Origin of the sequence: Siminovitchia fordii DSM 16014 = CIP 108821 (genome assembly GCF_000374565.1) — a bacterium.
Classification (GTDB): domain Bacteria; phylum Bacillota; class Bacilli; order Bacillales; family Bacillaceae_C; genus Siminovitchia; species Siminovitchia fordii.
In genome coordinates, this window is sequence record NZ_KB894688.1 from 230,686 (window position 1) to 273,530 (window position 42,845).

Here is a 42,845-nt window from a genome sequence, read left to right on the forward strand (position 1 = left end):
ATAGGTTACCGTAACAAAGAAGGCCCCTGCACTCAAGGCAATGATAAAGATCGCCCTGGGGATGTTCTTCTTTGGTTCAATAGTCTCTTCAGCCAACGTTGTTACAGCATCAAAGCCGAGGAAGGAAAGTGCCAAAATGGATGCTCCTGCAAAAACTGCTGAAAAGGACAGATCCTCGGAATAAAACGGATTCAGTGAAAATGTACTTCCGGTGTCACCGTACATGATCATTCTAATAGTCAAAATGACAAAAATGGTTGTGACCATTACTTGAAGAATAACCAAAAGGTAGTTAAAGATGACCGCCAGTTTGACTCCCATAAGATTAAGTGCCGTCGTAATAGCAATAGTCAAGACAATCCATATCCACGAAGGAACACTTGGAAAAGCCGATGACATATAAATACTTGCCAGCAACGCGTTGATCATCGGAAGAAAAAGATAATCCAGCATGGCGGACCATCCGACAAGGAAACCCAAATGTGCATTCATCGTTTTCCTTGTATACGTATAAACCGAGCCGGCAGACGGATATTTTTTTACCATTCTCCCGTAACTGTACGCCGTAAATAAAATGGCCACGATAATTAATAAATAGGCCGCTGGCACATGCCCTTTTGTAATATCGGAAATAATACCAAATGTATCGAAGACTGCCAATGGTGACATATACGCCAAACCAATAAAAACGACATGCCTCAGTTTTAGTGATCTCTTCAATTGTCCTCCGTCAGAGATTGTTCCCTTTTCCAAAGAACCATTTAAATCTTTTGCCTCATTCAAGTTCATATACTCCCTCCCATTCCAAAATAATCTTATAAAACTTTTATGGTTTTAAGAGTTTTCAAAGGGATAAAAAATGGACCCCTTTTTCATCTAAGTGGTTGTCACCTCCTAAAGAGTACTTCTTTACAGCGGATTTTATTCATTTTTCAACTATGCTGCTGCCCTGACAGATGATGACGCTTCCAAGCCAAGCCCAAATGCCAGGATTGATCATTTGAGCAAAATCCGCCCTGCTTTTTGTGAGATTCATCAGCTAAAAATTAATCTATATTCAGCCCCCTTCTCAAATAGCCAAGGATATTTTACTTCAGTTCACATGTTCCTTGGTTTATTCAATATTTTTTTATATGCAATATATATGCCACTTTTAAAACTTCCGTAAATTAGCACAACTTTAGACCCTTTTATAAAATGTGAGCCCTCGCCGGGATATAAAACGAACCGATTTCATTTAAAATTGATGCGCTACCGAATCATTTTGTTATTTTATGTACTCATAAATAAACGTAAAACAAATGCAATGTTTGTCCATCTCGAAACATATAGTTAATGAGGGGGGATGGCAATGATCACTTTGGTAAGATGGGCGGTTGCCTACGTATTCGTCGTTTCTGGAACAATGAAATGGATGAATCAGGAGCTGGCAGACACATTTATTCAATTAAGGCTGCCGTATCCCGAACAGCTGATGATGGCAGTAGCAGTGACTGAAATCGTGTGCGGATTTCTGATTTTAATCAATAGGGGAGCAAGGCTTGCCGCAATCCCGTTGATGGGAATTATGGCAGCTGCGCTGGCGTTAACGAAAATCCCTTTAATTTCATCTGGATTTATGAACTTTGCTTTCGGAGCAAGATTGGACATCGTGATGCTTTTGCTGCTTTTTGTTTTGTTTAATTATAATGGAAAAATGAAATAAGGATAGAGTGAATTTTTCTGGTAACGTGACATCCTACCTTAAGAACGAAACTTCTTTTCAGGTACTAGCTTCGATGACCTCAGCCTACTTTCAGGAGACCATCCATTTAATCAACACCATTTAAAAGCCAGCTCCAACCGGAACTGGCTCCTTCATTTATTCTACAATGACGTTGACCCCTGTTTCACCGTATTTCTGATAGGCGGCATGGTATGTTGGACCAACACCCCGCTTGAAAGTAATGGAGTGACGGATGGCGGCAGTAATGAATCTTTTCGCTTCTTCCACAGCTTCTTGCACCGATTTACCTTTCGCAAGCTGGGCTGTGATTGCCGCTGAGTAGCTGCATCCCGCTCCATTTGTATGAATCGTATCGATGCGCGGGGCTTCAAGCAAATGGAATTTATCGCCATCAAATAATACATCGACAGCCGGGCCTTCAAGGCGGCCGCCTTTTACAAGGACATATTTCGGGCCGAGCTTCTGCAATTCCACTGCCGCTTCCTTCAAGTCCTCAACCGTTGTAAGTGGCTGACCTGTTTCCAACAGCCGTACAGCCTCAGGCATATTGGGCGTAATGATTGTGGCTAATGGGATTAATTTTGTCTTTACAGCCTCAATTGCGTCATCTTTTAACAACGCCGAGCCCATTTTACCGATCATGACTGGATCCACGACAATATTGGGCGTATCTGATTCCTCAATCCACTTGGCCACATGGTTGATAATTTCCTCTGTAAAAAGCATGCCCGTTTTTATCGCATCCGCTCCAATATCACGCAACACCGTATACACCTGCGCTTCAATGGAGTTCAATTCTATGGGAAAAACACCCTGATCTGTATGAGGGTGATTAGCGACGATCGCTGTTATGGCGCTAAGCCCAAAAACATCCATTTCTTGGAACGTCTTTAGATCCGCTTGGATTCCGGCTCCACCTCTAGCTGCAGAACCTGCAATAGATAATGCTCTAGGTATACTCATGTGATCAATCCTCTCTGGCCTGATGTATCAAGCTAAAGTCCGTTTTTTTCTATTAAAATCTTATGAACATTATCCTTTAACCAAGCGGATTTTTGCAAGGAGTTCATACTGGCAGCGTTCATTTAAAAAAATCCAGTTCAAAATGAATACAACATTTTGAACCGGATTTCTTATAGCGGCCTGATATTATTTCTTCACAGGCAATTCGAACGTAACAGATTTCTCTTTAAATAATGCCTTGGCGCTATCATCTTTAAGCGGCCCGACTTGAAGCTCGAACTTTTTAAAGATGTCGAACTCGTCTTTTCTGAATAGGAAAACTGTAAGGAACTCGTCTTTGTCTCCAGGGTTGGATGTACCGGAATAGTTCGGCTCAAGCATTCCCTGATTAAACATTGTTCCTCGGTCATCATCGATTGTCAGCTTTCTTTCGACCAAGAATTTATCAAAAGGAGTGTCGCTTCCGTTTTCAATCGTTGTTTTTACAGTTAGTGCCACCAAGCCGCCATCTCCAAAGTTCCTGAACCTTTCAGCATGGGCAGCTGTCGGAGTGACATTGGCATACTGAACACCATTTAGGGTGATTTTCACACCATCGATTTCTTTCGTTTCATTGATATCGGTTTTTTCGAAAAAGATTTCCTTGTCCGCGATATTGTCTGTCACCATTTTATCTTGATAAAGTTCTGATGAAGTTTCAGCTTTTTCAGCACCTTTTTCATTAAATGGCAGCTTGAACACTGCTTCTTCACCCAGTTTTTTACTTACATCATCATCCAGGAATAATCCGTCAATCTTCAAAGTCGGAGAAGTTAAGCTCTCATATTGTGCTTTGGTCATCGAGTGAGCATTCATCCCTGTAAAACTTTTCCCCTTGGAATACTGGGATGCATTTTCTGTGCTTTCATCCTTCAGCCATTCTTCCCGATCAACGAAGTGCTGTCTCGGAATGATGTAATCTCCACCATCATCCGACAATAATGAAACGCCCCCTGAATAATACACGTCTTCATCAGATTTATTATCCAATGTCATTTTATATGTAAGGACGTATCCTTCATCCTCGTCTTCGAAATCGACCTTGCTCGACTCATTCATGTTTGTTACATGGACAATTTGGTATTCATCAATTTCAATCGTAACATCATCACTGTATGAATGCTTTAGTCCAGGGTTTTTATTTGTATAAATAACTTCAACATCCCCGCCTGTTTTCTCCTCAATATATGTGTTTAAAACAGAACCGTCGTCTGCTTTGTCTGCGGAATCCTTTTCTTCGTCTTTCTCTTCTTCTTTATCTTCATCTTTTTCTTCGGCATCCGCTTCAACTGTTTCGGTCTCATCTGCTTTTTCTTTTGTTGCAGCAGGTTTCGCCTCTTCTTTTTTATCATCGGCTTTGCTTCCGCACGCTCCAAGCAAAAGGACAGCCAATATAACCATGGCCAGCTTTTTAAATTTCATTTTAATTTCCCCTTTTACAATTTGTTTTCAAACGTATCATAGCATTTACAAACTGCTCTTGGTGCATTTTAAGGGAAAACGAAACAAATGGCCTAACACTTCAAATGAAGATGAATAGTCCATTCGGCTTAATGACTCCCTTTTTTTTACAAATATATCAACCTATTTATTTGATGCGTTCTTTTTATGCATATGCTTGCATGACAATTGACGAATGACACATTGTCACTTACACTTATATTATAGATATGACAATGTGTCACAAAAGGAGTCTGAATATGGCATCGATAGCTTCAAAAGAACTTGACAACGTGAAAAATCTGAAGGACTCATTGGTCCGTTTCATGATGACTTACAAATTTGCCTTGGATGAAGTGAATACGAAAATTAATATTTTAAAACAGGAATTCCAATACGCCGACGATTATAATCCGATTGAACACGTCACATCTCGGCTAAAGTCACCCGAAAGTATTATCAGTAAAGCTTATAGAAAAGGATTTGGTCTTACACTTTCGGCAATCAAGGAAAACATCCGGGACATTGCCGGAATCCGGATCACCTGCTCGTTCATTTCCGACATATATAAAATTAGCCGCATGTTGCAAAGCCAAAAAGATATTACCTTGATTGAAACCAAAGATTATGTTAAGAATCCGAAACCTAATGGTTATCGCAGTGTACATTTGATTATCCAGATTCCCGTTTTCATGTCCGACAGGGTAGATCATGTATTTGTAGAGGTACAAATCCGGACAATTGCAATGGATTTTTGGGCAAGCCTGGAACATAAAATCTACTATAAATATGATGGCGAAATACCAAGTGAACTGAAGGAAGAATTAACTGAAGCTGCCTTTACGGCCTTGAAGCTTGATGAAAAAATGGAAAAGATCCATGATCAGGTGAACAAAATCAAAGAGCATAACCAATTTGAAAGCAGCCTGCCATTTGACGGGCGGTTCCAAATCACCGAAGAGATTTTAAAAGAAATAAAGAATGAGGAGTGAAAAAGCTATGCTTCCAATGGCAAATCTCCCTCCTTTCATACAGAGGGAACTTGAAAAGTTGAATGAACTCATATCCCCTTTATTGAAAAAGGCATCAAAATATGGATTTTGGTCCCTTCCTTTGATCCTTATCTCTGTTTTTAATTTAGTGACCATCTTATTTTTCATTCCGGACAGGCAAAACATGGTGCTGACAATCATCCTTTACGCAGTATTAGGAGCATTTGGTATGGCGATGTCCAAGGAAGCTAAACACCATAGGAAAGAGATTCAAAAGATCAGTGTCGATTACGTCATCAGCCGAATTGAAAAAAGTGACATCGCTTCGGCTTCCCTGAAAAGGAAATACACAACAATGGTAAAAGAGTCGCCGGTACTGGCCATCAACCACTTTGTACAGTTCTTGGAAGCGGAAAATAAAGAGAATTCATAAAGGATGAAAGACATTATGCCAAAGTTGACGTTTTATAATTTACCTGATGAAAAAAAACGAGTATTGATTCGTGCGATCAAAAGTGAATTTTCAAGAGTCCCTTTATTTGAAGCTTCCATTTCCAACATTGTAAAAGCAGCCGGAATTCCGCGAGGAAGCTTCTATCAGTATTTCGATGATAAGGACGATGCCTTTTTTTTCTTGCTCGATGAATTGGCAGAAAAAGAAAAATACAATTTCCTTTCCATATTAAATGAATGTGAGGGGGACCTGTTTGAGACAGCTATTGCCTTTTATGAACGGATGCTTGAAGAGGAGGAGCATTTTCACTTTTTGAAGAATGCATTCCTAAATATGACGCAGAAAATAGAAAGCTCTTTTACCCGAACGATCAACGACAACAATAAAAACAGCGAGAACTTCAAAGCGACAGCGGCATTGATCGACAAGAGTAACCTGAACATCTCCAGCGAAAAGGAGCTGTTTCATGTTCTGCAAATCATTACAACTATTACGTTCCGAAATTTGGTTGAAACGTTCGCCCATAATTTGTCTCACCAGGAATCACTGGATAATCTTAAAATGGAAATGACTCTAATCAAAAAAGGGGTGGTCCGAGAATCTGCATTCAATTAAAGAACAGTCATGCAACGGGTCTGCCAGGAGTCAGATATAGTCTATATCATCAAAGATAGGCAGGGAGCCAACCTCCTTGCCTGTCACATGTTTTCCAAACTGCGGTACGCTGGCATCATATGAATCTGTATTGCCTTTCTACTCACTTGCCGAATGAAACCGCCCCCGAAAAATGATGGAATTTCTTAAGGAACCTCAGAATTATTTCTCGGGAAATATGTCGAATGCACCCCCTACTTTTTTATCCCTGTACAATTTCGATTGAATCCCATAAAATATGGATAAAAAATACGGGAGGGAATTCCCATTAGTGTTATTGGCGTGTCAATCGTCATTTTACTTTTTGTGTTTATCAAAAATCATACATCTTTATTTGAGAACAAGAAAAATGTATCTATTCCCGTTTCCATATTTGAAGCTTCAGCTATTATCATTTTAATTTTATTGCTGGAACACTTTATCCCCTTTTTAAGATAGGACAACTTTGATTGGAGGCAGGGTTTCATGAGCAAATTGCACTTTCATTCCGTATGGGAAGACAGACTGCCGCAAAAGCAAAAGGATGATCTGAACAAATTTCTTGGAGGGCTTGCACCGATACATAAGGAATTCGGTGTTGCACTTGTCAGAGGAAAATATAAGAAAAATGGCGGTGCAGTTGCAACTGTGTTGTTGAGGAATGGTTTTGAAAAACCAATGGATATCGAGCGTGTGAAAGCCAAAATCTTAGACAAAGATAACCTTTTGATCGCTGAAGAAGAATTTGAACTCGATCTTCGATTGCAAGCGGAATCTGCACTGCCTTGGTCATTTGTTTTTTCCAAGGATTCCGTTATAAGGCCGAATATTGATCCCGATAACTGGATGATACAGGTTCATTTACCAATAAAAAAAGAGTGACATAAACGCCGCTCTTTCTTGCTCTTGATTTATTTGGATTTCAGCATGGCTGTTTTACTTTAAAAAACAAAGAATTGAGATCCTTGATAATAAAATCCGGATAAATCTTTGTTTTATCGACGTCCTCTTTCCTTGCTACCCCTGTCAGAACAAGACACGTACGAATTTTGCTGAATTTGCCCAATAGAATATCGGTTTCCAGCCGATCACCCACAATCAAGCACTGGTCGCTTTCCACATTTAATTCCTTCAGGATCCGCTCGCCGTAAAAAGCCGAAGGCTTCCCGGTTACCTGGAAGATGGACTTTCCTGATGCGACTTCAATGGCACGGGCGATGGCATAGGTATCGGAAACGAATCCTCCCGGAACCGGGCATGTCGGATCCGGATTGGTCACTATGAGTTTCGCTCCGTTTCTAACAGCATTCATGGCCATGTTCAATTTTTCATACGTGAAGGATCGATCCAATCCCACCAATACATGTGTCGCTTCCGAAGGGTCCTCCGTCACCTTTAATGAAAAATGATTGAACTCTGTCCTGATTGCTTCTTCTCCTACAACATAAATGAGAGCATCTGGAAAATTCTCCGAGAAATACAAAGCCGATATGAAAGGTCCTGTCAATATTTCATTGCTGCATACGTCTATACCGAGGGATTCCAGCCTTCTCCGGCACTCTTCCCTTGTCTGTGTAGGTGAGTTTGTAATGAATAATACTTTTTTATGATTCATTCTCAACGTTTCGAGCGTTTCTTTTGCTCCGGGCAAAATTTGATTCCCCAAATAAATCGTCCCATCTAAGTCAAAACAATATGCTTCAAAATCATCAATATTCATCGATTCATTCCCCCGTTGTCAAGAAGAAGTAAGCAAAGCCTCAAATTGAATCTCTTTATTCATTAAACGCTTCTCTGATTTTTTATCGAAGATATGAACTGCCTCTTCATTAAAGTAGAGATTGACCTTGTAACCGATCTTCAAGGCATCGTCCGTTTTACATTTAATTACAATTTGTTGATTGGCCAGCCGTGTATGAACAAGCATTTCTGCACCATTTATTTCTATTAATTCCACTACTCCTTTTAAAGTGGTTTCTTCACTTGCTATGGAAATGTCCTCCGGCCTGATTCCCATAATAATATCTTCATTCGTATTTTCCTTTATAAGGATTTTCTGACTTTGTGAAAACTGATAAAATGCTTCGCCTAAACCGAATACAAATCGATCTCCCTGTACTCTCCCTTGCAGGAAGTTCATGCCCGGCAATCCGATAAACCCAGCCACGAACATATTCTCAGGTGTTCTGTAAACTTCGGAAGGTGTACCGATCTGCTGAATTTCCCCATCTTTCATAATGACAATTCTTGTGGCCATCGTCATGGCTTCTGTTTGATCATGAGTGACATAAATCGTCGTTGTTCCCAACTGCCGATGCAGCCTGATAATCTCAGCTCTCATGTGTACACGCAATTTTGCATCCAGATTGGATAGCGGTTCATCCATCAAAAAAATGCTTGAATTCCGGACGATCGCTCTCCCCAAGGCCACTCTTTGTCTCTGACCGCCTGAAAGTTCTTTCGGCTTCCTTTTTAGCAGGCTTGTCAAACCCAGGATTTTGGCAGCTTCCTCCACTTTTGCCTTCACCTGATTCCTAGGCATCTTTTGACGCCTCAATCCAAAAGCCATGTTTTCGAAAACGGTCATATGAGGATATAACGCATAGTTCTGGAAAACCATGGAGATCCCCCGGTTTTTTGGTTCTATCTCATTGACCCTGCGGCCATCAATCAATAAATCTCCATCAGATATATCTTCCAATCCGGCAATCATTCTTAGAGTAGTTGACTTACCACATCCCGAAGGACCGACAAGCACAATAAACTCCTTTTCTTCAATATTCAAATTGAAATTTTTAACAGAATGATTTGAGCTGCCAGGATATTTTTTGTGTACTTTATTTAATTGAATTTTCAACATCTTCTATCCTCCAGCTTTTCATTTTTACAAAATTCTTCGAGTTCTCGGCACGCTCTAGAGTATTTGTTTCAAATACGTACTTCAACTCCCTGTCTTCCAAAGCAAATAATAAAGGCTGAAAAGGGATGGTCCCTTCACCGATCTGCAAATGTTCATCACTTAAGCCATGATTGTCATTGATATGAAGTCCGAATAAATAAGGAAAGACTTTTTGACATTCTTCTAAAAACTGATGTTTCTTATTCATATAGCAGTGCCCTGTATCTAACATGATGCTTGCACGCGGATCATCAATCATTTGTATAACTTTTATAAGCTCATCCATAGAGGTACCTACAGCCATTTCCGCATGGGGAACATTCTCTATCACAAGCTTCGATTTTTCCGGTAAATCCCGAAGCATTTTCTTCGAAAACCGGGCCGCTGATTCAACCCCGTTATCAACTGATGGATTGGTTCCAAGATGAAATAAAACATAGTCCACTTCCAATATTTCAGCGATGAACAAACATTTTTTCCAAAGCTGCTCTGTCTCTTCATTTGGCAATGCTGGGTTGAATCCATCAATCGGAAGATGAAAACCGAACGAGATTCTATTTCTTTTACCTAGGCTTGCAATCTTCTCTAAATGCTCCCTATCCATGTCCAGCAGCGACCTGCCATGATGGATTCCTTCCCCCATTAATTCAATCGAATTCCAGCCTTTTGCAATGAGAGTACGAATGGCCGCTTCGATTGGCAGTCCAAACAATGTATATGTCGAAACCGAGTATTTCACATCTCTCCCGCCTTTCTGTTCATTTGATTCCCGAATGCATGAAGCTTGAAATGAATTGCTTCTGAAAAATGAAGAAGGCCATTAATAGCGGCAAGGCGACGAACAAAGTTGCTGCACCAACAACTCCCCATTGCGCGCCGGAATCGGACGCTTTGGCAAACATGGAAAGTCCAACAGTCAGTGGACGATTCTCATCGGAGTCAGTGATGATCAGAGGCCATAAAAAATTGCTCCATTGATGGCATACAGATATAAGTCCAAAGGCAATGTATGTTGGTTTCGCCAATGGAACATATACATGCCAGATCGTCTGAAGTCGATTACAGCCCTCCATTTTTGCAGCTTCTTCCAGTTCATACGGGATTCCTTTAAATGTCTGTCTTAGGAGAAAGATCCCGAAAGCGGAAATGAAATACGGTGCCATGATGGCAAGTTTCGTATCATATATTTCCAATTGGGCAATCGTGTTTGAGTTCGGAAAAATTAACAACTCAATAGGAATCATGATTTGTACAAGATAAAGAAGAAACACAATTCCCTGGCCGATAAAATTCATCCGGGCAAACGCATAGGCCGCCAGTGTCATCGTGACAAGCTGCACAGCAAGAATCACAATCACAATCAAAAGTGTATTGATATAATATTGACCGAAAGGAGCTGTATTCCAAGCCTCGTTAAAATTGTCGAACGTAAGTGAATACCCTGGTGCTTTTGTATCTTTAAAAGCCATGTATATGATTCCAAAAAGCGGAAGTGCCCAAAGCAGAGCTAAAACATAAGTAGAAATACTAATGAGGCGATTCAACTTAACACCACCTTAACTATAATGAATTTTCCGATCTGCCCCAAAGAACTGAATGGAGGCAATCACAAGCATCAGAATCAGTACAACCACTGTCGCTGCCGATGCTTTTCCGTAATCCAAGAAACGAAATGTACTTTCATAAATGTAATAAAGAAGAAGATTACTAGCGTTGTTAGGCCCACCTTGTGTCATAACGACAAGCTGATCCACGGTTTTAAACGCATTTGTAGTTGCAATGACAAATGAGAACAAGGTTGTCGGCATGAGCAGTGGAAAGATGATTTTTCTGAATTGAATCCACTTGGAAGCCCCATCCATATAGGAAGCTTCGAGTAATTCCTTCGGAATATTTTGAAGGGCGGCCAGATAAAAAATCATAAAGAATCCTGCTTCCTTCCAAATCACCATCACCATAATGGCAATAAGAGCCGTATTTGAATTTCCCAGAAGGTTCATTTCCCCTGCACCAAAAAACTTGAACAGGCTGTTGATCATTCCGTACTCGGGTGTATAAAAGAACAGCCAGATAAATGCAGCGGTTACCATCGGAATGACTACCGGATAAAAGAAGAACGTCCGTGCCAGACCACTACCTGCCATCGTCCGGTTAACTAGCACAGCAAGCCCCATCCCGATCAAGACGCTCGTCGGGACTGTCCCCAACGCGAATAGTAAATTGTTTATAAAAGCCTTCCGAAATACCTCATCTTCCCACATCATTTTAAAATTGCCCGAACCGATGTATACCGGATCTGCCGTTGATAAGTCCGATTGAAACAAGCTCATGATCAATGTCTTGATTATCGGATACAGCGTAAACATGACGAGGAAAATGAGGGACGGAAAGAGGAAAAGCCAGGCTGCTGCATTTTCTTTCATTTGATTGATTTTTCCCAATTCCTTCACCTCATCTAACAATTACTTATATGGCTTTAACAGCGCATCAGCCTCTTTTTGGGCTTTTTCAAGCGTTTTGTCTACGTCCGCACCGTCAATTGCCGCCTGGATGGCATCAGATAAAATCTTGATGATTTTGCCTTGCTCGTAAACGGAAATTTCTTTATGGGAATTTTCCAATTGCTGCATCGCAGTCAATGCCTGTGGAAATGAATCCGTGTACTCTTTTAACTCAGGAGTTTCATAGCTTGATTGACGGGTCGCAATATACCCTGTATCAATGCTCCATTGAGCCGCACGCTCAGTATCCGTAATCCATTTGATAAATTCCATTGAAGCGAGCTGTCTCTCTTCGGAAATATCCTTGAAAATGTAGAAGTTTCCTCCACCTGTCGGAGTGGCTGCACGCTCATTTTCCGGCAAATAGGCCACGCCGAATTCAAAGTCAGCGTTATTTTTAACATTCGTCAGGTTCCCTGTAGTTGATAACATCATAGCCGTCTTTCCTTCGATGAAATCAGCAGGAACTGTATTCCAGTCCAGAACTCCCTCCGGCATCACTTTGTGTTTTTGGGACAAGTCAACCCAGTATTGAAGTGCTTGTTTGGCTGCATCTGAATCAAAATAAACTTCTTTTCCGTCATCACTCATCAAGTTCCCTTCACCGGCTTGCAGGGCCAATGCCTGGTAGATCCAGTAACCACTGATTGTAGCAGGCAGCTCAATACCCCATTTTCCGTCTTTAGCCAGCTTCTTACCGTAGCCGACAACTTCATCCCAATTCTCAGGGGCTTTTTCAGGGTCCAGACCTGCTTCCTTGAATAGATCCTTGTTGTAATAAAGCAAAACGGTGCTCCGTTGGAACGGGACAGACCATGTTTTCCCTTCTGCCTGTGAGTTCAGCATGAAACCAGGAAAGAAATCATCCATCATTTGTTTGACTTCCGGATCCTTTTCAATCATGTCATCCAGAGGAAGAATGGCCTCTTTCAACTGAAATAGATCCACAGAAAGAAGTACGGCCATATCCGGAGATTTTCCGTTTTTCACTGCCGTCTGAACCTTAGTCATAGACTCATCATAGTTACCGCTATATACAGGAGTGACAGTGACTTTTTTTCCATCTACTTCAATTCCTTCTTTGTTGAATTCTTCAGCATATCCATCGATCACTTTAGTAATTTCGCCGCCGACATTCACCGGATAATACCAGGTTAGGTCAATGGTCTCCTCATTGGATTTTCCGGATTTGCCATCACTTGAATTGTTGTCTGCGCCCGAATTGGAAGAATTGCTGCCACACGCGCTTAATAGGGTAAAAACAAATAATAGGAGTGCCAGGAATATAGGTGTTTTCCTCATTCATTTCAACCTCTTTCTTATTGAGATATTGTTTCTGTTTCATCTTTACAGCATTTCTTAATCCCGATTTCACCTCCTTTTCCACCATAAAAAGACCACAAATATACTGTTTTTCATCAACAGATATTTGCGGCCTCTCTCATCGCGCCTGTTTGCTATGTACTTTTCAATTATTAATATACCGATCTATTATTTAGTTCCTATTAATTGAATGTAAAGATTCCTTAAAGATGATTGAAATCCAATTTCCAGAGCTTTGTATTCGAGGTAGTCACAGCTGCAGCTCCACGTTCCAACGCTTCTTTTGCATGCTCGGCGGTTGCCAGCAAGCCACCGGTTATAACAGGGACATGGGAAACCTCAGACAGTTTTTCCAAGAAATCGGGAGCCCTGCTTGGCATAATTTCAACAATGTCAGCCTGCAGGTGGTCCAAGCTCTCAAGCAGATGGTCATATACCTCTGTATCGATCAGAAACACCCTTTGAATAACAAACATCCCCTTGGATTTTGCCCGTTTAATGATGCTGGATTTCGTAGTGACAATCGCAAACGGTTTGATATAGTCAGCAATAAAATCAATCCCATACTGGTCCACCTGCAGACCGCCTATCTTCTCCACATGCATAATGACCGGAAGCCCCTCGCTTTGGAGCACATCCACATACTGTTTCACATTTAAAATATTCCCAGTCATCAAGATCACAGCTGATATATGATCTTTATACTTGATTGCCCTTTCAATCGATTTAGGCTCTTTAATGGCAGCAATCAACTTGTGCTTCTTCAATCTTGCTTCAAAAACTTTCATCATATTTGTGCTGCACCTCTTGTCTACTTGATCAATTCGCTTCTTTAATCTAGTGTAACCCAATAGGCTTCTTCATTCACTTGGCATTCAAAAAAGAAGACGTCAAAAATCGCCTTCTTCAGGACTCAATTGTTATGTCCAATCCCTCTATCTGCATTATTTTGCCAATCCAATAATTACTTTCTGTCATAATATAACTTTCTTCCTCATGGGCGATATTTACAAGCCATGGCTCTCCCTTTTTAAGAAAAGACAAATCCTCCGGCAGGTCGGGCTGCAGCCACGAATAGAGGGAACTGGCCGCCCTTTTTACAATCTTCTTTGCGTGACTATCCGCATGATAATAATAAACCTTCGCTTTTTGCCCTCCTCCCAACATTGTGCCTGTCCATTCATTCGTTTTCTTCACCACTTTTAGGGAGTTTTCCAGCTCCTTTAACAAAGGGGCGAACTTTCTTGTGGAACCCAAGTCTTTCCTGACAACCAAGTGGAATTCATCGCATATTTCAAATGCCAGATCTATCAGCTGCTCGTATACAGTGCCCCGTGGGTCTTGTTCGATGATAATCATGAGCCTCCCCCTTACTCCCCCCTTAATAAGAGGTATTCAGAATCATTTTATCATCCTACTTTCATAAGATTCATCCTTTAGCTAGTTTCACTAAACAGCTATACCTATTTTGCAAAGAATGGGTCTTTTTCCCTTTCCAAACATCCTGGGGGGCATACCTTAACATAGGTAAATTACTATCAATCATCGGAGGGATTTAGTTGTGAAAAAAATGGGCACGGATCCATCCAGACTTTGCAAAGAATTTGCAAAAATACTTGGCTCCACTCCCAGTATTGTAAATGGCGTATGTACAGCAACTCGGTCGAGAACCAATCTTCATCCTGTCGTACTTGGCAGACCGGCGGAATCCTTTATGTTTGTTCCCCAGGCTTTTTCATTTGAGAATGTCGGCAGAGGTGGAAAAGCCTTGTGCCTTGGTGAAACGGTAATTCTTCAAGAGGAAATCAATCCGTTTATGAGCAAGCTTCGAGAACATGGCATTATTGTCACAGCAGTTCACAATCATTGGCTTTTCGATAAACCCCGCCTGATGTATATGCATTTCGAATCCATCGAAGAGCCACTTATCTTCGCACGAAAGGTTAGGGATGCCATGCGGGTGTTGACCACACGACAAATCCATGTGGAATCAAGTTCACATCATCAGGAAAGCGAAGACCAAAGTGTTAAGATCAATAAGGAAAGACAGTCTAACAGCAGCCTATGTGATCAGTTCAGCCGTATTCTTAATGGAGAAATGCATACTTTTGAAGATGGGCAATGCATCGTAATGAGGTCACGCCATAATATCAGGCCGGTTGTTCTTGGAAAACAGGGACGTTCATTCCTGCTGATCCCGCAGATGTTTACTTTTGAATCAATGTCGGCAGACGGGCGGGCACTCTGCAGCGGGGAAACTGTCATTTTACAGGAAGAGATCAATCCGTTCATCAGCAAACTTCGCGAGCATGGAATTATTGTAACAGCTATTCACAACCATTGGTTATTTGATCATCCACGCCTCATGTATATGCACTGGGTTTCAATCGACCGGCCGCTGAATTTTGCAAGAAAGACCCGTGATGCATTAAGTGTACTGACGAACCGGCCTGTAAGGGTCAGAAGCAGATCATCTTTTCATAAATATAAAAGTTGACCAATTTTTTAGATCTTTATGATTGAGAAAAGAGGATTTTGTTTTTAGACTCATTTTGTTGCCGGGAGAGGAAATCGGGGAATTTAATACGAATTAGCCCACATGGGAAAATTCTATTATTGGCAGAAATGATCATTGAATACAAAATGAAAAAAAGGGGAAAGGGTCAATCTCCAAGCTTTGTATTCATGACTGGTTATTTTAAAACCTAACCGGTACGAATACAATTAATTTCAAAAATAAATAGGGACGCCAGCGGCAATTGGCATCCCGGCAATATGTGCTGGACTCCATGAAGTGCAGCAAACCAAAATAGAAGCATGACTCTCCTCATTGGTTATAGAATAGGAGAGTTTTTTTATAACCACTTCATACAACCTTGGCGATTAGTGAAAGCACCCATTTAACCCCGACAAGCCCGAGGAGGCAAGGCTTTTACCGCACGGAAATACTTTTGACGTAAGGAAGCCGGACAGTCATTGTTAGAGCAATAAGCGCCACCTACTTCTTATGAGTAAGCGACCGCTGCCACCCTTTTATGAAGTCATATCCTTGTTCTTTTTTATACATTATGATCATTTAAGACATCATTCCCTTGACCTTGGTGGCCTTTTCCTTCTTTTAATAAAGTAATAAATCCCCGCTCCAAGCAACACGAAAAGAAGAATGATTGGCAAATTACCTATAACCAGCACAACCAACCCTGATGCTGCGGAAAGCAGAAAGTTCAGACTGACAGCCAACTGTTTCTTTGTTTTTTCCCATGTATCTAAATTGTTGTCGCCCACTCCCGGAACAACGACTTTACTTTCCCGCATATATATTTCCACTGTCGAATAAGCCGTCTGATTTTCAAGGTACTTCATCTTGCCGACAAGGACCTCGATTTCCTCCTGCACTTTCGACAAATCCTTCGATATTTTCAGCAAATCCTCTGTCTTTTGGGCCTCCTTCATAAAACCAAGGAGCCTTTCCTCCACCGCTCGCTTCGATTTCAAACGGGACTCCAAATCAACATATTCTTCTGTCACGTCCTGTCCCGAAACATTTCTGCCCAAAACTTCTGTTGCAGTGTTTTCCGCATCCTCAAGAAAAGCCAGGAAGTGTTTTTCTGGAATCCGGACAATTGAATGTCCGCTCATCAGATGATTTTCATCCCGATATTCATTGGACTCAACAACATAGCCGCCATATTTTTTAACTTTCTTCTCGATATTTTGCTGGGCTTTTTCAAGGCTCTTCACCTGGACTTCCATGTTTGCTCGGTGAATGATCATGCGGTCACTCTCTTTAATCTGTTCATCCACCGTCGCTTCATCAGCAGGCTGCTCTTCCTTATCAATAACTGCAATCTCATTCGACCCGGAAGACTTATCCATTTGGGCCATTTCGGTGGTTGACTTGGATTCCTCAGTGTCGTTAGAGCTGCACGACACTAAAAATATGATCAGAAGAGAAGTGAGCAGTCTGTACAAGTATCCCTTTTTCATTCCATTAATCCTCCTTTCTAAATTAGACGGTTCAACATAAAAAAAATTACAGATTTATTCGTCCAAAGCCATATCCGTCTCCATATCATATTTACTTACAGAACAGAATTTCTTGGCTTGCCGGACAGATTTGATTTCAGCCTCTGTCTTTGGTGGGCAAGTGATGAAGGTTTCGATATTTTTTTCCTTATCGGCAAAATTGAACGAAACATCAATAGCAGATGAAAAACCTTGTACTTTTTCAATCAGAGAGACTAGCTGCTTCCATTCCTCTTTAGAATCCAAAAAAGCCTCCTCCATTTCCAAATGGACTCCAAGCATGACGTTAACTTCATGGAAAGGAGGAATTTTAGGTCCTTTTACAATATCCAGGCTTTCATACGTAGTATAATTCGTATCAATCGATGCTGCAGGATATATTTCCTTTGCAATCGGCTGTACCGCCTCCTTCAATTGGCGGGCCCACAAAACTTCAGGATATGTATCAACATATGTATACTCTGCAAAGCCTTCCTCTGCGTAAAATTCTAATTCCGGATCCGAGACAGGATAAAATTGCCCACCATAACTTCCAGCCTTAAAATTGTAAAAAGACTCTTTCAGGGTAAAATCCTGTTCATATTTTTCCTCCAGATATTTTTCCAGTTTCGCATCTACTGCCTTTTCCTTCCAGGGGAGGCCGTAAAAAGCGATGACAACCCAAGCAGCGATAGACACAACTATGACCGCAAACGAAACAATTAGTATCCATTTTCCAACCTTCATATCATTCCCCTTTTAACTATTATTCTTTTTCTAAAGTATATAGGAAAATACCAAAAAACAGTATTTCTTCCCAACATACAACAGCAAGTTTTTACCACGTTGTCCGTCAATAATATAAGACAGTTCGTTTAAAAATTGGGAATTTTATATAAAAAAGGACAGGCACTCGGGAAAGTCCCTATCCAACAAATTGAAGAATTTTACAATGATCATTCATATATGACTTCAGGAGATTCACCAAATACTTCTTCTGCATTTGTTTCAGTTGCTATTTCATCCATACCCGGATGGTAAAAGTAAAAGGCTCCCATTCCTTCCCCGACAGCTGCTAAATAAATCAATTTTGTCCCATCTCCTAATTGAGCGTCACTCAGAGCAAGCCCCCTGGACTTAACATCCAACACCTCCGGGTTCAATAAAAATAATTTTGTTACTGCAGCAAATTGCTCTTCTTTTGTTACAGCCAACTGATTTGGTTTTTCATGAATGCCATTCATCACTTCAATGTACTTTGCATTATTTGCCAACTCCGGATGAATATAGGCTTCATCATCTTGATTTTCACTGTTCTCATCTGATTTATTTGTTTCTTTCTTACTATCTTCTGAAATCATCCCATCTTCCTTCTCCTGTTCGGTTTCCTCTTCTTTCTTAGAACTTGATCCTTTTTCAACCTCAGTAGTCTCTTTTACTGAAGCAGGGGGATCTGTTTTTGAGCTGCACGCTGCTGTTAGCATGACAAGTACGCCAAGAAGTATGAATGCAAAATATTTCATGTTATTCTTCCACCTTCTATTTTTGATGTAAGCCGCTTCCGGAAGAGTGTATCTTCAGGGATGCCCAAAAAGCCTGTCGAGAAAATACCACTTTCTCTCTACAAGCTAAGCTTGTTTAGGTATTTTTTTACTTTGCTCTTCCTATTTGTTTAAAACCAAGAAATTAAAGTATTTGAAGTAGTCTTTTTACCTTTTCCTTCCGGATTATTAAAGACGAACTTTCCAAATTAGAGCATAACCCATCAACTCCATCTTGTAAAAAATTCAGTAAAAAGTGTGTAAAGTCCCCCCCCACTCTAAACCATTTCAAACTTTCTTGTTTTCCTCCATTCTATGTTAAGATGGCAATGGTATTTTGAAAAGAAAGGACTGAATGAAAAATTCCGAAGCAAACACCCCATACCAAACTGTTTATAGAATATCTCTACATTATTTTAGGAGCCGCGTTGGTCGGTTTGTCATACAATATTTTTCTTTTGCCGGCTAGGCTGGCAGCAGGCGGAGTTTCCGGCATCAGTACAATTCTTTATGAATTGTATCAATATAACCCTGCCTATGTTCAATGGCTCATTAATATTCCGGTCTTTATTGTTGGTTTTTTGGTTCTAGGCAAGGATTTCAGCTTTAAGACACTGGTCGGAACCTTCTTTGTCCCGTTCACCATTTGGCTAAGTGCAGACATTCCTTTTTCAATTGATAACCCTTTGCTGGCAGCCATTTATGGGGGGATTCTCCTAGGAATTGGTCTAGGAATTGTTTACAGGGGAAAAGGATCTACTGGAGGGCTGGCGACTGTTGCACAAATTGTTAAAAAGTATACAGGCCTGTCCAGCGGCTACTCACAGCTAATTGTTGATGGATTGGTTGTCGTAAGTTCCGCGTTCATCTTTAACTTTGAACTTGCTCTATATGCGATGATGGCCATTTATGTGACGAGCAAAGTGATTGACTTTGTCCAGCTGCAAACCTCACCATCAAAGCTTGTACTCATTATCACTGAGCAGGAAGAACGAATCCAAACCATTATCAAGGAAGAAATTGATCGGGGACTGACAAAAATCCGTTCCATCGGCGGTTTCTCCAACCAAGAAAAAACAATGATATTATGCGTTGTCGAACAGCAGGAAGCCGTTTATTTGAAAAAAGTACTGCAGGAACTGGAACCCTCTTCCTTTGTCGTCTTCCTCAACGCATCCGAAATCCTTGGAAGAGGATTTTCCACATCCAAATTCCATGAAACTGCAAAGTGAAAAAAGATCAGTCTTGTTTCAGATGAATTGTCTTTCGGATCAGAAGCTCTCAAGACTAAATAGGAGCTTCTGATGCTCTTTTGAAAATAAAGTATTTACATGTATCTCATGAACTCATCTGCGTTTCCATCCTCGGACACCGTTTGACTCGATACCGCGTCAACTGAATATATGATCTTAACACTTGGCTGATTATCTTGTTCCCCGTCCATTCTTTCCCTTCCCTTTCATAGACGTATCATATAGAACTTGGTACCATGAAATTACTCAAAAAAATCCCTGCCGAAAACTCCTGACGAAAGCGAGGTTTTTGAATTGTCATTATTAGCATTTATAACAATTCTTATTTCAGCTTTCATGCATGCCACATGGAATTATTTAGCTAAACAATCGGAGGGTGGATTTATCTTCGTTTGGCTTTATATGGCTGTGAGTACCATTATTTATCTCCCTTTTGTTATCGGTTTCTTTTTTATAGGCGAAGTTCAATTTGGCTGGATGGAATTTGCTTTTATATTGGGGAGTGCCATTATACACATGGTTTACGCTTTGACGCTGCAAAAGGGATATAAAGTAGGAGATCTTTCCATCGTTTACCCATTAGCTCGTGGATCTGCTCCCATCCTTATAGCAGGAGCGGCTTTTTTTCTCTATGAAGAAAAGCTGTCAATTATCGGGATCATCGGCATCAGCTTTATCGTTTTCAGCATTTTCATTTTGACGGGCGACCTTCGTCGCTTTAAGCAGCCGAATAACGGAAAGGCGGTTTTCTACGGATTGTTGACAGGTTTGCTGATTTCCTTCTACACTCTTTTGGATAAAGGTGCGGTCAGTGTTTTGCTCATGTCTCCATTACTGTTAAACTATGGTTCCATCTTGGGCCAGTTTCTGCTCATGAGTCCTTTGGCTTTGAAGAATAGGGAAAAGGTGAAGAATGAGTGGGAAATGAACAAAAAGAAAGCCATTGGGGTAGGAATTCTAAGTCCGCTGGCTTATATTCTCGTATTGATGACAATGCAATTTACACCCGTGAGCCACGTGGCTCCTGTTCGTGAAATCAGTATTTTAATCGGCACGGTAATGGGGGCCAGAATGCTTACTGAAGGAATCGGTTTACGAAGACCGGCCGCTGCTGCGATCATGGTCATCGGTATCATATCTGTTGCTCTTAGTAAATGAGTAAGGGATCTGACCCCAAGGGAGTAAATTAAATATACAGAGGATAGTTGGGTTAATATGATAACTAACTATCCTCTGTTGTATATATACTACTTTCATTTGTTTATTTAATCTTATTTTTAGATGGAGGCTATAACTTGACAATAATAATAAAAGGTAGTTGCTTCTCGTTGAAGGAGAGATACCTGTAGTTTCAGCAATAAGGTATTTACATTCCGGTCGAATGATTGATCGGTACAATCGCTCCTGATAAAAACATTTATGGAAACATGAGTAATAACGTACCCGAATCCACGACTTTACTGTCCGTTACAAAACCAAAAAAAACGAATTTTTATAAAAACTTCTCAAACATGATCATCTTATTCCCCGCTCCAGCGGAAAAACCGTGAGGACAAAATGATCGACACGATGGCGACACCAATGAGGACCACGACATCCACGCCATTCTCCCAAATCGGTGTAAAATTCCAAGTCTGCCTTATTAAATGAATAACGTAATATAGCGGAAGGATGTGGGCGATAACACGTAATACTTGTGGCATCCATTCAATCGGAAAGGTGGCTCCCGATAGAAAAATCATCAAATTCAAGGCAAGTGAACTGATGGCTGAGGCAGTCCGAACGTTTTTGGCAATTGAATTGATCAACAGTCCGAACGGGAAGAAGGCGACCAGGCTTAATAGGATAGCCAACAAGGTACTTCCCAAATATTTCGGTACTTGTAAGTCGAACACAAGGAATCCAAAAATGAGAATAATTACGGCGCTGATGGTAAAAATGACGGTTCCCTGCACGGTTTGCGCCATTAACACCATCCAGGACCGCATGGGTGTGACCTGATAGCGTCGCAAAATGCCTTTTTCACGATAATTGGCCATCACCGTTCCGATTCCGAAAAATGCAGTACTCAAGATATTCACGGCAATCCAGGAGGGGATGTAAGCATTGCTGTAAGTCATCCCACCGATTTTTACGCTTCCGAACATTGCCCCGAATAACCAGATCATCAGAACCGGAAACAAAAAGGTCCAGAAAACGGCCATTTTTTCTCGAAAAAACAACTTTGTTTCCATTACCGACAGTTTCACAATTTTATTCATGTTGATCGCTCCTTTAACAGGTGGACAAACAAATCATCCAGAGTGCCTCGCTCGAAACGGAATGCGGTCACTTTCCAATCGCGTTCTTCACATTCTTTTAAAACCAGGTAGGCGGAACGCTGGAGGTCCTCTGTTTGAATTCTCACCCGATCCCCGGATTTCTCCACATGAATCACACTGGGGAGGGCGGTCAAAACATCTGGATTAATATCAGCACTCTCAAATGCCAGGTAGTTTGTCGCGAGATCCTCGAGCAACACATTCGGTTTTCCAAGTGCCCGAATTCTACCTTCGTACACCATCGCCACTCGATCACACAGCTTTTCGGCTTCTTCCATATAATGCGTCGTGACAAGGATGGTGCTTCCTTGTTCCTTCAGGGTATGGATGACTTCCCACAACTCGCGGCGTGCCTGCGGATCGAGCCCCATGCTCGGTTCATCCAAAAATACGATTTCGGGTTGATGCAAAACGGATAAAGCGAGAGTTACACGTTGTTTCCAGCCACCTGAAAGATCCTTGAAATAAGAATTGAGTTTGTCTTTCAAATGCAACTGTTCAATGATGTCCACCAGGACATGATGTGTGTCATAAAAAGAGGCAAACAGATTTAGCGCTTCCTTGACTTTCATTAACTCCTGTATGGATGTAGACTGGAACTGCACCCCGATTTTTTTATTTAATTGATAGCGGTCAGATTCCTTGCCGGGGTCATGGCCGAGTACGTGCACGTTTCCGGAATCTCTTTTTCGCAATCCTTCCAGAATCTCGATAGTTGTGGTCTTACCGGCTCCGTTCGGACCGATAATACCGAAAATTTCGCCTCTTTCGACTGCAAACGACCCCCCCTGTACGGCTCGAGTTTCCCCGTACTTTTTGGTCAAGCTTTCAACTTCAATGACATGTTTCATCTTTTTTTCTCCTTCTCTCATAAAAAATGAATCGATTTTTGCTCTTCAGTCTTGCGTCAATCATAAGAAAAAAAGCTATTCGTCTTTAAGAGATCAGTAGTCAGATGACAGATTTGCATAAACTCGTGGGTGAAATGAATTTATTACCCTTTTTACCTTATAAAATCGGTTTTGTTTTACAAAAAGGTTATTCCGGCAGCCACCCTTTGTTTTCGGCAATGGCAACGGCATCCATCCGGTTTCTGGCTTCCAGCTTCTGAATAATTTCGGAGATATAGTTGCGGATCGTAGCTGGGGAGATAAATAGAGCCTTACTGATTTCTTTGACGGAATCCCCCTTCCTTAGGTGCAACAATATCTCTGATTCTCGTTTCGTGAGTGGATTGATTTCCTCCATCATGGAAAAAGTCAGATGTGGGCTGAAGACACGCTGGCCAGCGTTAATTTTCCGCAGCGCTTCCGCCAATTCAGAAACAGGTGTATCCTTTAACAAATAACCCATTACATCTGCCTTCACTGCACGTTGCAAGTACCCGCTTCGAGCGAAGGTAGTTACGATGGCGACCCGGCATTTACTGCCTTCATCTCTCAACTTTTCCGCTACCTCCAGTCCGCTTAACAGTGGCATCTCAATATCAAGAACGGCAATATCGGCGTTTTTTTCCCGTATCAGCCGGAGAGCCTGTTTACCATTCTCGGCTTCCCCGACCATTTCAATATCTTCTTCCAGGGCAAGCAACTGGCTGACCGCGCCACGTAGCATTCCCTGATCTTCCGCAATGACAATTCTCATTGGATTCCCTCCTTCGTGATCGCCGGTTTCTTGACTTTCGGCACGATAATCGTGATTTTTGTTCCTTTTGTTCCCCCGATTGTCATTTCAAGTTTTCCCTCGATAAGCAATAACCGTTCTTTCATACCCAACAGGCCGCTGCCGAACCGGTCGTGATTTTCCTTCACAATGCCAACGCCATCATCCCTCACCTGTAGAATGTATCTCCCGGGTTCTTCTTCAAGTCGGATTGCGCAAGTGCGCGCGCCGCTGTGTTTCACAACATTGGTGACACATTCACGAAGACACAGGCTCAGGATATTTCGAATAATCGGCGGGCCCCCACCAAGTTCATCATTGCGTTCCAATTTGAATGAAATCCCGGCTGACTCGCAAATTTGGGCCGCCCGCTGGCACTCTTCGTCGAGATCGATGGACTGCATATCACTGATCAGTTCCCGCACCTGCAATAAAACAGACCTTGAAATATTCTGGACCTCACGCGCTTCTTTTGAGGCTTGGTCGGGATTCCGGGGAATCAACCGCTCCACCAATTCACCTTTCAACGTAATCAGAGATAGGGTATGACCCAACGTATCATGAAGATCACGGGCAATCCGCTGGCGCTCTTCATTTTTAATCAGTCGGGAAATTTCATCATTGGCATGTTGTAACCTCAATTTTATTTCATGTGATTTCCGGATCATTCTCACCATATAGGGCAACAAGAAAAGAATGAAAAGAATCGAATACCAACCAAGGTACAATGAATTCGACTCTCGCAAGAAATAGAACCCGGCCGACCCGGCAAAAAGCACAGCCATGAGTACAGTCATCCCAGTAATTTTGCGGTAGGATGGGTACTTGCCAATCACCAAAGCAGGATAAAAGCCGAAGCTTAATTCCCATGGGGAGATGAAGGCACCCCATAAAGCAACCGCGACTATTTGAACAATGATGAAAAAAGTTCGGTGTTTCGCATTCATAATGCTGATAAAATGAGCCGTTGCGATTATAAAAAACAAAAGATAGTTGTACCCCGTCTGTTGCGGAAAAATAATCATAGAAATCAACGGGGGAAGCAACATCATCGTTTCCCACGGGAGTCTGATGCGAGCCATTTTTAACCCCCTTTTTCATTTTGGTTTATCATACCATATGGTTTTGAGCCAGTGACCTTAACCTTTATTATTTGTTATCGAGGTTCCAGAAACTTGAGTTTGCTTCCTTCGTTTCAGCCACATCGGAACCAACCAGATCGAAAGTAAGAAGACCACCACATGCACCGGCTGTGCAATAACTCCGAATTTATCTGCAGGGGGATTAGCCAAAACATTGAGCGACGACAACAGAGTGACACCTCCGGTCAGAAGAACATAATAAACTGAAGGTCTTGCAGTTTTTTGAAGCCACTTTACGAAAATCATTGCCCCGGCGATATTTGCGATGATCGAAGCAACAGCAATGGAGATCCAATTTAACTGGGAAAACCACAGGCCAGTTACAGCACCTAACAGGTAAGCCGTGGCAACACCGGCAGCTCCTGAAATAACTCCCGCATATAAACCGACTAATAAACCTTTTCTCATTATTACTTGTGCCTCCTTGATTTATTGTATTAAAAGCATATCGAAAAGCCGGCGGAGTCCGGTAGTTATGTATATCACTTTTTTAAAATGATAAATATCATTTTTTTTGAAGGTTTTTGGGAGGACTTTTTAGGAAAAATAGCGGCAAAATCTACGGATGCCACCTTTACCCCTTTAGTAGAGGGGAAACATTTTTGTGGATGGAATCAATTGTAGTCCCACTAGCCCTTCGTTCCCCTCAGGCTTCCTCTGTAAAAGCAATAAAAATGGCCAACCAGAAAATAAAATTCTGATTGACCTTATAATACGATCTGGCCCTATTCCGGCATAAATTGGTACAACAATCGCGCCAGACTGTTGAATAATCTGCTATCTTATTTCATTTCAAGAAGTTAGAATCATAGAGTTTGATAAAAATTAGTCATTCATTTACTTGAACAACATTTAGCAGGTTAATTTTTAACATCCTGAAGAACAGCCCCCTTCCCCCAAAGCAGCTTCCGTAATGTATCGAAATTGACTAAAACCGTCCCAACAATAATCGTCAAAGTACCTATGCCTGTTATCCAAGAAATATATTCATGATAAAAGATCACACCTAATATAACGGCGATTAATGGTGAGATATACAGCCATGTAGAAGGAAAAATAGGATTTGTCCGTGAGACAAGCCAATAATAAATGCTATGGCCGATCATTGAGCCAAAAATAGTTAAATAAAGAAGTGAGCCAATTGAAACTGGGCTTAAAAGATATTCAAGCCGAATGTTCTCGGTAAAAAATGATGAAATGATTAATAAAATCCCACCATGCATCATTTGCGCTGCATTTAAAGCAATCGGTGAAGTCTTATCAAATTTTCGGATGACATGCTTCGTATAAATCGTCCCAGCTGCGTAAAAAACTTCACCCATTATAATAGCGAAACAACCAAGCATCCATAAAGGACTAATCTCAATTGAAAAACTAGGTAAGATCAAAAATGTGACACCTATGACTCCGACGACACAACCAATGAATGATGTCCGATTTCCTTTTTGTTTCATTATGAATGTCTGAATAAGTAAGATCATCATCGGACCCGTGGCAGATAAGACAGCTGCAATCCCTGATGTCACATACTGTTCTGCCCAGTACAATGTGGCAAATGTCCCAAAGGTTAAACCTACTCCTGAAAAAAACATCTCCTTCCTAAATAATAACCGTATTGCCGTTTTTTCTCTCCAAACCATTAAACTAAACAGCAGCAAACCAGCTATGAAAAAACGAAGACCAGCTGATAAAAATGGAGGCCCACCTGCATCAACACCCATTTTAATCGCTAAGAATGTTGTTCCAAAAATCAAACACATGAAGAAATAATTAATCATAATCATGTAAAACTCCTCCTCTTTTTCTATCCTAAAAGAAAGACGATAGAACAGATGGAAAAAGATAGAACAGATTAGATTAGATCGTGTTACAATCTTCTTGAATAGGAGGAATCGATGTGAGCCAAGCGATTCAAAATAGGGATTATCTTTTTATGAAAGTATATGATTATGTACTGCACCGAATAGAGCGTAATGAATGGAAAGAACATGAAAAGATTCCCTCCGTCCGGCAATTATCATCTGAATTGAATGTTCATCGATTAACAGTATTAAAGGCTTATCAATTACTGAAACAGCATGACAAAGTTTATGTAAAAGATAAAGCAGGCTATTTTGTCCAATCAAATGTGACGAAAAATCTTGAATATCTAGATCTGGACAATCCAATTGTTTCTGCATACGTACAAAAAAATCATTTATCTGAGATCCATCAATCACCTGTTTCCTATAATTTTTCTCAGGCGTTAATTGATCCAAATCTTTTGCCTAATCATTATTTTTCAGATTACGTGAAGAAAGTGTTTGACCTTTATCCAAAAGTACTTGCAACCTACTCAACTGTGCAAGGTGATTTAGAGCTGCGTGAAACACTCACTCAATATTTTATCAACCAGTATAAAACTCATCTCAATGCAGATAATCTGTTAATCACTTCTGGCTCACAGCAAGCGATTCACTTAATCGCTCAAACTTTTATTAAGCCAAGAGACGTCGTTTTAATTGAACGTCCAAGCTACAGTGCTGCGATTGATATTTTTAGAGCACAAGGAGCACAGTTTATAACGATTGATATTCATCCAGACGGATACGATTTAAATCAGGTTGAATTATATATGAAACAATATAAACCACGCCTATTTTATCTCAACCCAACATTCCATAACCCGACTGGCTACACTGTTACAGTAGAGCAGCGCAAAAAATTAGTAGAATTGGCTGAACAATATCGATGTCTATTAATTGAGGACGATGCCTATCACGACATATATTTTACTCATGCCCCACCACCGCCAATGTACACATATGATACTGCTGGGACAGTCATTTATATCCGAAGCTTTTGCAAATATATCTCTCCTGGTTTGAGAATTGCGGCTGTTATTTGTCAATCATCATTAATGAATTCACTTCTAACAGTAAAATCGTTAGCTGATAATGGTTCACCACTTCTCAATCAAAAAATCTTTCTCCATTACTTTTCATGACTAAGATTGCAGCAGCACTTGGAGAAAATCCGGATCGCCCTACAGATTCGAAAAGAAATCATGGAGGAAGAGCTAGTGGTAACAGATTGGAAATGGACCAGTCCAAAAGGAGGTCTTAATTTATGGGTGCAGCTCCCAGATAAACTTCCAACTGAATTATTGTTAACCAAAAGTATCGAACAATCTATATCCTTTGTGCCCGGTCAAGTTTGTGATCCATTAAAAAAACTATCATCTTGGATACGTCTAAGTTATTCTTACGCAAATGAAAAACAACTAAGTGAAGGGGTAAAAAGGTTTATTGCAGTGGCGCAATCTCTTTCTAAATGACGGGAGGCGTTTGGATTAAAGATAATCTGGGTAACGCTATTGCTGAGATTGTATATCATTTTACGAAATGACAGATATTTGGGGCGAAGGAACAACTTCCTGTGCTTCTAAAGATACCTTCAGGAAACCCAAAGATAATTTTAAATGACCATATTATACAAAAATAATATATAGGCTCTAGATACTAAGAATAAAGATATTAACGTTAATGAACTTAAAGAGCACGTTTTGATTGATCAAAACGTGCTGTATTTACTACTAGTATTCTTTATAAAAGGACAATATTTCTGAGGAGAAAAAGCTAATGAAGGAGCACCTGTATCATTGATTTTTACGAATAATCGTAAACAGGTTAAACAATAACCTTTTACTATGGTAAAGGGGGTCAGACCCCTCAACCTTTGTATTTTGTTAATAAGAATTGTTCTTTTACGAAATTTACAACTTCATCAGATGTACTCATTGCCAGGATCTTCTCTTTATAACCGATTGCCTCTTCTCTCGAAAGGTGTTGGATTTGTGAACGCGCAGGCAAAATTGAAGTTGCGCTCATACTAAATTCATCTAATCCTAATGCTAAAAGGAGTGGGATCGCAACTGGATCTCCAGCCATTTCGCCACACATTCCAACCCATTTGCCTTCCTTATGTGCAGCTTCAATCACATTATTTATCAATCGGAGAATGGCAGGGTGATACGGCTGATAAAGATAGGAAACGCTCTCGTTCATACGATCTGCAGCCATCATATACTGTACTAAATCATTGGTTCCAATGGAAAAGAAATCTGTTTCTTTCGCAAACAGGTCTGCCATCATTGCGGAAGCAGGAATCTCGACCATCATTCCCACTTCAATACTTTCAGAAACAGCTGTCCCCAGAGATTGAAGTTTTTCTTTTTCTTCCGATAAAATTGCTTTTGCCTGACGAAATTCCTCAATCGTAGCAATCATTGGGAACATGATTTTTAAGTTGCCGTACACGCTGGCACGCAACAAAGCCCGGAGCTGAGTGCGGAACATTTCTTGTTCTTCTAAACATAATCGAATGGCTCGGAACCCTAAAAATGGGTTCATTTCTTTTGGAAAGTTTAAATATGGCAGTTCCTTATCCCCTCCAATATCAAGAGTACGAACTACAACAGGCTTTCCTTCCATGCATTCCAATACTGTTTTATAGGCTGTAAATTGCTCTTCCTCTGTTGGAAGCTGTTCACGCCCCATATACAAAAACTCTGTACGATATAAACCAATACCTTCTCCGCCATTTTCAAGAACACTTTGTATATCTTCAGGAGTGCCAATATTTGCAGCAAGTTCAATAGGATATCCATCTGCTGAAACTGTACGTAAATTGACCAGCCTTTTCCATTCAATCTTTTGAGATTCATAGGCTATTTTTTTCTTTTCAAATTCTGTCATGATATCAGGGTGTGGGTCGATGATAACTTTTCCATCGAGCCCATCAATAATGATGATTGACCCGTTGTCAACATGATTCATTACCCCTTTAGTTCCGACTACTGCCGGGATTTCCATTGAACGCGCCATGATGGCAGAATGGGAAGTACTCCCTCCAATATTTGTTACAAACCCTTTTACATATTGGCGGTTTAATTGAGCTGTATCTGAAGGTGTCAAATCTTCTGCAACAATTACTACTTCTTCATTGATCATACTTGGGTTTGGGACATGGACGCCTAAAAGGTGGGCGATAACACGTTTTGTCACATCCCGAATATCTGTTGCCCGCTCTTTCATATATTCATTTTCCATAGATTCAAACATAGAAACAAACATATCGACAATTTCTTGGGTAGCAAATTCAGCATTTAAGCCTTCGTTAATGATTTTTTGCTCAACGGAGTTTAATAGCTCAGGATCCTCCAAAACAAGCAAATGTGCTGCAAAAATGTCTGCTTTATCAGCGCCTAATTTTTGTTGAGTATGCTCTTTTATCTCCTTAAGGTCGTTTTTGGCTTTCATGATCGCATCTTTAAATCGCTGTATTTCTAATTCTTTATCTTCTATTTCTCGTTTTTCCGTTTTTAAAACCAATTCTTCCAAACGATAAGCTTTGGCAATGGCAATACCAGCTGATGCTTTGATTCCCTTTAAAGTGATCAAGATTTAAACACCCAATCCTTGTTGTGTTATTGTCTCAGAAAGTACAGAGATCGCTTCGTCTTCATCTGAACCAGAGACAATAATTTTAAATTCAGCATCTTTAGGAATCCCTAACGACATGACACCCATTATTGATTTCAGGTTTGCACTTTTACCGTTAAACTCAATATTTATTTCTGAATCAAATTTGCTTGCAGACTGGACTAAAATAGATGCTGGGCGCGCATGAATTCCTGTACTGTCAATCACTTTAAAAATTCTTTCTTTCATTTCAACCAATCGCTCCTTAATGTCTTAATCTATTGTTGAGTACTTAAATTTAATAGAGTGATAAAGCAGGATGGGCTTTCTGATTTGAAACTGTCTTATAAAAACAGAAATCCTGGTTATACAAAAGATCACTTTGATATAGTGAGTTCGACACTTTTCAGTGTTTACATCGACCTAGCTCTATTCCTTACACGAATTCTCCATATTCGCTCCCTGTTCAAGGATATAGATGTCCCTTTTTTCGGATTTGGTGGAGTCAAGGCTGCCACATTAAACTCAGTCTGTAACCACTCAGATTCAAAATCGGGATTTCCTTTTTTCCGGTTAGTCCAAATTGATCCAAACGCTCTTAACCTCTGTATAATTGTTTAAAGCATATGATCCCATTTCACGCCCGAACCCAGACTCCTTATAGCCGCCAAAAGGTGAAGCCGGATCAGTTAAATTGTAGCAATTTACCCATACTGAACCTGCCTTCAAACGATTCGCAACATAATGTGCATTCTTTAGATTTTCCGTCCATAAACCGGCAGCAAGACCGAATGGTGAAGCATTTGCACGATCTATGATTTCATCCAAATCATCATAAGGCATTGCTGCCACAACCGGACCAAAAATCTCTTCTTTTGCTATGGACATTGTTTCATCAACATCGGCAAAGACTGTCGGCTCTACAAAATATCCTTTATCAGTATAGCCTCCCCCAGATAACATCTCTGCTCCTTCTTCTTTCCCTTTATTGATGTAATGGACAACACGGTTTTGCTGCTCTCTGGAAACAAGTGGACCCATATCTGTGTCAGGAGATAAACCGCTTCCCAGCTTGACATTCTTAGCATATGTCACTAAATCAGACACTACTTTATCGAACAATTTCTTCTGGATATATACTCTTGATCCGGCACTGCATACTTCTCCTTGGTTAGCCATGATACCTGAAAAAACTCCTGGTGTCGCTTTGCTTAGATCTGCATCCGGCAAAATGATGTTCGGTGATTTTCCACCCAGCTCAAGTGTCACGCGTTTCATTGTGTCCGCGGCTGTTTTCATAATGTACTTTCCGACAGCAGTAGAACCGGTAAATGCAATTTTGTTGACATGTGGATGTTTTACAAGTGCATCTCCCGCAGTTTCACCAAAACCTGGAACAACATTTATCACTCCTTCAGGGAAACCTGCTTCAGCTGCAAGCTGCGCAAGATAGAGTGCAGATAGTGGTGTCTGCTCAGCCGGTTTCAATACAACAGTACAGCCCGTTGCAAGTGCCGGAGCAATTTTCCAGGCAGCCATCATCAACGGAAAATTCCATGGGATGATTTGTCCGACAACACCAACAGGTTCATGGCGTGTGTAGTTGAAATATGATCCTGAGACCGGGATCGTTTGTCCAAGGATCTTGGTTGTCCATCCCGCAAAATATTGGAATTGACCTATAGCATTAGGAATATCGTTTTCCAACACTTCACGAAGCGGCTTTCCGTTATCAAGAGAGTCAATTTCAGCTAACTCTTGTTTGTTCTGCTCAATTAACTCCGCAAGTTTATACATTAGTTTTCCGCGTTCAGCTGCACTCATCTTAGACCATGGGCCATCATCGAAAGTTTTTTTGGCGGATAAAACCGCTTTATCGATATCTTCAATTTGGGCCTCACTGACATGAGCTAATACTTCTCCATTTGCAGGATTATAGGTTTCAAATGTTTTACCTGAAACAGATTCTACAAAATTTCCACCAATAAACATTTTCTTTGTACCATTTAAAAAATCTGACACCTTTTTAGATATTTTTATAGTCTGAGTCATTATAAAGGACCTCCATTTCATGATTGATTTATACTAGCCTAAAGTAGTTCGAAACAACTGGTAAGGTTTCATTATATACCCCCATCATCATCATAAAACTTATACAAGCCCTTCGTGGACCCGTTTTGAACAGATCCACTTTGTACTGGAGTGTTCTAGAAAGCCTCCTGAATAACAACGATGCTTTTGATAAAATCCTGATCTTCGCCCTGTTATTTTTGAATATTTAGATATTTACAAATCAAGAATTTCATACTTCTTTCAATGCCCTAATCGCCCTATCTAACTCGTGGTTAAAAATATAGGACCCAGCAACTAAAATATCAGCCCCGGCATCTTTACACTGCCTTCCAGTTTCAGGATTAATTCCTCCATCAACTTCAATTTTAAAGTGTAACCCTTGGTCAGAACGCCACTTTGCCACTTGCGAGATTTTCTCTATGGAAAATGGGTGAAAAGTTTGTCCACCGAAACCTTCATCACAAGTTAGCAAGAGAACGATGTCTACCAAATCCAGACAATTTCTTATGATATCAATTGGGGTTTCGAGCTTTATTGCTACTCCAGCTTTGGTACCATAATTTTTAACCTGAAGGAGTGTTTTTCTCAAATACACTGTGCTTTCAGGATGAATGATGATATAGTCTGCACTTGTTCTCAAATAGTCATCTATTAAGCGTTCAGGTTTATCGATCATCAAGTGGACGTCTAGAGGCAAGGAAGTTACTTGTCGAATGGCTTTTACAGTCGATGGCCCCCACGTCGGATTGGCAACAAATACACCATCCATAATATCAATATGAATAGAATCTGCCCCAGCCGTTTCTAAACGTTTGATATCTCTTTCCAAATTCAGAAAGTCAGCACTTAATATAGAAGTAGATACGATCAATAGATACACTCACTTTCTATTTCATTCAGCAGATTTTGGGGTGGACGTCACTTTCTTAATATAAAGGCCAATCGGTATCGTAATAACGATTAGCACAATAAGTCCGACAATTCCAAAGCGGGCTATATTGGCTAGTATGAAATCAAATACATTCCCATTCCAAAGAGCGGTTGTTTGCCCTTTAATATCGGTAGCCCCACTGTTCGCAGCAAGTTTGCTGAAATAGGGAGCAAACCAGCTTGCAATATAAAGGACTCCAATCATATTAATAACACCACTAATAATGGTCTTTAAAATGTTACCATTATGAATAATGGTCGCCATACATGTAAAGAAAGCAACAAAAGCTAAGTCACCCAGCGGCAATACTTTATTGCCAGGCAGAATCACCGCTAATATCAGTGTGATAGGAATCAACATAGTACCAACGATTTGTGTGGTTGGTAAACCTAGAGTGATCGCAGAATCTAATCCTATGAAGACTTCTTTTCCATTGAAACGCTTGTTAAAGAAACTTTTTGCCGCTTCAGAAATTGGAAGTAACCCTTCCACGATGATTTTTACCATACGGGGGAATAAGACCATAATGGCAACCACACCCATGAGTAAATTTGCTCCATCAACAAAGTTATAACCCGCCAATAAGGCTAAAATGATACCAAGTGCAGCTCCAATAATAACAGGATCACCGAACATACCAATACGTCCCTGTAAATGAGACAAATCCAGTTTTGAATTTCGCAAAAATGGTATACGGTCATATACTTTATCTAAAATGCTAAAGAGGGGGACAGTACTTGCTGCATATCCTTGTGGAATTGAAATTCCATCAACACCGAGTGTTTCTTGAACTTTTTTAGCCGAATAATCAGCTGACAAAAGCGACCAAGTTGCTTGAATCAAGCTGGCTCCAACACCTATCACAACACTGCCGGTCATCAAGTGGACAACAGCACCTGTAAAAGCATAATGAGAATAGTTAAAGATATCAATGTTCATGGTCTTCGTAAAACCAATAACTAATAAGACAAGGTTTAGAATAAACACCGCGGGAATAATAAGAGCACCGATTAATGTGGAGAAAGCAACCCCTGCCGCAGCGCCGGAACCGATATCGATAACAGTCAAGTTAAAGGAAAAACGTTCCACAATTTGGTTCACTGCCGGTTCCAGCGTATTGGAAATTAAGGAAATCGCCAAGCCTAAACCGATAAATCCGATCCCGACAGTAATACCACTGCGGATAGAGCTTAACACCCCTTGCCTTAAAACAAGACCAATTAAAATCAAAACAAGGGGGACAAACACGCTTGATCCCAGAGATAGGAAATAATCGATGACTACCATATGGACACCTCCTTATTTTAAAAGTATCTGAGTGATTTTTTCTTTCACTGCTTCTTCGTTAATCCCAACTAAAAATGGGGTTCCGACAACGATTGGCGTCTTATATTTTGTTTCATCTATTTTCATAGAGGTAACAAACAAATCTGCCTTTCCATCGTAAGAATCCAACTCATAAATCTGACATTGGGTAATCGTATAATTAATCCCTGTCCCTTCCAGAAGCTCTTCTACTTTTTTTAGAATCATAGTCGAAGTGGCCAGACCTGCTCCACATGCAATAACAATGTGCTTTTTCATCATACTTGCTCCTTTTAATTAAAGTAATTTTGCATTAAAGATGACAATTCATCTTGAGATTTAACGTTTTGAATATCTTTCATCATTTCTTGATTTTGAAAAAGCTGACTGACTTTTTTTAGAATCTCCAAGTGTTTGTTGCTATCATTTAAAATGAGTCCTATCACTAAATCCACATCAATCGGCTCAAGGTTTTCAATATTTCTAAACATAACTGGTTTCTCTGGTTTGATGACCACTAGTTTCTCTGTTTTAGAAAAAACGGCCTCCGTATGGACAATGGCCACATTCATATCACTCAATTTCAGACCAGTTGGAAATTTTTGCTCACGTTTTTTTATAGCTTCTCTAAAACCAGTCGTTACATAATCTTTCTTTTCCAGTTCATCCGCCATAAAGTCAAAGACCTCGATCTGATTAACTAAAGGCTGATTATAGAAAACCAAGTCTTCTTCCACATACATGTTGTTTCCTCCAAAGAATAGATATATTAAAGATGATGGACCTTTACTGGCCTTGGAATAAGGCGATCAGATCATCGGGTTGGTTTAGATTCTTAATAAAATGACTCTTCTCCAGACTCTCTGACTTTAAAATGATTTTATAGAGATGTCCCAGTAATTCACGAATATGGACGATATCCTTTTCCGCTACTGCCAATAATATAATTAAAGATACGTATGATTCATTGTTCCATTTAATCGGTTGTTTGGTCGTCATAATGGCAATCTTCGTTTCATTCGCCATTGATGATAGGGCGTGGGGAACAGCAACCCATCCTTGAACCAACGTGTTCCCTAGTTTTTCACGTTCGTAGACCGAAGTCCTGAAGTATTCCTTTACAACCCCGTCCTTTTCAAGCAGATGAATCATTTTATCTAAACACTCTTCTTTTGTGGCCATTTCTTCGTTTAAGAATATATACCGTCTGTTTAAATAAGTTGAAATCATGCTGGAGGCCAATTCACTATCTTCTTTTTTCTTCCTGTTGGACGAGTATTCCAGATAGTAAGAGTAAATTTTCATCAAATCCGTATCTCTAACTAATGGAGATACGTAAACAACAGGCCTGGTGACATCATCCAGTTGAACTGAAGAAATGATAAAGTCAACTTTAGATAGATCTTCATCTTTTAATTGCGGCTTCGCAATGAGCTTAAATTGTATATTGGCAGGTAAAAGATTTTTAATGCGATTGATAATCAAATCGGATGTCACGAGCCCTGTTTGGCAAACAACCAAAATTTGTGACATTTGCTCTTTCCGTTCAATGGCCACTTGGAAGTGAATGGTAATAAAGGCAATATCATCGTCCGTTAGCTTAACATCATACTTTTTTTCGAAACTTTCCATTACGTACCATATGATTCTAAAAATAACACCATAGTTACCTTTAATTTCATCTAATAAGGGGTTATAGACGTAGATGTCTGATTTGAGTCTATAAATCATAGGAAACACATGGTAAATAAGTGAGTCGTAAAGTTTGTCATCAGCAGTTAAATCGATGTCTATTGCTTTGCTTACATCTGCAATCATTTGCTGAACGTCCTTAGAAAAGAGTTTCTCAATGTATTTGTTATTCACTTTGACCTCTATACGATGTGCCAGCAATTGATTACTGATATATCTGTGCTCTAATTCTGTATAATGAAAGCCCAGGTGAGAAGAAATGCTATGGCAAATTTCGACTGCTAATGGATAGTTTGTTAAATATTCGGTCCCCTCCAACTGTATGTCGGGTAAATCATGTAAATGAAAGCCCCGATAGGAGCGCTCCGTTAGTATCAATAAGGAAATAAAAAGGGACTTCAAGTATTGTTCGGAAATACTGAGATCCAATACTGCTACTAATTCCTGCATGGATTGAAAAACTCTATTTATAACATCTTTGTCGAATAGGCGTTCAAGTATTTTGGCATAAGAAGATAAGGAGTAATGATGCATCTCTTGTTCTATCAAATAATAAGCCAGACGCTTGATTGTTTTTTGGATACCAATCTCTGTTCCTTGAACCCGTGTACCTTTAACATCTGAAATGAGTCTTACTTCATCATCCATGAAGCTTCGAATCCGATCTATGTCTTTAATAATCGAAGTCGTACTGATAAAGAGATCTATTGATAAAGACTGGTAGGTGACCGTCTTATTTTCTATTAACAGCCGTTTTGTGATTAATACTTGCCGATCCAATGACGAATAACTAGTGGATTCATCTGCCTTTACTTTATTGATCATATGATGAATGAAATTTTCTGATGAAGTGATGTCTCCACGAAGCTTAATGCCTTGATTCGGTTTTTTATCAATGACAATATCAAAAATTTTAAATAACCCTTCCAGCTTTGCCAGGTCATTAAAGATGGTTCGCTCTGATACGTTTAAAAAATCAGCATAATATTTAGCAGGATAATATTTTTCATTTTTAGACAATAATTCAATCAATTTTGCTTGACGCGCTGTTATATCAAACAATATTGACACTTCCCCATTTAATGTAGTTACAGTTTCATTACTATTCTTACATTCATTTGTCTGGAAAAATAGTATTGATATTGATAGAACATACAGGCCTTATTAAAAACTGGCATTCTTGTTTAATGCCTTTTCCTGCCCCAAAGATCATTCATACCCCGGTTATTCACCGATGATTTTAATATGACATGTACGATCTCTCTTACGAATTTGGTCCCAGTCGATAAAATAGATATAGCCTACTAATCCAATTTGTAATTCTCCATTTTCGATTACAAAAGTTTCGCTTGCGCCAAGAAGCGTGCTTTTTAGATGAGCATCTGTGTTCAGCATAGTATAGGCGTCCGGACTAATTTTTCCTTTAAAGTCTTCTAATCCAACTTTAATATGGTTTGGTCCTGGATGATAATATTGTCTTTCCGATGTGCAGCGCGGAATTAACTTATCCAAAAGGTTGTTTAAGTCCACTTGCAGATATTCATAGCCATAGTAGTTTGTATCGTGCGATAATTCTTCGAAAATAACCGAACATGTTGTATGGGGAGAAGCGACGACACAAATACCTTCTCTAATCTCACTTTTTGCCACATGTTCTCTTACTTGCTCGGTAATTTCATGATAGGTTACCCGGTCGCCGTGAGATGTAAGAGTCAACTTTCCAGAATAAACCGTCATAATTACTTCCTTTCTTTTTGATGAAGGGCTACTGCCTGTATCATTCTTTTCATCATTTCTTTGGGATTCTCAGCTTTAACGATGCCGCTCGTTACACCAACACCATCGGCTCCAAGTTGCAACAGCTCAGCAACGTCCTTTTCTGAACGAATCCCAGCTCCTTGTTCCACTAAAATGGCAGGGTTAATTTCTTTTATTTTTTCAATTGTTGATGTCACATAGACCCGATCACTCATTTGATCCCGGCCAATAAGTTCCGTTGGTTCCGCCAAGACAATATCTGGTCCTAATAGTGCCATAGCTTGACCTTCTGAAATGGAGTCAGCACAGGCGATTGTCAGCAATCCAACTTCTTTTGCCCGCTGTATTGTGCTGGCAAGGATTGAAAATGGTATAGGCTTATCAGCATGATTCACGACAACTGCTTGGACACCAATCTGCTTTAAAGATTCCGGGAGCACTCGTCCCATTGAGTCGCCAGGTACAATGTTATCCATATGTTGTGACGTGACAATTAGATTTGGACACTCTTGAGCGATTATTGCCAATTCTGTCAAAGGAGCTGTAAACAAGATATCTATACGATGCTCTTTGGCTAATTGATCAGCATAATGAGCCAAATCCATCAGGGGCTTCCCGAATAAAAAACTTTTAGGATTGACAACAAAAAAAGGTGCTTTCATTTTCTTTCTCGACAAATCTACTGTCATCCTTTCCCAGTCAGATACCAACTGTTTGAGTGTTAAAGACATTGTAGTAATGATCAAGAACTGATTCTATACCAGTACGCAGATGTTCTTGAACTTCAAAATAATCCCGCTCTTCAGCCGATAGATTCCTAGTGGAAGCATTCATTAAATCGGTAAAGATATTGATTTTTACAATTCTATCTAAAGCGCAGCGCCTTAGGTTTGCATCTCCGGAAGAAGATCCGCCGTGCAATACAAGAGGGACTGGTACGACCTGAGAAATTTCCTTTAGCCTGTTAAAGTTAATCTCTGGTGTTCCAACATAATTTCCATGTGCAGTACCGATAGATATAGCCAGAGAATCTACATTGGTTTCCTCATAAAATTGTTTTGCGTCTTCTGCAGTAGTATAAAAGGATTCCGTATGCTCGTGATTTTCGTAGTTTTCTCCTGCCCCAACGTGTCCAATCTCTGCCTCTACAACAACTCCCCTTGGGTGCGCATACTCGATTATTTCTTTTGTCTTGCGGACATTTTCTTCAAAGGGATCTTGAGAGGCATCAATCATCACAGATGTAAATCCAAGATCAACTGCTCTTTTGACAAAGTCTATATCTTGGCCGTGGTCCAAATGGAGTACTACGGGAACACTAGCATGATGTGCATAATGCTTGCCAAGCAGGGAAGCTTCTTCCAAACTCATCACTTCACTGTGAGCTTGAGCAAATGAGATGATAAGCGGCAGCTGTCGTTTTTCAGCCACAGTCATATAAGCACGTAAAGTATTCTGATCTACAAAATTCGTAGCTGGAATAGCAAATCGTTTCTTTAAGGCGATGTCAAACAATTCTTTTGATGTAACTAGCATTGTTTTCCTTCCACCCTCCTTTGTATATTGAAATATCTTAAATTAAAATTATCATGTAAACGCTTACTAGTCATTTTGTTTTAGTTCCATAATAATGATGAAAAAAAAAATGTCTCACTCTTTGAGGTTGCAACAATTATATTTATGAGGTCATCCTCTGAAAACAGGCATAGACATCGATGGAAGAAACGCCAAAAATAGTGGGAATTTAATTACATGAGGGTTTCTGGAAAGGGCGTGAACACCGGGGATCTCTATGTAAAGGGTTTGAAATCACTGTAGAAAGACAGGATTGATCATCTGAAAAATGGAGCACAAAAAAAACAGGCCCTGCATACAGGGCCTGTCATTGGCAAGCACTTAAGCTTTTTGAACATTCGTTGCTTGTGGACCACGTTGTCCTTGTTCAACGTCAAAAGTTACACTTTGACCTTCGTCTAAAGATTTGAACCCTTCTCCTTGAATCGCTGAGAAATGAACAAATACATCTTCTCCTGCTTCACGTTCGATGAATCCAAAACCCTTGTCTGCATTAAACCACTTAACTGTACCTTGTTCCATAATTGTTGCCTCCTGGTGCGGTTATCGCACTTTTGTTACTATCCTTGCTCAAATACCTTAGACGAAAACCAAATCACTTCTCAATCTGCAAGAGCAAAAATAACTCCTCTTAAGAGTAACAGATATGTCTTAAAATAGCAAATTTTTTGACGTGAATTTTTTATAAAGGTAATGAGTCTTTGTCTTCAAATCAAAGTGCCTCCACCTATAAGCTTATCACTTTAAATCGGCCCGCACCAATCTTGGAGATCAGATTCACTCGGAACAGTTCGGACTAGCCGTCATGACTGGCCTTTAAATTATACGTAATGTGAACTTTTACAAACGAAATGAATTATGAATCAATGATATTGGGGCTTTAGAACTTTTTCATATAAAGTCTGTTCAAGCTACTGAAGTCAATCCTCCCGGCAAGACAAACAATAAGCTGGCAGCTGCAAAAAGACTATTCGTATAGCGAAACTGATCCCTTGTATTGGTTGTAATATTGGCAGGAAGTGGGTCACTGTTTGCACAACTAGGTGGGTCACATTAAAACTTGGGGACCTTGGACAAAAGAGGTTGAAGGCTTTTAGGAGCTTATAACCAAGTTTTATCTTTTCGGTCTGTATAAGAAAGTCCCAATTCTACTCATTGCTGCCGGAAATCCTACTACAGTAGGAACAAGGTATCTAAAAGTGGTTCATTTTAAATTCAGGCGGGTTATTCGAACTGCAGAAACAGCCCCGACTCATTTGTGATATTAAAAGATTGTCAAAAATATGCTAAACTATTCACTAAATAAGCAATAAATTATGATAATTATACTTATACAGATTTTATATGTGCTTTTGAAGGAGACAAGCCAATGAATGTAACGATTGTCCGAGCAATGGATATTCTTGATCTTTTCATTGTTCACCCGAAATTAAGCTTGACTGAAATCATTCAGCTTTCAGGCAGACCCAAAACTTCAACATTAAGAATACTGCAATCATTTGAGACTATTGGTTTTTTGGAAAGAGACAACAATGGAGATTATTCCCTCGGGTTGAAGATTCTACAACTGGGACATCTGGTTTCGGAAAGGTTAGATATCAACCAGATTGCTATGCCGACAATGGAGGAGCTATATCAAAAGACAGGAAAAACCATCATGTTATCCCTTCTGCAAGGGGATAAAGTGATTACGGTTGCATCTTTGGAAACTGAGCATCCGATTAAGATAGGTTCAAGTATCGGTAGACAGACGCCCCTTTACGCTGGTTCTCCTGCACGGATTATTTTAGCTTTCCAGCCAGAGAAAAAGCAAATAGCATACTTAGACAGCATCTCCCTCCAAAAGCTTGCGTCCAATACAATTACAGATAAGGATAAGTTATGTGAAGTTTTAAAAAACAACGTTAAAGACCAATATGTCCTCAGCCATTCAGAAGTCAATGATCATACGACAGGATTGTCCGCGCCGATCTTCAATCATAAAAACGAGGCATTCGCAGCCATCACCATTGCGGGAATCACTGCGGACTTTACGGAGAAGGAAATACCGAAACTTATTGAGGAGGTTCAAGCTGCGGCTTTTGCCATTTCTTCGAAGTTCGGGTATCATGGCACTTTTTAAAGTATCTATCCAATGAAAAGACGCTTCCAATCTCTCAGACTGGAAACGTCTTTTTAACGATTAAGAAAGTGTAATTCGAATGATGATTTGATTTGTCCAGCTCCAGGCGCACGGCGATTGTCAAAAGTTTGTACGTCGCTGGACGGCGCCTTGCGGCTTTCTTCATGTATCAATCTGTATTCATCACAGGATGCAGCTCAAGAAACTTCGTGTTGAAATCCCCACTCACAAACGTTTGATTTTCCAGCAACTGCAAGTGAAAAGGGATCGTCGTGTGCACTCCTTCAATGATAAATTCCTCGAGTGCACGTTTCATTCTCGCAATGGCTTCTTCCCTTGTAGAACCGTAAGTAATCAATTTCGCAATCATGGAATCGTAGTAAGGAGGGATCGTATAACCAGGGTATACGCCCGAATCCACACGTACCCCCATCCCTCCTGGCGGCAGGTACATTTCAATTTTTCCTGCAGATGGCATGAAGCCTTTCTCCGGATTTTCGGCGTTGATCCGGCATTCTATGGACCAGCCATTGAATTCCACTTCTTCCTGCTTGACGGAGAGCTCTTTCCCTGAAGCTACATATATTTGCTCTTTAATCAGATCAATTCCTGTCACCATTTCTGTCACAGGATGTTCAACCTGGATGCGTGTGTTCATTTCTATGAAATAAAACTCCTGATTTCTATGGTCGAAAATGAATTCAACCGTTCCCGCACCAGTATAATCAACAGCCTCCGCCGCTCTTACAGCCGCCTGTCCCATTTTTGCACGCATAGTCTCATTGATTGCAGGTGACGGGGTTTCTTCCAACAGCTTTTGCAGCCTCCGCTGAATGGAACAGTCTCTCTCTCCCAAATGGATGGTGTTTCCGTGGGTATCTGCCAAAACCTGAATTTCGACATGACGGAAATCATCGATATATTTTTCAATATATACCCCGGGATTTCCGAATGCGACTGCTGCCTCCTGCTGGGTAATTTCAATTCCTTTGACCAATTCTTCTTCTGTTTTGGCCACCCGGATGCCTCGGCC

At 40.3% G+C, this 42,845-nt stretch carries 42 protein-coding genes and 2 pseudogenes (1 of these 44 running past the window's edge); 11 read left to right on the forward strand and 33 right to left on the reverse strand.

All coding sequences use genetic code 11. From position 1 onward, the window contains the following. Positions 1 to 738, reverse strand: a pseudogene (locus C509_RS24730) (APC family permease) (it extends 593 nt beyond the left edge of the window). A 613-nt stretch (positions 739 to 1,351) separates the two neighbouring features. Here C509_RS24730 and C509_RS0108510 point away from each other — a divergent pair. Continuing rightward, a complete protein-coding gene (locus tag C509_RS0108510) occupies positions 1,352 to 1,705 on the forward strand; it encodes a DoxX family protein (protein WP_018706501.1) in 354 nt (117 codons plus the stop codon). A 156-nt stretch (positions 1,706 to 1,861) separates the two neighbouring features. Here C509_RS0108510 and thiD read toward each other — a convergent pair whose 3' ends face one another. Further along, the gene (thiD, locus tag C509_RS0108515; protein WP_018706502.1) at positions 1,862 to 2,689 is read right to left on the reverse strand and encodes a bifunctional hydroxymethylpyrimidine kinase/phosphomethylpyrimidine kinase; all 828 of its coding nucleotides are present in this window, start codon (positions 2,687 to 2,689) and stop codon (positions 1,862 to 1,864) included. 186 nt (positions 2,690 to 2,875) lie between these two features. Beyond that, on the reverse strand, positions 2,876 to 4,150 hold the full coding sequence (locus C509_RS0108520; protein ID WP_018706503.1) for a DUF5068 domain-containing protein: 1,275 nt from the start codon (positions 4,148 to 4,150) through the stop codon (positions 2,876 to 2,878). Positions 4,151 to 4,428: 278 nt separating this feature from the next. On the opposite strand from C509_RS0108520, the gene C509_RS0108525 reads away from it, so the two are divergent. The 5 genes from C509_RS0108525 (at position 4,429) to C509_RS0108545 (ending at position 7,129) form a co-directional block, all read left to right on the forward strand. Then, positions 4,429 to 5,160 (forward strand): GTP pyrophosphokinase, encoded by a 732-nt coding sequence (locus C509_RS0108525; protein WP_018706504.1) that lies wholly within the window; start codon positions 4,429 to 4,431, stop codon positions 5,158 to 5,160. A gap of 7 nt (positions 5,161 to 5,167) precedes the next feature. Then, on the forward strand, positions 5,168 to 5,593 hold the full coding sequence (locus C509_RS0108530) for a DUF5392 family protein (protein WP_018706505.1): 426 nt from the start codon (positions 5,168 to 5,170) through the stop codon (positions 5,591 to 5,593). 15 nt (positions 5,594 to 5,608) lie between these two features. Then, the gene (locus C509_RS0108535; protein ID WP_018706506.1) at positions 5,609 to 6,229 is read left to right on the forward strand and encodes a TetR/AcrR family transcriptional regulator; all 621 of its coding nucleotides are present in this window, start codon (positions 5,609 to 5,611) and stop codon (positions 6,227 to 6,229) included. Between the two features lie 321 nt (positions 6,230 to 6,550). Continuing rightward, positions 6,551 to 6,706: a hypothetical protein gene (locus C509_RS26730; protein ID WP_018706507.1), complete on the forward strand. Its 156-nt coding sequence runs from the start codon at positions 6,551 to 6,553 to the stop codon at positions 6,704 to 6,706. Between the two features lie 27 nt (positions 6,707 to 6,733). After that, positions 6,734 to 7,129: an SLAP domain-containing protein gene (locus C509_RS0108545; RefSeq protein WP_018706508.1), complete on the forward strand. Its 396-nt coding sequence runs from the start codon at positions 6,734 to 6,736 to the stop codon at positions 7,127 to 7,129. Between the two features lie 40 nt (positions 7,130 to 7,169). Here C509_RS0108545 and C509_RS0108550 read toward each other — a convergent pair whose 3' ends face one another. The 8 genes from C509_RS0108550 to C509_RS0108585 form a co-directional block, all read right to left on the reverse strand. Continuing rightward, complete coding sequence (locus C509_RS0108550; protein ID WP_018706509.1) at positions 7,170 to 7,967, reverse strand: HAD-IIA family hydrolase; 798 nt, start codon at positions 7,965 to 7,967, stop codon at positions 7,170 to 7,172. A gap of 18 nt (positions 7,968 to 7,985) precedes the next feature. Beyond that, the gene (locus tag C509_RS0108555) at positions 7,986 to 9,107 is read right to left on the reverse strand and encodes an ABC transporter ATP-binding protein (protein WP_018706510.1); all 1,122 of its coding nucleotides are present in this window, start codon (positions 9,105 to 9,107) and stop codon (positions 7,986 to 7,988) included. Further along, a complete protein-coding gene (locus tag C509_RS0108560) occupies positions 9,085 to 9,885 on the reverse strand; it encodes a sugar phosphate isomerase/epimerase family protein (protein ID WP_018706511.1) in 801 nt (266 codons plus the stop codon). The genes C509_RS0108555 and C509_RS0108560 overlap by 23 nt, the downstream gene beginning before the upstream one ends. 19 nt (positions 9,886 to 9,904) lie before the next feature. Next, complete coding sequence (locus C509_RS0108565; protein ID WP_018706512.1) at positions 9,905 to 10,690, reverse strand: carbohydrate ABC transporter permease; 786 nt, start codon at positions 10,688 to 10,690, stop codon at positions 9,905 to 9,907. A gap of 12 nt (positions 10,691 to 10,702) precedes the next feature. Then, positions 10,703 to 11,569: a carbohydrate ABC transporter permease gene (locus C509_RS0108570; RefSeq protein ID WP_425423159.1), complete on the reverse strand. Its 867-nt coding sequence runs from the start codon at positions 11,567 to 11,569 to the stop codon at positions 10,703 to 10,705. 39 nt (positions 11,570 to 11,608) lie between these two features. After that, entirely contained in the window at positions 11,609 to 12,949 is a 1,341-nt protein-coding gene (locus tag C509_RS0108575) for an ABC transporter substrate-binding protein (RefSeq protein ID WP_018706514.1), read from the reverse strand. Between the two features lie 224 nt (positions 12,950 to 13,173). Next, the gene (locus C509_RS0108580) at positions 13,174 to 13,761 is read right to left on the reverse strand and encodes a glycerol-3-phosphate responsive antiterminator (RefSeq protein WP_018706515.1); all 588 of its coding nucleotides are present in this window, start codon (positions 13,759 to 13,761) and stop codon (positions 13,174 to 13,176) included. A gap of 115 nt (positions 13,762 to 13,876) precedes the next feature. Then, complete coding sequence (locus C509_RS0108585; RefSeq protein WP_018706516.1) at positions 13,877 to 14,329, reverse strand: hypothetical protein; 453 nt, start codon at positions 14,327 to 14,329, stop codon at positions 13,877 to 13,879. Between the two features lie 211 nt (positions 14,330 to 14,540). Between C509_RS0108585 and C509_RS23675 the strand changes: the two genes are divergently transcribed. Then, positions 14,541 to 15,467, forward strand: coding sequence for a DUF1259 domain-containing protein (locus C509_RS23675; RefSeq protein WP_245542454.1), 927 nt, complete (start codon positions 14,541 to 14,543; stop codon positions 15,465 to 15,467). Positions 15,468 to 16,054: 587 nt separating this feature from the next. On the opposite strand, the gene C509_RS0108595 is transcribed toward C509_RS23675, so the two are convergent. From C509_RS0108595 to C509_RS0108605, 3 genes are all read right to left on the reverse strand, one after another. Then, a complete protein-coding gene (locus C509_RS0108595; RefSeq protein WP_018706518.1) occupies positions 16,055 to 16,957 on the reverse strand; it encodes a DUF4349 domain-containing protein in 903 nt (300 codons plus the stop codon). Positions 16,958 to 17,011: 54 nt separating this feature from the next. Next, positions 17,012 to 17,722, reverse strand: coding sequence for a YfjL-like protein (locus C509_RS0108600; protein WP_018706519.1), 711 nt, complete (start codon positions 17,720 to 17,722; stop codon positions 17,012 to 17,014). 209 nt (positions 17,723 to 17,931) lie between these two features. After that, a complete protein-coding gene (locus C509_RS0108605; RefSeq protein ID WP_018706520.1) occupies positions 17,932 to 18,498 on the reverse strand; it encodes a hypothetical protein in 567 nt (188 codons plus the stop codon). Between the two features lie 407 nt (positions 18,499 to 18,905). Between C509_RS0108605 and C509_RS0108610 the strand changes: the two genes are divergently transcribed. Both C509_RS0108610 and C509_RS0108620 read left to right on the forward strand, forming a co-directional pair. Continuing rightward, a complete protein-coding gene (locus tag C509_RS0108610; RefSeq protein ID WP_051088676.1) occupies positions 18,906 to 19,748 on the forward strand; it encodes a YitT family protein in 843 nt (280 codons plus the stop codon). Positions 19,749 to 20,063: 315 nt separating this feature from the next. Next, entirely contained in the window at positions 20,064 to 20,927 is an 864-nt protein-coding gene (locus C509_RS0108620) for an EamA family transporter (RefSeq protein WP_018706523.1), read from the forward strand. Positions 20,928 to 21,289: 362 nt separating this feature from the next. Here C509_RS0108620 and C509_RS0108625 read toward each other — a convergent pair whose 3' ends face one another. The 6 genes from C509_RS0108625 to C509_RS0108655 all read right to left on the reverse strand — a co-directional run bounded on the left by C509_RS0108625 (position 21,290) and on the right by C509_RS0108655 (position 26,678). After that, positions 21,290 to 22,030 carry an ABC transporter permease gene (locus tag C509_RS0108625; protein ID WP_018706524.1) on the reverse strand — a complete coding sequence of 247 codons (741 nt, stop codon included), beginning with the start codon at positions 22,028 to 22,030 and terminating at the stop codon, positions 21,290 to 21,292. Then, complete coding sequence (locus C509_RS0108630; RefSeq protein WP_018706525.1) at positions 22,027 to 22,941, reverse strand: ABC transporter ATP-binding protein; 915 nt, start codon at positions 22,939 to 22,941, stop codon at positions 22,027 to 22,029. Before C509_RS0108630 ends, C509_RS0108625 begins: the two co-directional genes overlap by 4 nt. Before the next feature lie 187 nt (positions 22,942 to 23,128). Beyond that, positions 23,129 to 23,734, reverse strand: coding sequence for a response regulator transcription factor (locus tag C509_RS0108635; protein ID WP_018706526.1), 606 nt, complete (start codon positions 23,732 to 23,734; stop codon positions 23,129 to 23,131). Then, complete coding sequence (locus C509_RS23680) at positions 23,731 to 24,834, reverse strand: sensor histidine kinase (RefSeq protein ID WP_018706527.1); 1,104 nt, start codon at positions 24,832 to 24,834, stop codon at positions 23,731 to 23,733. The genes C509_RS0108635 and C509_RS23680 overlap by 4 nt, the downstream gene beginning before the upstream one ends. Positions 24,835 to 24,891: 57 nt before the next feature. After that, positions 24,892 to 25,302 carry a hypothetical protein gene (locus tag C509_RS0108645; protein ID WP_018706528.1) on the reverse strand — a complete coding sequence of 137 codons (411 nt, stop codon included), beginning with the start codon at positions 25,300 to 25,302 and terminating at the stop codon, positions 24,892 to 24,894. 452 nt (positions 25,303 to 25,754) lie between these two features. Continuing rightward, the gene (locus tag C509_RS0108655) at positions 25,755 to 26,678 is read right to left on the reverse strand and encodes a DMT family transporter (protein ID WP_018706530.1); all 924 of its coding nucleotides are present in this window, start codon (positions 26,676 to 26,678) and stop codon (positions 25,755 to 25,757) included. Positions 26,679 to 26,827: 149 nt separating this feature from the next. Here C509_RS0108655 and C509_RS24735 point away from each other — a divergent pair. Continuing rightward, positions 26,828 to 28,210 (forward strand): annotated as a pseudogene (locus tag C509_RS24735) (aminotransferase-like domain-containing protein). Between the two features lie 394 nt (positions 28,211 to 28,604). Here the strand turns inward: C509_RS24735 and ptsP are convergent. From ptsP to C509_RS0108720, 12 genes are all read right to left on the reverse strand, one after another. After that, complete coding sequence (ptsP, locus tag C509_RS0108665) at positions 28,605 to 30,335, reverse strand: phosphoenolpyruvate--protein phosphotransferase (RefSeq protein WP_018706533.1); 1,731 nt, start codon at positions 30,333 to 30,335, stop codon at positions 28,605 to 28,607. Between the two features lie 3 nt (positions 30,336 to 30,338). After that, positions 30,339 to 30,605: a phosphocarrier protein HPr gene (locus C509_RS0108670; protein WP_018706534.1), complete on the reverse strand. Its 267-nt coding sequence runs from the start codon at positions 30,603 to 30,605 to the stop codon at positions 30,339 to 30,341. 324 nt (positions 30,606 to 30,929) lie between these two features. Next, the gene (locus tag C509_RS0108675; protein ID WP_018706535.1) at positions 30,930 to 32,408 is read right to left on the reverse strand and encodes an aldehyde dehydrogenase family protein; all 1,479 of its coding nucleotides are present in this window, start codon (positions 32,406 to 32,408) and stop codon (positions 30,930 to 30,932) included. A gap of 250 nt (positions 32,409 to 32,658) precedes the next feature. Then, positions 32,659 to 33,300, reverse strand: a complete 642-nt coding sequence (gene rpe / locus C509_RS0108680) for a ribulose-phosphate 3-epimerase (protein ID WP_018706536.1) — start codon at positions 33,298 to 33,300, stop codon at positions 32,659 to 32,661. A 21-nt stretch (positions 33,301 to 33,321) separates the two neighbouring features. Next, positions 33,322 to 34,647, reverse strand: coding sequence for a PTS galactitol transporter subunit IIC (locus C509_RS0108685; RefSeq protein ID WP_018706537.1), 1,326 nt, complete (start codon positions 34,645 to 34,647; stop codon positions 33,322 to 33,324). Positions 34,648 to 34,659: 12 nt separating this feature from the next. Further along, positions 34,660 to 34,944, reverse strand: a complete 285-nt coding sequence (locus C509_RS0108690; RefSeq protein WP_018706538.1) for a PTS sugar transporter subunit IIB — start codon at positions 34,942 to 34,944, stop codon at positions 34,660 to 34,662. 14 nt (positions 34,945 to 34,958) lie between these two features. Further along, complete coding sequence (locus tag C509_RS0108695; RefSeq protein ID WP_018706539.1) at positions 34,959 to 35,408, reverse strand: PTS sugar transporter subunit IIA; 450 nt, start codon at positions 35,406 to 35,408, stop codon at positions 34,959 to 34,961. A gap of 43 nt (positions 35,409 to 35,451) precedes the next feature. Further along, on the reverse strand, positions 35,452 to 37,419 hold the full coding sequence (locus C509_RS0108700) for a BglG family transcription antiterminator (RefSeq protein WP_018706540.1): 1,968 nt from the start codon (positions 37,417 to 37,419) through the stop codon (positions 35,452 to 35,454). A 162-nt stretch (positions 37,420 to 37,581) separates the two neighbouring features. Continuing rightward, positions 37,582 to 38,094: a YjbQ family protein gene (locus C509_RS0108705; protein ID WP_018706541.1), complete on the reverse strand. Its 513-nt coding sequence runs from the start codon at positions 38,092 to 38,094 to the stop codon at positions 37,582 to 37,584. A 2-nt stretch (positions 38,095 to 38,096) separates the two neighbouring features. After that, positions 38,097 to 38,846 carry a triose-phosphate isomerase gene (locus C509_RS0108710; protein ID WP_245542452.1) on the reverse strand — a complete coding sequence of 250 codons (750 nt, stop codon included), beginning with the start codon at positions 38,844 to 38,846 and terminating at the stop codon, positions 38,097 to 38,099. After that, complete coding sequence (locus tag C509_RS0108715) at positions 38,815 to 39,651, reverse strand: class II fructose-bisphosphate aldolase (protein WP_018706543.1); 837 nt, start codon at positions 39,649 to 39,651, stop codon at positions 38,815 to 38,817. The genes C509_RS0108710 and C509_RS0108715 overlap by 32 nt, the downstream gene beginning before the upstream one ends. A gap of 360 nt (positions 39,652 to 40,011) precedes the next feature. Next, entirely contained in the window at positions 40,012 to 40,212 is a 201-nt protein-coding gene (locus C509_RS0108720; RefSeq protein ID WP_018706544.1) for a cold-shock protein, read from the reverse strand. Between the two features lie 847 nt (positions 40,213 to 41,059). Here C509_RS0108720 and C509_RS0108725 point away from each other — a divergent pair. Next, entirely contained in the window at positions 41,060 to 41,812 is a 753-nt protein-coding gene (locus C509_RS0108725; protein WP_018706545.1) for an IclR family transcriptional regulator, read from the forward strand. Between the two features lie 169 nt (positions 41,813 to 41,981). On the opposite strand, the gene C509_RS0108730 is transcribed toward C509_RS0108725, so the two are convergent. Further along, positions 41,982 to 42,845, reverse strand: an 864-nt coding sequence (locus tag C509_RS0108730; RefSeq protein ID WP_018706546.1) for an ATP-binding protein, incomplete at its 5' end; no start/stop codon positions are given.

What these genes read in the sequence shown, in the direction of transcription:
- C509_RS0108510 (WP_018706501.1), top strand. Translation starts at nt 1,352, where the DNA reads ATGATCACTTTGGTAAGATGGGCGGTTGCCTACGTATTCGTCGTTTCT.
- thiD (WP_018706502.1), bottom strand. Translation starts at nt 2,689, where the DNA reads ATGAGTATACCTAGAGCATTATCTATTGCAGGTTCTGCAGCTAGAGGT.
- C509_RS0108520 (WP_018706503.1), bottom strand. Translation starts at nt 4,150, where the DNA reads ATGAAATTTAAAAAGCTGGCCATGGTTATATTGGCTGTCCTTTTGCTT.
- C509_RS0108525 (WP_018706504.1), top strand. Translation starts at nt 4,429, where the DNA reads ATGGCATCGATAGCTTCAAAAGAACTTGACAACGTGAAAAATCTGAAG.
- C509_RS0108530 (WP_018706505.1), top strand. Translation starts at nt 5,168, where the DNA reads ATGCTTCCAATGGCAAATCTCCCTCCTTTCATACAGAGGGAACTTGAA.
- C509_RS0108535 (WP_018706506.1), top strand. Translation starts at nt 5,609, where the DNA reads ATGCCAAAGTTGACGTTTTATAATTTACCTGATGAAAAAAAACGAGTA.
- C509_RS0108545 (WP_018706508.1), top strand. Translation starts at nt 6,734, where the DNA reads ATGAGCAAATTGCACTTTCATTCCGTATGGGAAGACAGACTGCCGCAA.
- C509_RS0108550 (WP_018706509.1), bottom strand. Translation starts at nt 7,967, where the DNA reads ATGAATATTGATGATTTTGAAGCATATTGTTTTGACTTAGATGGGACG.
- C509_RS0108555 (WP_018706510.1), bottom strand. Translation starts at nt 9,107, where the DNA reads ATGTTGAAAATTCAATTAAATAAAGTACACAAAAAATATCCTGGCAGC.
- C509_RS0108570 (WP_425423159.1), bottom strand. Translation starts at nt 11,569, where the DNA reads ATGAAAGAAAATGCAGCAGCCTGGCTTTTCCTCTTTCCGTCCCTCATT.
- C509_RS0108575 (WP_018706514.1), bottom strand. Translation starts at nt 12,949, where the DNA reads ATGAGGAAAACACCTATATTCCTGGCACTCCTATTATTTGTTTTTACC.
- C509_RS0108580 (WP_018706515.1), bottom strand. Translation starts at nt 13,761, where the DNA reads ATGATGAAAGTTTTTGAAGCAAGATTGAAGAAGCACAAGTTGATTGCT.
- C509_RS0108585 (WP_018706516.1), bottom strand. Translation starts at nt 14,329, where the DNA reads ATGATTATCATCGAACAAGACCCACGGGGCACTGTATACGAGCAGCTG.
- C509_RS23675 (WP_245542454.1), top strand. Translation starts at nt 14,541, where the DNA reads ATGGGCACGGATCCATCCAGACTTTGCAAAGAATTTGCAAAAATACTT.
- C509_RS0108595 (WP_018706518.1), bottom strand. Translation starts at nt 16,957, where the DNA reads ATGAAAAAGGGATACTTGTACAGACTGCTCACTTCTCTTCTGATCATA.
- C509_RS0108600 (WP_018706519.1), bottom strand. Translation starts at nt 17,722, where the DNA reads ATGAAGGTTGGAAAATGGATACTAATTGTTTCGTTTGCGGTCATAGTT.
- C509_RS0108605 (WP_018706520.1), bottom strand. Translation starts at nt 18,498, where the DNA reads ATGAAATATTTTGCATTCATACTTCTTGGCGTACTTGTCATGCTAACA.
- C509_RS0108625 (WP_018706524.1), bottom strand. Translation starts at nt 22,030, where the DNA reads ATGAATAAAATTGTGAAACTGTCGGTAATGGAAACAAAGTTGTTTTTT.
- C509_RS0108630 (WP_018706525.1), bottom strand. Translation starts at nt 22,941, where the DNA reads ATGAAACATGTCATTGAAGTTGAAAGCTTGACCAAAAAGTACGGGGAA.
- C509_RS0108635 (WP_018706526.1), bottom strand. Translation starts at nt 23,734, where the DNA reads ATGAGAATTGTCATTGCGGAAGATCAGGGAATGCTACGTGGCGCGGTC.
- C509_RS23680 (WP_018706527.1), bottom strand. Translation starts at nt 24,834, where the DNA reads ATGGCTCGCATCAGACTCCCGTGGGAAACGATGATGTTGCTTCCCCCG.
- C509_RS0108645 (WP_018706528.1), bottom strand. Translation starts at nt 25,302, where the DNA reads ATGAGAAAAGGTTTATTAGTCGGTTTATATGCGGGAGTTATTTCAGGA.
- C509_RS0108655 (WP_018706530.1), bottom strand. Translation starts at nt 26,678, where the DNA reads ATGATTATGATTAATTATTTCTTCATGTGTTTGATTTTTGGAACAACA.
- C509_RS0108670 (WP_018706534.1), bottom strand. Translation starts at nt 30,605, where the DNA reads ATGAAAGAAAGAATTTTTAAAGTGATTGACAGTACAGGAATTCATGCG.
- C509_RS0108675 (WP_018706535.1), bottom strand. Translation starts at nt 32,408, where the DNA reads ATGACTCAGACTATAAAAATATCTAAAAAGGTGTCAGATTTTTTAAAT.
- C509_RS0108685 (WP_018706537.1), bottom strand. Translation starts at nt 34,647, where the DNA reads ATGGTAGTCATCGATTATTTCCTATCTCTGGGATCAAGCGTGTTTGTC.
- C509_RS0108690 (WP_018706538.1), bottom strand. Translation starts at nt 34,944, where the DNA reads ATGAAAAAGCACATTGTTATTGCATGTGGAGCAGGTCTGGCCACTTCG.
- C509_RS0108695 (WP_018706539.1), bottom strand. Translation starts at nt 35,408, where the DNA reads ATGTATGTGGAAGAAGACTTGGTTTTCTATAATCAGCCTTTAGTTAAT.
- C509_RS0108705 (WP_018706541.1), bottom strand. Translation starts at nt 38,094, where the DNA reads ATGACGGTTTATTCTGGAAAGTTGACTCTTACATCTCACGGCGACCGG.
- C509_RS0108710 (WP_245542452.1), bottom strand. Translation starts at nt 38,846, where the DNA reads ATGTCTTTAACACTCAAACAGTTGGTATCTGACTGGGAAAGGATGACA.
- C509_RS0108715 (WP_018706543.1), bottom strand. Translation starts at nt 39,651, where the DNA reads ATGCTAGTTACATCAAAAGAATTGTTTGACATCGCCTTAAAGAAACGA.
- C509_RS0108720 (WP_018706544.1), bottom strand. Translation starts at nt 40,212, where the DNA reads ATGGAACAAGGTACAGTTAAGTGGTTTAATGCAGACAAGGGTTTTGGA.
- C509_RS0108725 (WP_018706545.1), top strand. Translation starts at nt 41,060, where the DNA reads ATGAATGTAACGATTGTCCGAGCAATGGATATTCTTGATCTTTTCATT.